We start from the raw sequence: 57,671 nt of genomic DNA, 5'->3' as shown, positions 1-57,671 counted from the left end.
GCGACGAGCAACGCCTTGCGACACAAACGCGACACAGCCGTGGAGGCATCGCGACGAGGTGCCTGCACGGTAGAGCTCATGACCAAGTCACGACTCGCTGTTCTCGGCCTGACCTCCCTCCTCCTGACCGCGACGGCCTGCGCGGCCGGCACGGACGCGACGACGGTTCCGGTCGGTCCGAAGCTCTCCAAGGTCCTCTTCGCGGGCGACTCCATCGCGGTGGGTGAGGCGTTGCCGCTGAGCGCCGCGTTCAAGGCCGGTGGCGTCGACTTCCAGTCCATCGCGGCCGAAGGCGGCGGCAACGTCGTCGGACCGGCCGCGGAGGAGAACTGGCCCGCGATCTCCGCCCAGATCACCTCGGCGAAGGCCGATGTGGTGATCTACCAGCTCACCACCTATGACTGGGGCACCGAGCAGGAACAGCGCACCGGCTACCAGAACCTGCTCGACGTGACGACCCGCGCGGGTTCGAAGCTCGTCCTCGTCACCGCGCCGCCGATCCGGCCCGACGACTTCTACCTGCCGCACATGGCGGACCTCGACCGAACACCGGCCGTCGCCCGCGCGGTCGCACAAACCGCACCGGACAACGCCACCTTCCTGGACGCGAGCTCTGCATGGGGCACCACCTATCAGCAGACCAGGGACGGCAAGGCCGACCGCAGCGCCGACGGCATCCACACCTGCCCGCAGGGGGCGGCGCGCTTCACGAACTGGCTGCTCGGCGAGCTCGCGAAGCGACCGGGCGGCTTCACCCCGGCGGACCCCGGTTCGTGGGCCAACACCGGGTGGTCCGCCGACAGGCACTTCCAGGGTTGCTGATCGGGCTCGACGAGGACGAGCTGAACGGCGCCGGCTGATCCCGCAGGTCCGCGAGACGGAGCCCTCGGGTCGGTCCGCCACCACAGCTGCCGACCGCCGCCGGGACGTGCGGCTGCCGGTTCAGTGTGGCGGCTCGACGCCGTCGGTCCGTTCGAGGTCGGAGATCCACAGGGCAAGTGCCGCCCGTGCATCGCGCAGGGTGCGTGCCGGCTCGCCGAGTCCGCGCAACGCCAGCCGCCGCTGTTCGAGCCTGGGGCTCCGGAACTTCGGGAAGGCGAGCTTGAGGCACGTGTCGATCATCTGGGCGTGGTAGTGCAGAAGCTGAGTCACCCGGAACTCCAGCGACGCGCGGTCGGCGTCGCCGATGAGGTCCAGAGCCCACCCGTGCAGCCGGCAGTAGTCGGACGCGACCGGCCCGCCTCGGCGGGCCACCTGTGTCGGGACGTCACCAGGCTGCGCGCAGGCGTCGATGATCTGCTCGGCGGCGGGCTGGAGTGCGACCGCACGAGTGGCCACCTCCAGCAGCGACCGCAGCGCGACCAGACGCGCGCCGGCTGAATACTTCGCAGCTGCCACGGTCGCGCCTCGCCGTGGGCGTCGTCCCGGAATCCGCATGTGATCCACCAGCCTCGATGAGCCAGCCCGGAAGCATCCAGTATGAACCGCCACGAGGCGCGTCGCGAGGTGCGGAAGTATGGATGGCTTCCGGCTGGTTCGGAGGTCGCGCTGGTGTTCTCGCTCGGCAGCCGTCTGTACACGTTGCCGCCGACCTCGGAACGCGGGCGGAGTCCCTGCGCGCGGATGAACGCCCACTGCGAACGGAACATCGGCAGCATCCGGCGCGAGATTCTCGACCGCGTTCTCATCATCGGAGAAGCCCACGCCCGCCAAGTCCTTGCCGTCTACCGGCTGTCACGTCACCTCAGTCGAGGGCGTGCTCGCGGCCGGCTCGCAGGATCTCGTCGGACAGCGATGGCTGGACGTGGTGCACCGCGCGGGCGAGCATCATCGTCCCGACCAGCTCGCCGAGCAGGCGGATGGCCCTGCGGCGGGCCTGGTCCGGGTCGGGCGTCTGCCCCTTCGCCTCGGCGTCGCGCAGGAACTCGGCGGTGAAGCCGGCGAAGTAGCCCTCGACGCCCTCGGCGTACGCGCGTTGCACCGCTTCGCTCTGCCGCCCGGCATCAGTGACCAGGGCGCTGGAGGGACAGCCGCCGTCCTCGGCATCCCGGTGGGCGGCGGAGAGATATCGGGCGACGACCCGCTCCAGTGGGGAGCCGGCCTCGTCATGACCGTCCTCGATCTCCTGTGCCAGTACCCCGAGTGACGCGGCGAACGACGTGCCGCACACCTCCACGGCCAGGTCGTTCTTGGACGCGAAGTGGTTGTAGAAGCCGCCGTGGGTCAGGCCCGCCTCCTTCATGAGCTCGGCGATGCCGACCGCGTCGATGCCCTGTGAGCGGAACATCCGGCCTGCGGCGTCGACGATGTTCTGCCGGTTGCGGACTTTGTCTTCCTTGGTGATCCGCGGCATGGCCGGCTCCCCAGCTCTTGACTGTTTCAATGATGGACCTCATCATAACAGCGGCTTACGATGACGAGCATCATCATTGCCGGGGAGGGTCCATGCGCACCATCACCTACGAACAGCAGGGACACGCCGCACAAGTGCTGCGCCTGCAGGAGCGGCCGGCACCGGCGGCACCCGCCGCCGGGCAGGTGCTGGTGCGGGTACTGGCCCGGCCGATCCACCTGGGTGACCTGGCCGGCGTGGAGGGCTTTCCGGGTCTGCCGCGGAAGCGGTTCGCCACGCCGCAGGTACCTGGTCTGGAGGGGACGGGAGTCGTCGAGGTGGTCGGTGAGGGCGTGCCGGGACTGGAGGCCGGCCGGCGCGTGGCGTTCTTCCCGGTACCGGGTGCCTGGAGCGAGCTCGTCACGGTCCCCGCCGAACTGGTCGTGCCCGTGCCCGAGGCGGTCAGTGCGGAGACAGCGGCAGTGCTGCTGGTCAACCCGATCACGCTGCTGACCTTGCTGCGGGCGGTCGAGGACGCTCGGAAAGGTCAGCCTGGACCGGTCGTCCAGACGGCCGCCGGTTCGTCGATCGGCAAGCTCGTCAGCGCGGCCGCGCTGCGGCACGGCTTCCCGCTGGTCAACCTGGTCCGCAGCGCCGCAGGGGCGCGGGAGTTGCAGCAACGCTTTCCCGGACTGCCGGCGATCTCGACCAGCGACGCGGACTGGCGCACCCGTGTGCGGGACGCGGTCGGCGGCAGCGGGGCACAGGTCGTCCTCGACGCGGTGGGTGGATCACTCACCGGTGAACTGGCCGTGCTGCTGGCTGACGGCGGCACGCTGATCTCCTACGGGGCCCTCGGTTCCGGGAGCACCTCGCTGGAGTCGCTGGCGCTGGCCCCGCGAGAACTGACGGTGCGAGGCGTGTCGGTGGGCCGATGGCTGACCCGCACACCTGCGGAGCGGGCCGAGGACGTCGCCTTCGCCATCAGCCTGGCAGAGATCTCCCCGGAGCTGTTCGAGATCGCCGGTCGCTACGACCTGGCCGACTTCGCCGAGGCCGTCGACCACGTCCGCCGCCCCGGCAAGAGCGGCACCGTACTGCTCACCGGTCCCGCCTCCTGAACCCGACGAAGGACATCTCCATGAAGATCGGTTCCATCGGCGCCGGGAACGTCGCCCAGGCCATCGCCCGGCACGCGGCGGGCCAGGGTCATCAGGTCGTGCTGAGCAACAGCCGCGGCCCCGACTCGTTGACCGCCCTCGCGGAACGACTCGGGCCGCACGTCACCGCCGGTACGCGCGAGGAGGCGGCCTCGGCGGAGCTCGTCGTGCTCGCGGTGGGCTGGCTCCAGGTGCCGGACGCGGTGGCCGGACTGCCGTCGTTCGGCGGACGCATCGTCATCGACACCACCAACCAGTTCCTCTCCCCGCCTCCGCGCGCCGAGATCGCCGACCTCGGCCCGCTGACCGGCAGCGAGCACGTCGCCTCACTGCTGCCGGATGCCCGCGTGGTGAAGGCGTTCAACAGCCTCTACGGCCAGTACATCGCCGCCGATCCGCGTCATGACGCCGGACGCCAGGTGCTGTTCCTGGCCGGTGACGACGCCGACGCCAAGACCACGGTCATCGAGCTGACCACGAGTTTCGGGTTCGCTCCCGTCGACCTGGGCCCGCTGCGCGAAGGCGGACGCCTCATGCAACTCGGCGGCCCGCTCTCGGGGCTCCACGTCCTCAAGCAGGACTGAACAAGGACCCTGCCCACCGTCGTTCCCGACAAGGAAGATCCTGATGACCAGCCAGCTGCGCACCTCCACCGCCCAGCCCCTGCTGAGGCCGGTCCGCCTCGGCGCGCTCGAACTGCCCAACCGCGTGATCATGGCCCCGATGACCAGGGCCCGCGCCCACAACGCCGACCTGGCTCCCACCGACCTGCACGCCACCTACTACGCGCAGCGCGCGGGTGCCGGCGTGATCATCACCGAGGGCACCTGGGTCAACACCGACGCGATCGGCTTCATCGACGTCCCCGGCATCTACACCGAGGAACAGACCACAGGCTGGAGGAAGGTGACCGACGCCGTTCACCGAGCGGGCGGGCGGATCATCTCCCAGCTGGGCCATCTCGGCGCGATGTCCCACCCCGACCACCTCGGCGGACACCTGCCCGCGGGCCCGTCCGCGATCAACCCCGCCGAGCAGTCCTTCACCCCGGCCGGACCGAAGGACACCGTGACCCCGCGAGCGTTCACCGCCGCCGAGATCGCCGGCACCATCGGCGCCTACCGCCAGGCCGCCGAGAACGCCCGTCGCGCCGGTTTCGACGGCCTGGAGATCCACGCCCAGGGCCCGCACCTGATTCCCCAGTTCCTCAACCCCCGCCTCAACCAGCGCACCGACGCCTACGGCGGCAGCAGCGAGAAGCGAGCACGGTTCCTGCTGGACGTCCTGGACGCCGTGAGCGACGTGTGGGGCAGCGACCGCGTCGGCGTGAAGCTCTCTCCGCACTGGACCAGCGGAACCGCGTTCACCGGGGACGAGGACACGCTCGCCGACTACGACCGGCTGCTCACCAGGCTCAACGACAACGACCTCGCCTACCTCCACCTCGTGGGCTCACCCGGCACGACAGAGGAACGCGTCAGCCAGTTCGCCCGCTTCCGCGCCCACTACCAGGGCAACGTGATCGCCAACCTCGGCTTCACCCAGACCCTGGCCAACGAGGTCCTGGACCAGGAGATCGTCGACGCCGTCTCCTTCGGTGCCCCCTTCATCGCCAACCCCGACCTGGTCGAACGGTTCGCCAACGGGCACCCGCTGGCCGAGAGCGACCGCACCACCTACTACGGCGGTCACGCCGAGGGCTACACGGACTACCCCACCTTCACTCCCGGCGACCGGTCCTGAGCACTCACCTCCGGCTCGTCAAGCGTTGCTGGCGAAGTGGTAGCACTCGCCGGGGTTCGTCACCGGGCCCAGCTGTAGACGATCGAGCCGGCGGAGGACGCGCCGGCGTCCTCGGCCTTCGCCCCGATGGTGCCGTAGGACCGTGCCGCTCGCGCGGACTTCGGTTCCGCGCGAGCGGCTCTGGCCGGGGTACACCCGATCCGAGGTTCGGTCGATGAGGCCTACGGCGCCATGTCGCCTTGTCAGGCCCGAGGCTCGTCCTCGATCACGCCGACCTGCTCCAGGTCTTCCGGAGCGGGCATGTGACGGATGCTGTCACTGCCCTTGTGGTCGTGGGCGCGGGAGTATCGGGAATCCAGCACCCTTCCCAACTTGGTCGCCGCCCCGGCGTAGGCGTCGTCCACGGTGGTCGCGTGGTGGGTGACCGCGACCGGCTGCTTGCCTCCCGGCCGTGCCTCGATGACGCACTTCTTGTCCTCCGGCTTGCCGCCCCCGTCCTCACTGAGGTGCACTTCCACGCGGGTCAACCATCCGCTGAACCGGGACAGGCTGCTTTCCAGGTCGGTGGTCACATAGGTGGCGAGTCGTTCGCCACCGTGGATGTTGTGGTCGGTGTTGACCTGGATCTGCATGAGCACCCTCCGGAACGAGACAGAAATGGTCTTGGTCGATACCACGGGAGCGGCCGGTTCAAACGCGGCGGCGTGCGGCGCGTGGGGTGCCTGGACTCAGCATCAGGGTGTTGAGCTGCGGTGATCATGCATCGTGGCGTTGCTCGGCCTGCCCTGGCAGAACACGTGTTACAGCCCGGAAGTGGACCGCGTCGAGGGGCTGTTCGAGATCCACGACAGGACACCCGAGGTGCGGCGACAATCATTTGCGGTAGCGGATCCCGGCGTAGGCGAGCACGCCTCCAGCGAAGACGAGAGCGAAGCCGACCGACTGGCGCTGGTTCGCGGCCAACCCCGCGTCGTACTGCTCCTCGGTGAGCTCACGGACGACAACATCGTCCTTCCGTTCCTGGTACTTCCCGTTCTCCTGCTCGAAACTGCCCGTGTTGGCGTCGGTCAGCAGCGGGTACGCGAAGAGGAAAACCCCGCCGAAGAACGCGATCACCGCCACTGCGACCGCCCACGCCGGCAGTGTCGGGTTCTCGAAGTTGTACGCGCCTCTTGCGAACACCAGCGTCGCCACCATGAGCGCCATGGAGATCACCACCAGCACGAGGTTCGCCGACCGCGGCAGCAACGCACTGCCGGTCAAGAACCCGAACGCGATGACGACGGCATCGAGGAAGATCACCACGAGTGAGGCCCACTGCAACGGCACCATTCTCATGCCTCAGCACAGTAAGACCATCAGGCCGTTCGCCGGGTGGCAATCACGAACCGGATCTTCACGGCTTGGTTCTCAACATCACTATTGTTTCAGTGTTGATCGAAAACAATCCGCCGGCTCGCGAGACCGAGGTGCAGCCTGCTCTACCTGAGACAGGGAAGCCTGGGGTATCGGCGGGACCGGCGAACGCAACTAACTTCCTTGGTATGAACAAGGAACTGAACTCCTCGCCCATCCGCAACCGGGCCCTGCTCGCGGTGATCCTGGTCGGCAGCCTCGTCGCCAACGTCACCGCTCAGGCGTTCGGCCTGAGTCTCTTCATCAGCGCCGCGTTCGGGATGGTCGCCATCGCCAGCGGTGTCGCGCTCTTCTCCGCCTACCGCAGGAACCGCGGAGTTCCGCGGAGCTGAGGGCGGGGTGGTCCTTGAGCTGCCTCCTGGACGTCACCCCGAGCCGGTGGAAGATCATGCGCAGGTGCGCGGCCCTGGTAGGGACGCAGCGGAGCTTCCGCCAGACACTCCACGGCTTCTGGGTAGTCGTCCTCGGCTCCCGTGACGAGGCCTCGGGAGTACGCAGCCACCCCTCGGCCCAGTGCGGTTCCCGCCGCGTCCGTGCGTTCGGTCAACGACGCCGGCGCCTCCTGTGCCACAACGGGTTCGCGGCACCTGACGGCGGCCGGAGATTTCCTTCTTGAGAAGAACGGGCTGAGCGACGACTCGGTGTACGGACCTGTCGAAATCAGCGCCCAGCAGGGAATGGTGCCTACCCCGCCCCGCGGCGGGGTGCCAAGAGCTCCTCGGGGCTGCGACCCCGTCGTGCTGCGGCGAGGATGACGGCCGCGAACACGACGGCGGCGGCCCGGACGATCCACAGCGTCGTCGGCGAGGTGACCGTGTAGCTGCCTTGGATGCCGAGCACGGCCTCGAAGACTGCCGCTGCCGCGCCCCGGCCGGACGGCAGGTCGTCGAGCGCGATCACCGGGAGAACGCTGAGCAGGGTGAGCAGTACGCCCGCCGAGCCCCACAGGATGAGCGGGCCTCCGTCGGGTTTGCCGGTGACGACCCGCAGCAGGCCGCGGCCCAGCAGTTCCAGCGGCCACACCAGCAGCAGTGCGACCAGCACCGCCAGGAGCAGGCACGTGTAGGCGAGCAGCAGGAAGAGGAACAGCGAGAGGAAGATGTTCATCTCGGGGTCCAGGCCACCCGCGATGATCACCGGAAGCATGCTGACCGTCACGGCCGCGGGCAGGAACCAGATGAACAGCGGCTTCGGGTGTCGGTCCTCGAGCAGCGCGGCCGCGCCCCCGGCCCGCACGAAGATCGCCGTGACGATGATCAGGACGCCGAAGGTGCCGAACATCTCGCCTGCGTGCTCGTACTCCTCGAACTGCCCGAACGTGACCGCGGTGTAGGTCGAGAACGCCAGCGCGATCCCGCACAGCCACAGTTCCAGGCCCCGGCCCGAGACGACAGCCCGCACTTTCTCCACTCGGCGAGGGTAATCGTCAACGGAGCCGGACAGGTCCGTTTCGGCCACCCGAGGCGGGCCGGTCACCTTCGGCAACCCGGCGGAACTGACCCCTGTCGGCCAGGACCTGGTCACCGGCGGTGCGCCTCCGATGACCAGGTCCGGAAGTGCCGCCGGCCGGCTTTGGCAGGTTGGGGTCTGCGTTTCTACGGCCGGATGTCGACGAGCGCGTTTCAGGATGTGGAGACGTCGCGTGCGTGCAGCGGGCGGTGTCGGAGGAGTTGATCGACCGCATTGGTTTGGTGGTGTCCGGCGCCGATCACGGCCTGGGCGTGAGCCAGACGAATCGCCACGTCCAGACCGATCACGTACTTGGTCATGGGCGATCCGCGTCTTCTTGTTGCGTGAGACCAGCCGTACTCGCGTCTGTGCTCGACGGCGGGAAGTTCCTCGCCCCGCTGCCGGCCGCCGTCGCGAGGAGCCGGGCGAGTTCGGCCGGCTTGGTGTGCATGGGCCAGTGGCCGGAGTCGATGTCGACGAAGTCGAGGTGCTCGACCTGGGCGAGTTCGGGCACGTCGCCCGCGTTGATCCATTCCTTGGCCTGGGCGGGGGTGAACTCCGGGCAGATGACCACGACGGGGACGCCGAAGCGTCGCTCGTCGGTCAGCCGCACGACGCCCGTGGCCACAGCCTCGGGGACGGGGATCGCGGCGGCGGCGAAGGTGCGCCTGGCCTCCTCGTCGAGGTCGTCCGAGTCCGGCCCTTCGAACGGGGACCAGCCGGGGAAGGGCATGACGCCGTCGCGCAGTTCGAAGAAGTCGGCGTAGGACGTCCCGTCGGCGGCAGGGAAGCCGCCGATGAGGACGACTTCGGAGACCTTGTCCGGTCGTGCGTCCGCGGCCAGCCAGGCCAGGGTGCAGGCGGCCGAGTGCCCGACCACCACGGGCTTGCCGGAGGCCGCGTCCACGGCGGTGAGCACGGCCGCCACCTGGTCGTCGAGCGTGGCAGAGGCGGATCCGTCGCCCTGGCCGGGCAGGGTCAGCGGCACGGGACGGTGGCCGAGCGACCGGAGTGCGGATGCGACGTCGTCCCAGGCGGATCCGTCGAGCCACAGGCCGGCGATGAGCAGGATGTCCACGAACACTTCTCTCTGTCCCGTGCGGCCAGGTCACCGCGGTGCATCGTCACGCTAGAGGCAATTCCGGACGATCTGCTTCCGGTTAATCGGGCGATCGCCTAGCCTGCCCGAGTGCCGAGTGATCTCAGCCCCACCGCCCGCGCACTGCGCGCCCTGGAGATCCTCCAGACGCGCCCCGGCACGACGGCCGACCAGCTCGCCGAGCGACTGGGCGTCACGGAGCGTGCCGCTCGCCGCTACATAGGGATCCTCCGAGAGGCAGGCATCCAGGTCGAGTCGAACCGAGGCCCGCACGGCGGGTACCGGCTCCGGCGCGGAACGAGGCTGCCGCCGATCGTGTTCACGCAGGCCGAGGCGTTGGGTCTGGTCATGGCGGTGCTCGACGGCCAGCCGGCGGCCACCGACGCCGATGACACGGTCGGTGCGGCGCTGGGCAAGGTGATCCAGGCGCTGCCCGAGAACGTCGGCCGGCAGGCGGCCGCACTGCGCGAGAACGCCAAAGCCGCGCCTGACCGGCACTCGGCCCGCCCGGATCCGGCCACCACCAGCGCACTCGTCGCCGCCGTCGCAGCCAGGCGCCGCGTGCTGATCGCGTACCGGAGCGAGAGCGGCAACGCGTGGAAGTCCGAAGTGGACCCGTGGGCGGTCGTAGTTCGCCACGGGCGCTGGTACTTGTTGTGTCATTCCCATCGGGCGAACGCGATCCGCACCTACCGGATCGACCGGGTCGGCACGGTCGTGCAGACCGCGCACGAGTTCGAGCCACCCGACGACCTCGACCCGGTCGCGGCGCTGGAGGAGAACCTGGGCACGGGCTGGGAGTTCCCCGTCCACGTCGTCTTCGACGCCCCGCTGACCGAGGTGGCACCCTGGATCCGGCCTCCCATGGGACGGCTTCGACCATCGGAAAACGGGTGCGTGCTCGTCGGCAGCACCAGCAATCCGGCGATGTACGCGCAGGAGTGGCTGGCGACCGTGCCATTCGCCTTCCGGGTCCAGGGCGGCGACGAACTGCGTGCCGCGGTCGCGGTCGTGGCGACGCGCTTTGCCGCCGCCCTGGCGCCGCAGGACGGGTAGCAGCCGGCCGCGCCCTCGCGAGAGAGCGAGTGGTCCACGAGTATCGCCGTGCCGCTTGAGCTGCCGGATGGGCGTCGACCTGCACATGAGACCGATCAATCTTGACCTGACTGACCTGGACCCAGGTGGATAAGTCGTATCAATAAGGCCAGTTGATCGCTCTGAACAGGCATCCGACTGGCCTAGTCCGACTCGTTCTCTTCGATATGTACTACCTATTGACCACCGCACGCGCCGAGCCCTACGTTGAGAACCGTTGCCTGAGCAGGCCTGCACCGGCACCCACGTCCACGCCCGGTCAGAACTGTGTCAGGCGTGTCCGCCTCGTGAACAGATCAGTGGTCCACTGTGGACTGTGCGTTGGCCGCCGCCGGCATTGAGAACTCTTCGCCAGGACAAGGAGCTCAGGCATGGCACGAGTTTTGCTGCGGGCCGTGGTCGCGGTGGTGCTGGCCGCGGCCGGGGTGACGGCCCCGGTCCCGGCGGCTGGTTCCGCCGCTCCGGTGCCGGACGCGAACGGGGTCGCCGCGGACGTGAACGGGGTCGCCGCGGGCAATGCCGCGATCGGGTCCGTCGATCTGGCCGGCAGGTGGAGCTTCACGCCGGCGGGCCGGGCGGCCACGACGATCACCGTGCCCGGTGGTGGCTGGTACAAGCAGGGCTTCACCGACGTGTCCGAGGCGACGTACTCGCGCACCATCACCGTGCCCGACTCGGGGCAGCCGCAGTCGGCGTGGATCGAGTTCGGCGCGGTGAACCACCAGGCGACCCTGTCGGTCGACGGGCGGGTCGTCGCCACCCAGACGACCGCGTTCACCCCGTCGAACTTCGACATCACCGCTGTCGCGGCGCCTGGCACCACGCACACGATCAGCGTGAACGTGAAGGGCCGCAACGCGTTGAAGACGGCGGCGGGCAAGTACCTGGTTCCCGACGCCGCCAGCTGGTCCGAGGCGGTGCCGCAGGGCATCTTCCGTTCGGCGTTCCTGCGCGTGTACCCGGCCGTGTACGTGAGCGATGCCTTCGTTCGCACCTCGGTGACAGACCAGAGCCTCACCTATGACGTGTCGGTCACCAACACCTCTGGCAGCGCCCGCACCGTGACCCTCGGTGGCACGCTCGCCTCGGACAACGGCGCGAACTTCAGCTACCCCGCCCTGCCCGGCCGCACGGTCACCGTCGCGGCCCGATCCACCGCGACGGTGACCGTAGGCCCGGTGGCGTGGTCTCTCGGCTCCGCGTCGTACTGGTGGCCGAACGTGCCGTACCGCCAGGGATATCGCGCTCAGTTGCACCGGCTGTCGGTGCACGCGTCCACCGATGACGGCCGCACCAGCGACGCCACATACCGGTTCGGGTTCCGGGAAAGCACCCAGAACGGCGAGCACTACCGCCTCAACGGTGTGCGGCTGAACGTGCGCGGCGACAACCTGCAGGGCGCCGACTACGACCGGATCAACAACGGCGGCAAGGGCGACGCCTTCCACACGCTGCCGGGCTTCCTCCCGCCGTCGACGGGCAACGGCGGCTGGCCACAGGCGGTCGACAACTACCAGCGGCTCAACTACAACGTCGTCCGGATCCACCAGGAGCCGGCCAGCCCGTACATGCTCGACACGGCCGACGAACTCGGCCTGATGATCATCGACGAGACCGCCATCCGCGGCTCCGGCGGACCACAGGACTTCAACGCCGGTCGCGCCAACATGGTGGCCCACGCCCGCGCGCTGGTCCTGCGCGACCGCAACCACCCCGCGATCATCCGCTGGAGCCAGGTGAACGAGCCGAACGGCGGCGAGTTCGACTCCGAGCAGTTCCAGCGGGAGCTGTACGCGGCCATGAACGGCGCCGACGGCACCAGGCCGATCATCGCCGAGCTGGGCGTTGGCGGGTCGCCCAACCAGTATCCCAGCATGACGCAGGCCAACTTCAACCTCATCCCGCACTACCTCGACGGCTTCGGCCGCTACGGCGAGCAGACCTGGTCCGTGGCCGGTCGGCCGGACGGCGAGGGCGAGTTCATCTGGCCGGCGTGCAACACCAAGCAGGGCTTCGAGTGGTTCGCCACCGCGACCGCCGCCAAGCGCGGCAAGGACACCAGCGACATACGGCCGTACACGCTGCTGTCCGCCTGGGCGAGCGTCATCCCCGGCGTGCGGACCACGGACTTCATCCCGGAGGAGGGCGGCCGCCCCGTCTACGGCGTGGACAACCTGCCCGACCCGTGGAGCAACGCCCAGATCCAGCGGGTCCAGGCCGGGTTCAACCCGGTCGCCGCGATCGACCTGCCCTACTGGTCGGCCTCCGGTGCGTCCGACGCGAACGGCAGCTTCCCGCTACCGTCGGCCGTTCCCGGTCACGCCGCCAACACCAGGGTCGACCGCACCGTCACCGTCTTCAACGACGACCTCACCGGGACCGCCGTGGACTTCGCCTGGAGTGCCCGGCTGGACAGCCCCACCGGCGCGGTGATCGCCTCCGGCGGCACGACCCTCACCATCCCGCTGGGGTCGCGCGTGAGCCAGCCCGTGTCCTTCACGACCCCTGCCAGCGGCTCACGCGTGTACCTCGTCCTGTCCACCGCCAAGTCCGGCACCACCACGTTCACCGACACGGCCGAGTACTTCACCCTGGGCGCCGGCCAGGGCCCGACGCCGGGCAAGTACCGCGTCGTCAACCGCAACAGCGGCAAGCCGTTGACCATAGCCGGAAACTCCACCGCCGACGGCGCCAAAGCCGTGCAGCAGACCGGAAACGCGACCTGGACCGTCAGCACCGGTCAGAACGGAGCCTTCAGCCTGCGCTACGACGCGACCGGCAAGGTGCTCGACGTCAACGGTTCCTCTTCCACCACCGGGTTGCAGCTGCAGCAGTGGACGGCGAACGGCGGCGCCAACCAGCAGTGGTTCCTGCGGCCGGCGGCCGGTGGTTTCTTCACCATCGTCAACGTCGGCAACGGTCTCGCGGCGGACGTCTCCGGAGCGTCCACAAGCGACGGTGCGCACGTCGTGCAGTGGACTGCCAACGGCGGCGCCAACCAGCAATGGCAACTTCTGCCGCAGTCCTGACCTCGGGAGGACAGGAAGAAGATCGCGGTGGCCGGCAGAAGTGCGAACACCGCGAGCACGACGACGAGCGTGATGCCTGACCCCGGTGCGCGGTGCGATGCACCCCGCGCCGGCGGTCTTCTGCCCCTGCCGTCCTCAGCGGTCGGCGCGCGACACCAAGCTGTCGACGATCAGTGTCAGACCGTCTTCGAACGCCTCTGCGTGGTCCAAGCCGCCGTCGGCCGCGTTGCCGGCTTCTGTCGCCGCCTGCTCCTCCAGCACGCTGCCGACGGTGAACTGGCTGATGGTGAGCATCGCCAGTCGAGCGTCGCGTTCGGACAGTCCGGAGGACACCAGGAACTGGAACTTGTGCAGCGCGCGGGAGAGGTCCTCGCCCTGAGGTCTCGACCCCGCGTGCAGGCGTGCTCCGTCGCGGTGCATCAGCAGCGCCCGGCGGAAGCTGCGTGAGTTCTCCAGGAGCCACTCGCGCCAATCGTCTCCTGGTGTGGGCAGCGGGGCAGTGGCATGGACCGCCATGACCGCCTCCGCCATGGCGCTCAGCAGCGCGTTCTTGTTCGGGAAGTGCCAGTAGAGCGAGGGCTGTTCCACGCCGAGCCGCTTCGCCAGCCGCCTCGTGCTCACTTCGGCGAGCCCCAGGTCGTCGAGGAGGTCGAGCGCCTCGACGACGATGGTCTCGCGGTCCAGCTTTGCCACTCGCGGACCTTATCACCGATAGTCCTTGACTCCCTATCGGTGATAGGTGACACTCGGGCCTAGTTGCCTATCACTGATAGAGAGTGAGTCGACATGGCGCCCAACGCACCTGTACGACCCGTGAAAGTCCTTGTCTGCGGCGGCGGTATCGCAGGCCAGGCCGTCGCCTGTTGGCTCGCCAGAGGAGGGCACGAAGTAGTGGTCGCCGAACGGTTCTCGGCGTTGCGCGCGACCGGTGCGCAGATCGATCTCCGGGGTCAAGGGATCGAAGTGGTCGAGCGCATGGGACTGCTCGGCGCTGTGCGCGACGCGCTCGTGCACGAGCCCGGCGTGGCCTTTGTGGACGGACGCGGCAGGAGATGGGGAACCGTGCCGGTGAACACGTCGGGGAAAGGGCGCCAGACCTTGACGTCCGAGTACGAGATCATGCGCGGTGACCTGGTGCGCATCCTCCACGGCGCCACCAAGGACCACGCGAGGTTCGTCTTCGGCACGACTGTCGAGAGCTTCAGTGACGACGGGGATCGCGTCGTCGTGCGTTTCTCCGATGGAACGTCGGAAGCGTTCGACCTCCTCGTCGGGGCCGACGGACAAGGGTCGCGCATCCGTCGTGAGATCCAGCCCGCCGAGGCGCCCGACCCCTACTGGCCGGTCGGCATCCACATGGCGTACTGGTTCATCCCTCGCGACGCGACCGACAGCGACATGCGGGAAACGTACAACGCTCCTGGCGGCCGCATGATCATGCGCCGAAGTCACAACGCCACCGAAACGCAGGTCTACTTCGCACTGAGAGAGACGTCCGAGGAAGCCGGCGCGATTCACCGGCAGCCGGTCGAACGTCAGAAGGAGTTCTGGTCCGACCGGTTCGCGGCCGCCGGCTGGCAGACGGAGCGGTTCCTCGCGGGCATGCGCCAGACCGACTTCTTCTACTCGCAGGAGGCGACGCAGGTCCGGACCGCGACCTGGTCCTCGGGGCGGGTCGTGCTCGTCGGAGACGCTGCGCACTGCTCCTCCCCGTACAGCGGCATGGGCGCCTCTGCCGCTCTGGTCGGCGGCTACGTGCTGGCTGGCGAGATCACTCGAACGCCGGGTGACATCCCGGCCGCGTTCGCCCGCTACCGCAAGACTTTGAGCCCGTTCGTCGACAACGTCCAAAGTGGAGTGAACCCGAAGCTCCTGCGCATCGGATTTCCGATGGGGCGACTGGGGGCCAACGCACTTCGGACCGCAGGGGCGGTGGCGACCTTCCTTCGAATTCCTCAACTGGCGGCCAAGTTCGCCAAGGAGGACCGCGGTGGCGACTGGCCTCTGCCCGACTACGCCGAGCCGAGCGTGCGGCCCAGTTCGGAAGCCTCCTCGACGCCAAGCTCCCAGCCGTCCGCGTAGGCGGCTGCGAACTTCGCCCTGCCGAGCGCGTTCCAGCCCCGACGGGTGAGTTCGAGGACCTGAGGGTCTGTGTGGTCGTGCGTGCCCCGTAGCCGTGAAGCGGCACCGAGCAACACGGCGGCTTCGTGGTGCTGCCCGAGTGCGTCGGCACGCGCCGCCGAGGTGACCGTCACCAGTGAGACGATCGGTAGTTCGCGAGTGGACAGCGCGGCTTCGCGCGCCGCCGAGAGCCACGCTTCCGAGCCGGGCACGTCGCCCACCGCCAGACACCATGTTGCTCGTGCGTTGCCGACCAGCGTCCGAGTGTGGGGGTCGGAGCCGTGCAGACCGCGTTCGGCGTTGACGAGCAACTCGTCCGCCTTGTTCAGGTCGCCGAGTCGCACCCGCAGGTCGGCTTCCCGCGCGTCGACGACGACCAGCATCTCCGCCGAGGACGCGTTGGTCGCCCGCTGCCGGGCCGAGTCGATCAACTCCAACGTCCGGTCGACGTCACCGCGCCGGAAATGCAGGTCGATCCAGCGCAGGTCGCGGTAGAGCTGGTCGGCCAGGCTCAGCGACCCGAACTCGTCAGCCAACGTCTCGGCCTCGCGCAGGTCGGCGAGCGCGCCGTCGAGGTCGTCGTAGCGCAGCAGCCGGGCGCGTTTGGAGAGCATGGCCGCTCGTCCCCAGCTGTCGCCGGCCCGCTGGAATCCGTCCAGGGCCGCGTCCACGTGGCGGTGAGTCCGTGCGAGATCACCCGAGTTCTCGGCGATCTCGGCCTGGAACAGGTGGGCAAGCCCGGCCAGCCACACGTCGTCCCCGTCGGCCAGGCGCCGGAAGTGGTCGAGCGCGGCCTCCTGGTCGTGCAGGAAGAGCAGGACAGGACCGAACAGCCGGTACTGTCCGGGCAGCTCCCGGTGCGAGAGCAGCCGGTGGGCAAGCCCCAGGGCATCCGCGCTGTCGGTGATGACGTTCTTGGAGGCGATCCCCGACAGGGAGTCCGAGCCATTGATCAGGTGGACGGCCAGAGCGCAGTCCCGTTGCGGAGTGGGCTCCGCACCGGGCAGCGCCAGCACCTCGCTGAGCCAGTCGGAACCGTCGGTGTGCCGGCCGGACATCTGCCAGAACCAGACCAGGGACAGGGCGAGGGTGATCGCGCCCGCAGAGTCGTGGGTGACGCAAAGGTGACGCAGAGCGGCCAGCGCGTTGTGGTGTTCGGCGTTGATGTCCCGCATCGCCGCCACCTGGCCGGGGCCACGCAACCGTTCGTCGTGGTGGGCCATCACCGCGATGGCGTGGGCGGAGGCCAGGTCGCGGGTCGTGCCAAGCTTTCCGCTCTCGGTGAGCCGGCTGACGCCGTACTCGCGGATGGTCTCGAGCATCCGATAGCGACCGGCGCTGGCCGCGAGCTGCAGCAGGGACCTGTCGACGAGAGCGGCGAGCAGGCCGGGGACCTCTGCGGCTGGTACGTCGGTGCCTGCGCACACCGCCGCTGCCGACGCCGTGGTGACGCCACCGGGCAGCACTGAGATCCTTTCCACGACGGCGCGCTCGTGCACGCCGAGCAAGTCCCAGCTCCAGGTGACGACCGCGTGGAGTGTGCGGTGGCGAGGAACCGCCGTGCGGCTTCCCATGGCTAGCAAGCGGAACCTGTCGGACAGCCCGTCAGCCAGTTCTGCCAGCGACAACGTGCGCAGCCGAGCGGCAGCCAGTTCCAGGGCCAACGGCATCCCGTCCAGGCCGCGCACGATCGTCAGGACGTCGGACAGCGTGGTCTCGTCCACCTCGAAGCCGGGCCGCACCGCGGCGGCCCGTTCGGTGAACAGGCGAACGGAGGCTGCCAGCCGGGCCTGCTCCGGGCTGTCGTGCGGTCCCGGCAGCGCGAGGGGACCGAGTGGTACCAGGACCTCGCCGTCGACGGTGAGGGGTTCGCGGCTGGTCGCGAGCACGCACAGACCGGGGCAGCGGGTCAGGAGCCTCATGACGAGATGCGCCACGACGTCGATGACGTGCTCACAGTTGTCCAACAGCAGGAGGCATTCCCGTCCGCTGAGCTCGCCGATGAGCAGATCCAGTTCGTCACCCTCGCGGGGCCTGCGGGCGTCGAGCATCGCGCCGCCGCGCAGCCCGATTCCGGCGAGCACGGCCCCGACGGTCTTCGCCGGCTCGGCCACCGAGGCGAGGTCGATCATCCACGTGCCGTCGCGGCACTCGTGACGGCGGGCGGCCTCCACGGCCAAGCGCGTCTTGCCCGCTCCGCCGGGGCCCAGGACGGTGACCAGCCGTCTGGAGGTGAGCAGCGCGGTGATCCGCGCCAGGTCCTCGTCGCGGCCGACGAAGCTGGTCAGCGACTCGGGAAGGTTGCCGTGCCGAACAGGCACGGTGACGTGCGGGACAGAACGCAGCAAGCGCAGGTGACGTTCCCTCAGCGCGCTCCCGGGGTCCGAGCCGAGGACGTCGGCGAGGTTCTCGCGCACCCGTTCGTACAGTGCCAGCGCCTCGGCCTGACGGCCCTGTGCGGTCAGCGCGTCCATCAGAAGAGCGGCCGCCCGCTCATGAATCTCCTGTTCGTGGACCAGGCCGGTGAGCCGGGCCTCGGCTGTTTCGGCTTGCCCCAGAACGAGTTCCGCGTCGGCGAGGTCGATGGCCGCGTCGATCGACGCACGTGCCAACCGGACCGCCGTCGGCGGCGCCACGGCGGCGACAACAGCGGGTTCGGTGCCGGGACGGTCACCCCACAACGCCAGGGCCTCCGCGAGCGCGGAACCCGCGGACGCCGGGTCTCCCGCGGACAGCCCCCGCCGCCCGGAGGAGACGAGTTGCTCGAAGCGCAGCGCGTCGACATCGGCGGCGTCCACAGCCAGCCGGTACCCGTCCACAGCCCGGATGACCACCTCACCCGGACCGAGAACGCGCCGCAGCCGGGAGACCAGCATCTGCAAGGCGGAGGAGGGGTCCGACGGTGGCTCGTCGCCCCAGACCGCGTCGACCAGGACAGCCGGCTCGACCGCACGGCCGCCCGCCAGCGCCAGCCGCACGAGCAGGCTCCGCAGGCGTGCGCCGGGAACGTGCAGGGGCACGTCGCCGCGAGAGACCCCCAACTCGCCGAGCAGTGTGACGCGAAGCCGTGCACTGCTGTCCATTGAGGGATCTTCGCGCGTCCGACCGCCGTGCCCCAAACCAGCGCGGCTCGTGTCAGCGCGACGTTGGTCCCGTGTTAGCGGTCCGCTCCATTCTTCGCAGGTCGCATCACCACTGACGGATCGTCGATCAGCAGGGGGAGAACCTTGGCCGACAACGTGCTTGAAAACGTTGCGCACCAACAGTCGCAGTCACCTTCCACGCCACGGAACCGCAGGGCGGGAACGGTGCTCATGGCCAGCGCGGGCATCTACCTCGCCGCCGAGTTCATCGCCGCGGCGGCGTGGACGGACCCGCCGTACAGCTACACCCACCACTTCATCAGCAACCTGGGGGTCCACGGCCCGACGACCGCGTTCGGTCAGTTCATGTACTCGCCGCTCGCGTGGGTCATGAACACCGGCTTCATCCTCTTCGGACTCACCGCGCTGACGGGCGTCGTGCTGCTGCGAGGCCTGCCCGGACGGCGCTGGCTGTACCTCTTCCTGGCGGTCGTGCTGGCGGCGGGCGGCGTCACCCTGGGGTTCTTCCCCGGATCCGGTTAGACGGCCGACGGCGGGACCGACTACCACGCCTTGGGCGCCTTCGCGGCGTTCTTCAGCGGCAACGTGCTCTCGATCCTCATCGGAAGCGCGTACCGGTCCTTGGGCTTCTCCCGCCGGTTGGGGACCGGCCTGAAGGTGGCCGGCGTCTACGGCCTGCTGTCGATCCCGGCCTACATGGCCGTGCTCGCGTCGGAGACCGGGATTCTGATCGGTCTCGTCGAACGTGGCATCGTCGACCCGTTCCTGATCGGCTTCCTCGTCGTGGGAGCGGCACTGCGCAGAACCTGAATCGCCGGTCAGGCGGTGAGGTGCGCGAGACGGTCGGCGTACTGGTCGAGCACGTCGTCGCGAGCCGGCCAGGGGAGTCGGCGGTGGTGGGCAGCAGGCCGGATTCGACCTGGCGCAGGACTGTCACCTTCTCCTGGTCTCTGCGGGCAGCAACCGTGCCCTAGGTGTGCCCAGCGTGACTGTTGGTGGGACCTGGGTGGTGTGTTGCACCTGCCGTAGCGGCATGTGCTGTTCTTGAAGGCACTACAGCTCGAAAGGCTCCGTTTGCGATGCACCTCTCCTTCACGCCTCCCCGCCACGTCAAAATCGGTGATGCTGCCGCCTTCGCCGGCACAACCCCGCGCGCCATCCGCCATTACCATCAGATCGGTCTGCTTCCTGAGCCCGAGCGCGGAGGGGACGGCCGCCGCCGCTACGGCTACGACGACATGATCCGACTGCTGTGGATCCGCAAGATGGCAGAGGCCGGCATCAGGCTCGACGACATGCGGGCGGCGTTCGACGAAACCCAGGACATCGAGGAAAGCCTGGGCGAACTGGAGAAAACCCTGGCCGCTCAGGAGGCCGAAATCAAACGTCAACGCGAGGCCGTTCATCGCCTGCGGGCCGTGGGCAGTCCACTGGGGCTACTTTCGGATCTGGTGACGGACCGGCTCAGCCACCTGCCTCCCGGCGCGCTGCGCCGCTCCGATGTGGACACCCTGCTGGTCACGGAACGGATCTTCGGCCCGCTGGGTGCCGCTGTCCAGGCCAGCACGTTCATCGTGCTGGCCACCCACCCCGACCTGCGGGCTGAGCACGACCGTCTCGACGCAGCCGAGGCGGCCCTTGATGAGGGCGTCGAGCCCGATGACCCGCGTGTCGAAGAACTTGCCACACAGCGATATGCCCACTACAAGGCCCTAGAACAGGTCGGCGAGGCTGCCGGGCTGGACAAGGCCGAGGAGAAGCTCTTCGAGATCTACGACAACCTGGACGAGGAGCATGAAACGCAGATGAGCGCCTTCGAAGCGTTCACCAAGATGCCGTATGACTTCTCTCCCGCTCGGTTGCGCTGCATGGAGCGCACGGGACAACTCCTGGGTCAGGACGCCGCGGAGAGCTGACGCCCTTGCAGAGCAACGAAGTGGACCGGCTGCCGGCCGGGTCCATCCGAAATGCGGCTGAGGGGCCGGGCGATCCGGTTGTATCGGTCCTCAAAGGACAGAAGTCGTTCGGTTACGTCATCGAGGTCGAGGAAGTCGTCGGGGGTCAGTGCTTTGCGTTGCACGACCGAGAAGTAGATCTCTACCTGGGCCGAGGCGTAGGGCTCGGTGGTCATGACCTGCTCGACGGCGCGAACGGGACGATATCGGTGGTGGGCTCGCAGCGCCCGAACACCTGGGCCCGTCGACAACGCCGGGTGGCTGCACGTGAAAATGAGCCTGAGCCGGTCGTCGTCGAGGGCTTCCACCGGTCCCGGCACCGTCTCGTCCGCGACCAGCAGGGCATCCTGCGGCGGAATCCCGGACTCGCGGCGCATCAGGTCGCGGGCCCGGTTGCGGGCGGTGGTGGTCAGCCAGGCGCCCGGCCGCGCCGGGACCCCCGTCTCGCCCCAGGTCTCGAGGGCCTGCGCGTGCACTCCTCCGCCAGGTCGAGATCCCGGGTGAACTGGGCGGTCACGCCGAGCACCTCGGCCCAGTCGCGGCGGTAGCCTCCCTCACCGCCGCGACGACCTCGTCGTGCGGGTCGGTCACCCGCGCTCGACCAGCGGGCGGACTTCCAGGCCGCTGTGCGTGTAGTTGAGCTCAGGCAGCAGCCGCGCCATCTCCAGCGCCTCGTCCAGGTCGGCCGCCTCGACCAGGAAGTAGCCGCCGAGTGCTTCCTTGGCCTCCAGGAACGAGCCGTCGGTGGTGTGGACCTGACCTCCGGCGTCCGCGCGCAGCGACGTGGTGGTCGGCTGGAGCTGCTGACCGTCGAGGAGGCGGGCGCCGGCCTTGGCCATGAACGCCCCGTAACCGGCGTGGTGCGCCTGCCACTGCTCCTCGGTCATCGCTGCCCACTGCTCGGCGTCGCCGTAGATGAGGATCATGTACTTCGCCACGTCGTCAACCTCTCGGTGCGGGCCGCCTCCACAGGCGGCCTCCCCTACGACGTACAGCGCGGGGCGTCGGATCGACAAACGGTGAAATCCAGTTCCGCTCGAGCCGCTCCGTCACGAGGGGAGCGCGCTCGCCCGTGATTCGCGGGCTGAACTGCGGTAATACTCACCCCAGGCCTTCAGCTGCTCCACCACGGGGCTCAAGCTCCGCCCTAGTTCGGCGAGACCGTATTCGACCTGGGGGAGGGGACTCGGCGTGGACGGTGCGCGCGACGAGACCGTCCGCATCGAGCTCGCGCAGCCGCCTGGTCAGCATGCGCGGCGTGATGGTCGGGATCTCGTGCTGGAGCTGTCCGAACCGCATCACCCCGGCGTCCAGCAGCTCGAGGACGATCAGTTTCCACTTGCCGCCGACGACCTCCATCGCCAGCTCGACGGGGCAGTTCCGGCTGGCAATCTCGACCGGTTCGCACATCGTCGGTACTCGCGGCCTACCAGACGCACTCCCACGAGCACCGGCCTCACCAGGCCCGCGACCAGCTACCGCCAGACGTTCAAGAACACATCGGAACGGTGCACGATCTTGACGTCTCTGGCTGTCGACAAGATCGTCGCCAACAGCGCGCGTTCGAGCACCAGATCGGCGAGAAACGCAATGAGGACGTCCGCATACTCGGGCAACGGCTGGTGACGGCGCGCGAACTCGGTGACTTCGGCGATGTACTCACGGCGGAGCCGCCGCGGGTCGGGATCAGGATGTACATAGGGCGCCTGGGACACTGGACCCCCGACCACCCGTTAGACCAGGAGTGCACCGTGCAGCAGGGAACCGTCCGCTGGTACGACCTCGAGCGAGGCTTCGGCTTCCTCGCCCCCGACGACGGCAGCGACGACATCTTCGTGCACGTCTCGCAGGTGCAAGGTGAGGGCGCGGCCCGGGCGCTGCGCGAGGGCCAGACGGTGGAGTTCGAGCCCGGTGAGGGACCCCGCGGTCCGCAGGCGCTGAACGTCGCCGTCACCGGGGACGTCGCGCCTGACGCGGCCCTGGGTGTGCTCGCCACCGTCTCCTGGTACGAGCCGGCCAAGGGCTACGGGTTCGCCGCGCCGGACGGCGGGGGTGCGGAGGTGTTCGTGCACTCCTCCGCCATCGTCACCGGGGGTGTCCTCGCGGCCGGGCAGCGGGTGGCCTTCGTCGTCATCGCGGGGGAGAAGGGGCCGCAGGCCCAGCACCTGGTGCCGCTGAGCTTCGACGCCGGGGTCCGCCGAGCCCCTCTGGTCGCGCCCGGCGACGGTGCCGACGGCTCCGTCCTGTGGTTCGACGAGGAGAAGTCGTTCGGCTTCGTGGCCGCCGACGACGGGGCGGGCGACGTCTACCTGCACGTGCGCGCCCTGGTCGACGACCTGTACCTGCCGGCCGAGGGCGACCGGGTCACGTTCACCACGGTCACCATGGACCAGGGTCGTCAGGCGCGCGAGGTGCGGTTCGTGGCCGCCGGCGAGCCGGTGGAGGCCACCGCGGCCCCCAGCCAGGCCCGTCCGGCCACCCGGCCCGCAGCCCGCGCCGGCGACGGCTCGGTGGCCCGCTACGACGCCGACCGCGGCTTCGGCTTCATCACCCCCGACGCGGGCGGGCCCGACCTCTTCGTGCACGTCTCGGTGGTCTCCGGCGAGCCCCTGGTGGCCGGCGAGCGGGTGCGCTTCCGCATCCGGCAGAGCGACCGGGGCCCGCAGGCCGATGCCGTCGAGCGCGCCTGACCGTCATCGCCTGGAAATGGGACTACACCGCGCGACGACGTACCGGGCGCCCACCCACACGAGCAGCGATCAAGGCACTCGTGCTCCGGCTCGCCACAGAGAACCCGCGGTGGGCACATCAGCGGATCCAAGGCGAGCTGGCGAGCTCGAGGCCGGGCCGTCCTGACGAGGCCGGGAGCTGTCGCCGTCCGAGGAGTGGCGAGGCCCGATCCGGATCCGCACGACGGCAGCAGGGCAACCCTGATGGATGCGTTCTGCCGCAAGACAGTGAGCCGTAGACTTCGGCGGCCAACGCCGCCGAACTCCGGGCCGTTGCGCCTGCGGGAGGAGATCGCATGCAGGACCCTTCGGACTCAGGGGAGACGCCTGGGTCTGCGGAGAACGATGTCACCGACACGGCGTTGTCGACGGTGCTGGTGGAGGTGCTCCCGGGGGTGGCGGTCGTCGCCGGTGAGGTTCCGCCGGAGCTGAAGCCCGATCTGGTCGACTTCGGGATCGTGCCGGCCGCCGATCGCAGGCAGATCTCGGCGATCCTCGCCTCGATCGGGAGCGCGACGGGCGTGGCAGGCAACCTCGGCAACGCGTTCGCCGGCGTGCAGGGGCTCTACCGGCTCGGCGACGCGACACAGGCCCTGCTGAAGAGCGGGGCGACGCTCGCGGCGAAGGACGGCGGTTTCCTCGGAGCGATGACAGGTCCTGGCGGGACCGTGCACCAGGCCCGCTTCTACCCTGTGACCGCGGTGGGCAAGGCGCCGATCGCGGCCTCGGTCGGGCCGGCGCTGGCGATGATCGCGTTGCAGATGATGCTGAACGAGGTCTCGGGCCTCGTCAGGACCACCCTCGCGGTGACGAACCAGGTCCTGACCGCCGTCCGCAAGGACCAGTGGGCCGAGTTGGCGGGGCTCGTCGCCGCCGTCGACCGCGCGGTCGAGCAGGCCAGGGAGATCGAGTCGGTCCCGACGTCGTTGTGGGACGACGTCGCGGGTAGCGGAGCGTTGCTGCGCAAGCAGCTCGAGCTCTACCAGGGAAACGTCCGCGACCACGTCGGGCGGATCAGCCGTGCCGACGCACGCGGTCAACGCGAGTACCTGCAGAGCAACACCGAGGTCATCACCTTCGACGTCCACGCCCTGCTGTCCTCGCTCAACGCGTGGACTGGCTACCACGCGCTGCGCGCGGGGAGGGCGAGAGGCGCGGGACGTGAGGACGCCGCCGAGGCGCAGTACGCGGAGGTCATCGCCCGCGACACCCGCGCGGAGTTCGACTCGACCCTCGCCGAGGTGACGAGCCTCGTCGGCGCGCTGGTGCGGGAGCTCCGGATCACGATCGAGCTCCGCGAGCCGGACGCGTGGCCGTTGTCGGGCAAGCGCAAGGACGTGAAGGCGGCCCGCGACAGCTCCGCCCGGCTCCTGGAGGCGATCGAGCCCCTTGCCGACGCCCTCCACCCGCCGGTCCCTCCGCTCGGGGTCCCGGACGTCCTCTGTGGACCGCGATCGCTGGACTCGGCACCGTACCTCCGCGTTCTGCGGTGGCACTTCGAGGACGGCGAGTCCCTCCGCGCCCTCGGCTTCCCCGAACAGCTCGACAACGGCAACCCCATTACCGCGATCGTCGACGGAGCGATGGAGATGTTCGCGGCGGCGATGGACAAGTCCACGGGCAGGGCTCTGGTCGCCATCACGGATCGCCGCATCGTCCTGGCCTCGACGAACACGTTCCTCGAGCAAGCCGGGATCGACCGGGACATCCCGATCGACCAGGTGCGCTACGTGCGTGCACCGGCCGCACCGGACAGCGGTCCACGGCGGGTGATCGACCTGATCACCCGCGACGAGAACATCCGGTGGGTCTTCCACCCCGACGTCGACACCAGCCAGGTGGACGCGCTCGCCGCCGTGCTTGCCGAGTCGATGACGATCCCGGACGTCGAACGCGATGAGCTGCGACGGCGACGCCACCCCTCCGCCGAAGCGGCCGGACTCGAGGCCGCGACCCGCTGACCGCACGTGCGGTCCGGCTCCGCCGGGAGCCGGACCGCCGCCGTGGATCAGACGTGGGGCAGGAGGTCGTCGAGCAGGGGCAGTACCGGGGCGGGCTGTCCGCCCTTCTCCTTGGCGGCCGTGCGCAGCGTTTCCAGCGCTGCGCGGAACTTCACGACGACCTGCTCGTCGAGCGGCAGCCCGGGACCCCAGGCCTCCTTGGCGCTGGCTTTCGCGATCTCGTCGAGCTTCCCCTTGGCCTGGCGGAGGAACTGGCCGAGCTCGACGGCCAGGCGGTAGAGGGCTGATTCCGTCCACACCGTGTCCAGGCCCAGCAGGTCGTTGAACTCCTCGTCGTCCGCGCCGGCCTTCGCCACCGCGCGCAGGGAGGGCACCGACGTGTCCCGGATGAGGCCGACGGCGGCGAACACCCTGCTGCCGGGCATGCCCAGGGTCTCGGTGAGGTTGCCGAGGTCCACGTGCCCGCAGTACCTGCCTTCACCCGCGGGGGCTTTGTGGTCGGAGCGGACCGAACCGCGGCTGAACGGACCCCACTCGTTGGAGTCGCGAGGACCGGTGTTGAAGTTGCGGCCGGAGAACGAGCCGGTGTAGGTGTCCGAGGCCCAGCCGTTGTCGACGAACACCGTCCAGCCGGCCAGCACCGAGCTGATGACCTGTGCCGCGAGCACCATCCGCCGCTCCAGCAGGGCTCGCCTGGCGGGCAGCTCCTGCGTCCACGTGAAGGCGTACTCCTTGGTGGACAACCTGTCGACGGCCTTCGTCATCGTCAGGACGACCTCCTCGACGTCGGCGCGGACGAGTTCCCGCAACTTCGCCGGGAACGCCGAGCCGGCGTAGGCGCGCTCCCACTCGAGCAGTTCGAGCGCGGGGGCGCCGTAGTCGTAGTCCTGGTCGTTGTTCTGCTTTGCCAGCCGGAGGCTCGTCTCGCGGTCGGAGACGGTGACCACCTGTGCCGGCCAGCTGATCCCGTTCTCCTTCACCGCGGCGGCGACCTCGGGCATCCGCTCCACGTTGTGCGGCAGGCAACTCAGCTCTACGCACACGAACGGCTCGACGAAACCCCTGGCGCTGTCGCGCAGCCGGTGTCCGGCCGCCTTCTCGTAGAGGTAGCGGAAGTGCGCGAAGTCGACGGTGGCGATCTCGTCGCTGTCGTCCCCGCGCACCAGGCAGAAGCCCATGTTGCGCCAGCTGGAGTCGCCCTCGTTCTGGCCGGAGACGGGGTAGGTGAAGGGGAGTTTCGTGGTGTTCTTCTCGTAGGCCGACTTGAACTCGCTGACGCCTGAGACGCGCACGGCGATGTCCCCGGGAAGGCAGTCCGGTTGCAGGCCCACGCCCTTGGTGCAGGCGACCATGACCTTGCGGGTGGCCTGGTCGGCGCCGGTCACGCGGACGAGGAAGTCGTCGCGGCCGTGCGCGCGGGAGCGGTGCAGGAACACGCCGGGCGGGGTGAGCGCGGTGTCCAGGAACGGCCGCGGCACCCGTTCGTAGACCTGGAACTGACCGTGCGGCGCGTCGTGCACGAGTTCGGGCTTCATCGCGAGCGCGGGCAGTTCGTTCAGCCACCGCTCCTCGGTGCTGCCCGGCTCCACCGCGAAGGTGCCGCGGTGGCCCTTGTTCACCGGGGAGAACAGGAACAGGCCCCAGAACCCGGGGTGCGCGCGGATGGCGCCGTCCTGGTGGAACCGGGTCTCGTCCCGGGCGATGACCTTGCCGAGCGAGACGTGGGCGGCCAGTCGGGCCGCGGCGAGTCGCTGGTCGCCCATGGGCAGCGGTGTCTCGCGGTCGGCGCCGAAGCAGTAGAGCCGCAACGCTTTCTCGCGGTTGGACGTCGCCTTGCCGCGCGTGGTGTCGGCGCGCAGCACCTCGTCGAACCAGAGCGCCTTGAGGCATTCCTCGTAGTCCAGGACGTCCTGCAGGACGTTGCCGGGTTTCTCCTCGAGCCAGAGCACCGCCGCGTTGTGGAACAGGTGCGCGTCGGCCTCGGACGCGACCAGCAGCTTCCGGCGGTCTTCGCGGCCGATCCCGGCACCGGCGGCCGCCACGAGGAACTCACGTCCCAGGTCGAGGTATTCGGCGCGGTACTTCAGGAAGATCCGGGTGGGCTCGTCGACCGCCGGGGTCGTGGTGGTGGGGAAGGACGCGCCGTCGGGGTCGCGCAGCAGCTTCGTCACCGCCTGGGTGAACTCCCCGTGCTTGCCGATCCATTCGGCGAATCTCTCGTACATGGCACCTGCTTCCTGGGTCCGCGCAACGCTTCACCCCAGGGTCGCGGTGTGCAGAAGATCCGTTACGGAGTGCTGCGAATGGCGGAGACTGCCGCCGCTGTGAGAACGTCGAGAGGGTCTTGGCAGACACCGTTGGGAACCGGAAACGCTGCAGCGCGTCCCATCCGCACTTGGGACCCAAACCTGGCCTTCGACACGAGGACGGCCCACCATGACCCGCATCTCCGGATTCATTCTGACCGCCGCGTCCGTCCTGCTGCTTGCCGCGTGTTCGGGCAGCCCGTCCGCGACCACACCGTCCGCCACCGCGCCGGCGGCGGCCGAATCGGACACCGCCGGTACCGCGTCCACCGGCTCCGCAGCGCCCGTGTCCGGGGCTGATGTGTGCGCGTACTTGCGCGGCCAGATTCCGACGCTGGAGGGGATCGGGTCCGAAGTGGGCGCGATGGCGAACCTCACCGTCAACCTCTACTCGTGGTACGAGCAGCGCGGCGCGGTCCCCAACGGCTCGCAGATCGACGAGCAGGTCGCGAAGGAGTGCCCCGACGTCGCGACACAGGTCTACAAGCTCGCGGGCATCAAGAGCTTCGCGTCCTTGTAGCGAAGCAATCCTCACACCCGAGTATCAGGCGAATTCGAGCCGCTCAACCCTATCCCGGGAACGGTCGAACCTGTCAGCGCCTGAGTGGCCATCTGTTCGTGGCCTCCCCGAGACGATCAGGGCTGGCGGTGAGTGTTCGGCTGTCGTGGGTGTGATGCCGCCCAGCTCGCGAGCAGGTTCAGCTTGTCCGCGTCGGGCGAGTCGGGTTCGGCGGTGCAGACGCACATGTGCCGGGTCTCGACGGCGGAGATCGGCAGGTCCAAGGAGTGGTAGCTCAGATTCAGGCGGCCGACCTCGGGGTGCCGGAAGATCTTGGCTCCCCGTGCGTGGATGAGGATGTTGTGCGCGTTCCATCGAGTCCGGAAGTCGGCGCTGGCGGTGGTGAGCTCGCCGACGAGGTCGCGGGTGTCGACATCGTGCGGGTTGCGTCCGGCCTCGGTGCGCAGTGAGGCCACGAGCGTGTCGGCTGTGACGTTCCAGTTGCCGTAGAAGTCGCGGGCGCCGGGGTCGAGGAAGTGGTAGCGCACGAGGTTTGCGCGGGCGCCGTCGAGTGTGGTGGCGCTGCTGAAGAACGGCGCGTAGAGCGCGCGGGACAGCGGATTGGTGGCGAGGACGTCCTGGCGTTCGTTGGTGACCATCGCCGCGGACCCCGTCATGCTGTCGAGCAGCCACTGGACGTTCGCCGGCAATTGAGGTGCGGCGGTCTGGACGCGGCGTGCCGGCCGGGAGGCGTGAGCCAGGTCGAACAGGTAGATCCGCTCCTCGTCGTCGAGGTGCAGGACTCGGGCAACGGCGGCGAGCACTTCCTGTGAGACGCCGCGGATGTGGCCCTTCTCCAGGCGGGTGTACCAGTCGACGCTGACACCGGCGAGCATCGCTGACCGCTCAGGACAGCTTGCCCGTGCCTGGAGAAGCGTCACTATGCCCGCTCGCGGCCCTGTCGGGCGCGTTCGCGCCGGCAGGGGAGGATTCGCCGTGGGGCGCGCGGACGGGTCGATCGTGATGCAACCATCGGACAACCTCGCACCCTCGCGCATCATCCGGGATGTCGTCGGTGACGTGCGATCCATGTTGCTCGTCGGCGACACGCACCTTGCTGAGCCGGAACAGGTTGTCGGCGTACTGGTTCAGGCCGGTGGGGCCGGGCTTCATCGCCGCTACCCGGCGCCGGTCGGCACGCAGATCCCAGTGCGCCATGAAGTACTCCGTGTTGGTGCTGTCGAACACGACCACGGTCAGGTCCGGCGCCTCCTCGATCCGGTCGACCAGAAGGTTGAGTTCCTCGATCGAGTCAGGGTCGATCAGGGTGATCCGGTACCGCCGAATGCCTGGCACGGACAATCTCACAAGTGTCTTGGCGACCGTGATCGCCGCCGTGACACTGACCGGATGGAAGCGGGACTGCTCGAACAGGTCGTGAACACCGCAGACTATCCGCTGACCGAACCGGACGGCGCAGCGTGGCGGGAGGTCGTCGAACGCACCCACCGCGACCTGCACACCGTCGGGTGCAGCGTCCTGCCCGACTTCATCAGACCCGCGCTGCACGAGGACCTGCGGCGGGAGGGCGCCGAGATCGCCCTGCACGCCTACTACGACGTCGAGACCGTCAACGCCTACAACATCGACGTCGACACCCCGCTGCCGCCAGACCACCCCGGCCGCACGACGATGGAGCGCGGCAACGCGTTCGTCGCCCGCGACGTCGTCCCGCGCGACGCGATCATCCACCAGCTCTACACCAGCGAGGTGTTCCAGCGGTTCGTCGCCGCGTGCTTCGAGCTGCCGGAACTGCACGCGCTGGCCGACCCGCTGTCCGGCCTGGTGCTGAACGTGATCCCGCCCGGCCGCGCGCACCCGTGGCACTTCGACACCAACGAGTTCACCGTCAGCATGCTGACCCAGGCACCCGAGGGCGGCGGTGAGTTTCAGTACTGCCCGAACATCCGGTCGGCGGACGAGGAGAACTTCGACGACGTCCGCGCGGTGCTCGCGGGCGACGACCGGCTCGTCCAGCGGCTCACGTTGCGCGTCGGCGACCTCCAGCTGTTCAAGGGCCGCTACTCGCTGCACCAGGTCAGTACGGTCCGGGGCGAGCGGCAGCGGCACACGGCGATCTTCGCCTACAGCCTGCGGCCCGGCGTCATCGGAACGGTGGCGCGGACGCGGCAGCTGTTCGGCAGGGTCCTGCCCGAACACCTGGCGGCAGTGGGCGACGGTGTGCGAGTGGACGAGCGACTGGCCTGAGGGAGACACGTGCGATTCGACGCGACCGGCAAAGTCGAGCTCGACCACATCTACACCCAGCCCGACCCGCGCTCGTACTTCTCGTCGTTGCGGGGGCTCGAGTACCAGATCCCGCAGCTGGCCAAGCCGCATTTCACGGCGTTGGTCGAGGAGTACCGGGCCACGACAGGGATCGACACTCCGACAGTGCTCGACATCGGCAGCTCGTACGGCATCAACGCGGCACTGCTGCGGTGTGACCTGACGATGGAGGACCTGTACGACCGCTACGACCTGGACGCACGGTCGTCCGCTGAGGTGCTGGCCGACGACCAGGAGCTCGTGCGCGAACGCGGGAAGGCGATCCCGGCGCGGTTCGTCGGCTTGGACATCTCCTCGCCGGCGTTGAGCTACGCGACCGCTGCCGGGTTGCTCGACGACGCCGTGCTCGCCGACCTCGAACGCGCCGAGCCCACCCCGGAACAGCAGCGCAAGCTGGCGGACGTCGACCTGGTGATCTCGACCGGCAGCCTCGGCTACGTCGGCGCGCCCACGTTGGCGCGCGTGGTGCAGGCGAGCGGGGCGCCCTGGATGGCCCACTTCGTGCTGCGGATGTTCCCGTTCGACGAGATCGAGGCGAGTCTCGCTCAGCTCGGCTACGAGACCGTGCGGGCGGACGGGCTGTTCCGGCAACGGCGGTTCATCTCGGCCGAGGAGCAGTCGCGGGTGCTCGACACGCTGGCCGACGTGGGTGTGGACCCGAGCGGCCTGGAGGACGGCGGCTGGTTCTACGCTCAGCTCTACCTGTCCAAACGACCTATCGAGCGCACCTGAGGTGATTGTGAGCGACGGCAAGACGTTCAGCTACGAGGACCAGCTACCGCGGGTACCCCTGCCGACGCTGGAGGAGACCTGCGCGCGGTTCCTCGAGTGGTGCGCCCCGCTGCTGACCGACGCCGAACTGGCGACCACCGAGGCCGCCGTCGAGCAGTTCCTCGCGCCGGACAGCACGGCCCGGTCGCTGCACGCCGCGCTGGAGGAGTTCGACGGCACCGAGGGCGTCCGCAGCTGGCTCGACCTCTTCTGGCCGACCCGCTACCTCGGCCGCCGCGACCGGATCGCGTTGAACGCGAACTTCTTCTTCCTCTTCCGCGACGTCGAGGAGACGCAGGAGCAGCGGGCCGCAGCGTTGATCTCCGCCGCCGTCGCCTACAAGGTGCGGCTCGACGCCGAGGCGATCCCGCCGGTCGTGCTGCGCGGCGAACCGCAGTCCATGGTGCAGAACAAGTTCCTGTTCTCCGCCACCCGGATCCCGCACGTGCAGCAGGACACGGCGCGTACGACGTTCCCGTCATACGCGCGCCACGTCGTGGTCTTCTTCCGCGGCAACGCCTTCAAGATGGACGTGTTCGGGCCGGACGGCGTGCCGCACGACCTCGGAGACCTGGCCGGCGGACTGCAGGCGATCATGAAGGCGGACCGGGCGGAGTTCTCGGCCGGGCCGCTGACCACCAAGGCGCGGGCGGCCTGGGCGCACAGCCGAGAGGCGCTGCTGGTGGACAACGCTGCCGCGCTGGAGACGATCGAGACGGCGTTGTTCTGCGTGGCGCTGGAGGACTTCGCACCCGCCGACACGCTGGCCGCGTGCGACCAGCTGCTGCACGGCGACAGCGCGAACCGGTGGTTCGACAAGGCAGTGACGTTCATCGTCTTCGCGGACGGCAGGGCAGGCATCAACGTCGAGCACTGCGAGCTGGACGGCACCACCATCCTCGCGTTCACCGACGCGATGCTGAACGTGACGAGCGAGGAACACCTCCGGGTGTCCGGCGCTTCCGCGCAAGGGCTGCCCGCGACCGAGCCGGTCGAGTTCGTGCTCTCCGAGGAGCTGCGCGAGGACACAGTGGCGGCCGCGGCGTCGTTCGCCCAGTACGGCGCGGACACGGCGACCGTGACGCTGTCGTTCGAGGACTTCGGCAAGCAGCGCGCGAAGGAGCTGAAGATCTCGCCGGACGCGTTCGTGCAGATGGCGTACCAGCTCGCGCATCAGCGGTCGAAGGGCTTGCAGGGTGCGACGTACGAGTCGATCGGCACCCGGCAGTTCCAGAACGGCCGGACCGAGGCGATGCGCGTGGTGACGCCGGAAGCGGTCGCTTTCGTTTCCACTGTGGAGGATTCATCGTCCTCGCGGGCCGACCGTCGCGCGGCGTTCCGGGCGGCGGCGGACGCGCACGTCCGGCGCGCCAAGGAGTGCCAGGTGGGATTGGCGCCCGAGCAGCACCTGTGGGAGCTGCAGCTGATCCACAAGCGGCGCGGCGGCACGGAACCGTTGCCGCTGTACGACACGCCGGGCTGGACGATCATGCGCGACGACTACCTGAGCACCAGCTCGGCGCCGTCGGAGCACATCCAGTACTTCGGTTTCGGCTCGACCAGCGCCAAGTGCATCGGCGTCGCGTACGTGCTGCTGCCGGACCGCTTCAACCTCTACCTGAGCACGCCCCGGTCGGTCGCCGAGGAGATGCACAGGTTCGCGACCTACCTCGGTGAGGCCATCACCGAGCTGCAGGACCTGCTCGCTACCGAGGACTGACCTTCCTGGTCGAGTCGTCGACGGGGGAGCGGGCTCTCGCCTTGCGCTGTCAGTGCGTGGGCGAGCACCCGTCCGGTAGTGGTCCGTCGGTCATGCGAGGCGTTCGCGGTAGTCCTTCGCGAACGCCTCGGCGCCGAGCGCGTCGGACACGTCCGCGATCACGTCCCGCACCGTGGCCTCGATTCGCCGCCCTGTCCTGCGTCTGGCCGCCGAGAACTCCTCGTGGGGCTTATCGGCGCATCCACGGAGAACTCGCCCTCCTCGGTGTCACGGTCGCTCCTTCGACCGTGTGGGAGATCCTCACAGCTGCTGGCATTGACCCGGCACCACACCGAGCGACCGCCACATGGACCGAGTTCCAGCGCTCCCAAGCCGAGGTGGTCCTGGCATGGATTTCATCGAGACTGTCACGCTGACCGCGCACGCCAGTACATCGTCGATGTTGTCCACCACGCCAGTAGGCGCGTGCGCATTCTCGGCACAACCGCGCACCCCACATGCCTGGGTGACACAGGCCGTCCGAAATCTCCTGATGGACCTCGAAGACGCCGAGAGCCTCGCGCGAGTCAGGTTTCTCATCCGTGATCGCGACGGCAAGTACCCCGCACTGATCGACGAGATCCTCGGCGGCGCCGGGATCGCGACGATGCTGACCGGCCTCCGGGTGCCCCCGCATGAACGCGATCATGGAACGCTGGGTCAAGACGCAGCGCGGCGAGCTCCTCGACCGCACGCTGATCTGGAACGAGGCCCATCTCCGGCACGCGCTGCGTGAGTACGAGCAGCACCACAACCAGCACCGCACCCACCGGTCCCTCGCCGCCGCAGCACCCTTGCGAGCGCTTCTGGTCCGCACCGAGCTGCGGCGTGTCCTGAGGCCTGATCACCCGGTGGTCAACGGCATCCGCTGACCACCGCGGTCCGCCTCCAGATCTGGACAGCCACGCACAGAGAGTGATTGGATCAATGCGCACAGTTTTACAACGTTGTAACCCTGCGGATTGGACGAGACGTGACGTCAAAGATCGTCTTGGCGGCCTTGGCCCTCTCACTGCTCGGCAGCGTGCCCGCCGTGGCCTCGTCCGCGGCGGCCGTACCCGACTTCTCGACATCTGAGGCCGGCAACCCGTTCGCGGACGGGTGGTACGCCGACCCGGACGTCGCGGTCTACGACAACAAGTACTGGGTCTTCCCCACGTCGTCGCGACCGTACGACCAGCAGACGTACCTCGACGCCTTCTCCTCGACCGACCTCGTCAACTGGACCAAGCACCCCAACGTCCTCACCACCGCGAACGTCTCCTGGGCACGCCGAGCCGTCTGGGCGCCCGCCCCCGTGCAGCGAAACGGCAAGTACTACCTGTACTTCGGCGCGAACGACATCCAGAGCAACTCCGAACTGGGCGGCATCGGCGTCGCGGTGGCCGACCGGCCGGAAGGCCCGTACCGGGACGCGATCGGCAAGCCGTTGATCAGCCAGTTCGTCAACGGAGCGCAGCCCATCGACCAGGACGTGTTCGTCGACACCGATGGTCAGGCGTACATGTACTACGGCGGCTGGGGACACGCCAACGTGGTCAAGCTCAACGCGGACATGATCAGCCTCGGCCAGTTCGCCGACGGCAGCACGTACAAGGAGATCACTCCGGCGAACTTCACCGAGGGTTCGCAGATGTTCAAGCGGAACGGCAAGTACTACTTCATGTGGTCCGAGGACGGCTGGACCGGACCGAACTACGCGGTCTCGTACGCGATCTCCGACTCACCCACCGGACCGTTCACCAAGATCAGCCGCGTGTTGAGCCAGGACGCCGCCGTGGCAAGGGGTTCCGGCCACAACTCGGTGATCAACGTGCCCGGCACGGACATCTGGTACATCGTCTACCACCGGCGCCCGCTGAGCCGCTCGGGCGCCAACGACCGGCAGGTCGCCTACGACCGGATGTCCTTCAACGCCGACGGCACCATCCAGCCGGTGACCATGCGCGTCAAGGACAACTTCGACGACAACAACGCCGTGGGCTGGACCACGCACGGCGGCACCTGGACGGCGACCGGGGGCAGGTACGAGACCGGAACCTCGTTCGGCGGAAAGTCGTTGCTGGACACGAACTTCACCAACTTCGTGCAGGACGCCGACATCACCCCGAAGTCCGCCGCCGGCGACAGCGGGATCGTGTTCCGCGTGACGCAGGCGACCACCGGGACGGACGCCTACCGCGGCTACTACGCCGGGATCACCGGCAGCGGACGGGTCGTGCTCGGCAAGGCCGACAACAACTGGACGCAACTGGCGTCAGCCGCCGTGACCGTCCGGCCGAACGCCCGGCACCACCTGCGGGTGGAGGCGATCGGCTCGGCCATCAAGGTCTACGTCGGCGACATGGCCACGCCGAAGATCTCCGTGACCGACACCAGTTTCTCCAGTGGGGCCAACGGTGTTCGTGTGTTCAACACGGCTGCGGGCTTCGACGACTTCGCGGTCGCACACCGGTGATGCTCACCTGGGGTCGACGCGAGGCAACTTCGCCGCCAGGACCTTGAAGTACGGCAGGGACGACCACGCCTGGCGATCGCCGATGACGTACAGGCGGTGCTCGGCCCGGCTGACCGCGACGTTGAGCAGGTTGGGTTTGCTCGCCGCCCACCGGCGGGCGCCCGGCCGGTCGGGCGCGCTGCCCAGCACGAGGACGACGACGTCGGCCTGCTTGCCCTGGGAGGTGTACACCGTGCCGGCGATCAGGCCGGGGTACTTCTTGGACCGCGTGCTCACCTGGTTGGCGATGTCGCGGAACGGACCGATCGCCATGACGTCGGACATGTCGAAGTCCAGTTTCGCGAGCGTCTTCAGGATGAGATCGAGTTGGATTCCTTCGTCCGGAATCCAGTGGCCCTGGGCGGCATTGCCGGGCACGTCGATCCACTTCGACTCCGGCAGCGTCGGATAGTCGGCCGCGAACCTTTCGCCAGGCGCCTGGGCGGTGCCGTCGATCACGAGGCCCTCGTAGGCGCTGCACGGAGGTGGCGCGGCTCAACCACTGCTCGTCGACGCCGAATTCCAGCCGGATGGCCTGTTTCGCCCGGAAGGGGAGGACGGTGATCGGCTCGAGTTGGAGGGGATTGCCGACGACAACGGCCCTCTGCGCCCGCCTCAGCGCTCCGGCGGCGTTCTGCGGCGTCGCCGGCCGACACGTGTGGATCTCGTGGCAGCGGCTACCCGTGACCTTCGCTCGGACCTCGGATCACGCAGGCTTCGCCACGCTCTCAGCCTTCCTCGTGGTCCGATGCACGGCTGAAACGACGTGGTCGCTGTGTCGTTCGCGGCTCACCACCGGCCGACGCCGACGCTCCCATCACCGTGACGACAAAGGTCGCGTCACGGCGCGGGTGCGGCTCTAGATCTAGAACCCAGCCAGCGCGAAGGTGGCCGATGGTCGGCTCAGCCAAGTAGCGTCGGCATGTGCCAGAAGAGGGTGAGGTCATCGCCGGGCGGTACCGGCTGGTGTCGTCGATCGGGCAAGGATCCATGGGGGTGGTCTGGCAGGCGCGCGACGAGCAACTCGACCGCATGATCGCGGTCAAGCTGCTCAACACGGACCGGCGGTCCCCGGACGCGGTGGCGCAGATGCTGCGCGAGGGCCGGGTCGCCGGTCGGCTGCGGCACCCGCACGCGATCAGCGTGTACGAGGTCGTCGAGCACGACGGCAAGCCCTGTCTGGTGCTGGAGTACCTGCCCTCCCACAGCCTCGCGGCGCTGATCGCCGAACGGGGCGCGCTGCCGCCGGGCGTGGTCGCGGCCGTGGGCAGGCAGGTCGCCGCCGCGCTGGCGGCGGCGCACGCAGAGGGCATCGTGCACCGGGACGTCTCGACGTTCAACGTCCTGCTGGCCGAGGACGGCATCGCGAAGATCACCGACTTCGGCATCGCCCGCGCGGTCGGCGAGGGCACGGTGACCGACGCCCGCTTGATCGTCGGAACGCCGGCCTTCCTGGCGCCGGAGGTGGCGGCGGGCGAGGCGGCGACGTTCGCCTCGGACGTGTTCTCCCTCGGCGCGACCCTCTACGCGGCGCTGGAGGGCACGCCGCCGTTCGGTGTGGACGACAACCCCTACGCGCTCCTGCAACGCGTGGTCCGGGGGGAGTTCGAGCCGCCACGGTTGGGTGGCCCGCTCGGCGAGGTGCTCCTGCGCCTCCTGCATCGTGACGCGGCACAACGCCCGACGATGGCCGAGGCCCACAAGCTGCTCGCGGCTGTCGCGGAGGGACTGCCGCTGCCCGCTGAGCCCCCGAAGAGCGGGACGCGGATGCTACGCGTCCGCCGCCACCTGCCACGCCGGGTGATCGCGATGGTCGCCGGTGCGGCCGTCCTGGTCGCCGCCGGTGTTGTGATCGGCACCGTCGTGCAGGGCGACCGGCCCAGCAGCAGCGCCCAGACCAACTCCACCACGGCGACGACCACGGTCACGACCGCGACCGCCTGCGATGCCCGTTACGAGGTGACCAACTCGTGGCCGGGCGGCTACCAGGTCGAGGTGACCGTGCGCAACACCAGCCCAGGCGGCCTAACCGGCTGGACCATCACGTGGCAGCCGGCTGCGGGCCACACCATCGGCAACCTGTGGAACGGCACCCTGACCCAGAACGCGACCGCGGTGACCGTCACCGACGCCGGCCACAACGCCGTGCTCGCTGCCGGGGGAACCACCTCGTTCGGGTTCGTCGCCGCCGGTCCTGAACCCGCTCGCCCGGCCGTGACCTGCTCCGGACGCCGCTGACCTCGACCCCGCGCGAATTCACGTCGGCGAAGGTGGCACCCCGCGGGTCTTCGGGGTGGCTGAGGTTCGGCGTGGGTCGACTTGTCCTCCGAGTTCGGCACGACGTCCGCGGTTGATCGAGTTGAGAACGAGCAACGCCAGCATCAGCAGCCCGAAACCGATGCTGATGCCGCTCAGCGCCACGATGATCGGCGGCCAGTCGCGGTCCGGCGGCGCGGTGATGGTCGTGACCAGGTCCCTGGGCGGCGGACTGGAGAAACCCGTGGACTCGGAGGGCAGCACCGCGGTCAGGGCGGCCACCGGGTTCACCATGCCGAAGCCGATCCGGTGGTCCCTGCCGGACGTGTTGCCGGGGTGCAGCGCGGTGGCCTTGAGCCGGTCCATCACCTGGCGCGCCTTGAGGTCTGGGAACCGCTCGCGCACCAGCGCGGTGATACCCGCGATGTACGGGGCGGCGAAACTCGTCCCCTGGATCTTTCCCACGCCGTCGGCCTTCACGTTCGCGTTGGTCAGGCCGGTGCCCTTGGGGTCGACGGAGATGATCTCCTCACCGGGTGCGGCGATGCTGACCCAGGGGCCCCAGACGCTGAAGCCCGACACCTCACCGGAGCGCGCCATCGACGCCACCGACAGCACGTCGTCGGCGAACCACGCGGGCGACGAGACCGAGTTGACGGTCGCCGGGTCCAGGTTGTTGTTCTGCAGCGGACAGCCGGCTTTGCTGTCGAGGTTGCCGGCCGCCGTCACGATCACGGTGTTCTTGACGTCGACCGCGTACCGGATCGCGGCCTGCAGCGCCCGGTCGTCCGCGCTGAAGTCCTTGGGGGCACCGCAGTTCGTCAGGGAGATGTTGACGACCCCGGCGCCCTGGTCCGCGGCACGCACGACGGCCTGTGCCAGCGTCGAGACCTTGCCGGCGGACGTCCGCTTGTCCCTGGTGGCGTCACCCTTGAACTCGAAGCGGTCGCTGGTCTGCCGGATCGCGAGGATCGTCGCCCCTGGTGCCGCGCCGACGAAGTCGCCCTCGGTCCTGGCCGCCGCGGCGACGCCGGCCACCTCGGTGCCGTGGCCGTCGCAGTCGTCCGCGCCGTTCCTGTTCCCGCTGACGTACTCACCGCTGGGCACGACCCGGCCGCCGAAGCGAGGGTTGCGCGGGTCGACACCCGTGTCGATGATCGCGATCTTGACGCCCTTGCCGGTCGCGAACCGGTGTGCCTGCTGGAGGTTCAGGTGGACCTGGCCCCACGGCATGTACTCGATCAGTTCGTTCTTGGTGTCGGACTCGACGCAGCCCTTGCCAGTGGGTGTGTACGGCACGTCCGGCCCGCCCGTGTCCCGCGGCGGCTGGGTGCCGGGCGGCAGCGCCGGCGGCACCGAGTTCGGCTGGACCGCGGATGCCGGCGGTGGCGCGGAAGCCGCTGGAAACGCTCCTGTCAGCAACAACAATGCGGTGATCGCCGTCGCCGTGGCATGGCGGAACCCCGTGGTAACGATCTTCACCTGTGACCCCCCGGTCATCACCCACCGACCCCCCGATCGGTGATGACCGAAGTCCACCACGGAAAGCCTGGAGCCGCAAAAAACGGGGCGCCCCAACCTGAAACCGGCTTCAGGTAGGCGGTTTGGGACGCACGAAGGGATGCGCCGCGCGTTCATGCGTGAACTCGGTCGGGGCTGACAATTGTGGCAGATGTCTGCCACAGCTCCCCGGTGTCGCCCAGCTTGCTGGAAGGTGACGTTGGTTCGCGAGTGGGGTGGTCCGAGGCTTGCCGTTGGGCGCTCGTCCCCGCCGCGGACCGGTGCTCCGCCACGGCCTGTCTGTTCGCGAACAAGCGAAGGGAAGAGCAGGGTGAAAACAGCCGTCATTGTCAGAACGTCATTGTTGGCCCTTGCGACGCTGGTGTCCGCCGCGCTGTTGCCGGTCACGGCAGACCAATCGCGTGCCTCGGCCGCCGTCCAGGAAACGTATTACGTCGCTCCCGAGGGAAATGATGCCAATCCGGGGACGATCACGGCCCCGTTCAAGACCTTACCGCGTGCTCGGGACGCTGTTCGCGCGGTGAACGCGAACATGTCTGGCGACATCCACGTTCACCTTCGCGGCGGAAACTACCAGATAGCCGGCACCGTCGACTTCACACCGAGCGACTCAGGCACGAACGGCTACAGGGTCATCTATTCGGCATACCAGAACGAGACGCCGGTGCTGAGTGGTGGCGTGCTGGTGACCGGTTGGACGCAGCACGGCGGCAACATCTGGAAGGCTCCGCTCAATCGCAGCAACAAGCTGCGGGCGCTCTACGTCAACGACAAGCGTGCTTTCATGGCCGCCAAGACGATCAACTCGCAAGGGTGCTACGGCACGTACAGCATCAACGCCGGTCAGGCTCCATGGGCGTTGGAGTCGGGCTCGCAGTGTGACGGTGCCAAGTATGGACTGACCGATCTGCCCGCCATTTCCCGTAATCCGGACGACATCGAGGTCGAGACGGCGACGACCTGGCAGACGGCCATCGCAGGAGTCCGCCAGGTCACCACCAGCAGTGACGGCGCCAGCCGCGTCGCGCTGTTCCAGCAACCGGGCGCGGCCATTGCGCAGGGCGCGTTCAACGGAAACTTCCAGTCCGGCGGAAGTCACAAGTTCATGAACGCCTACGAGTTCCTGGACGCGCCGGGCGAGTTCTACTTCGACAAGTCGAGTCAAACGGTGTATTACTACAAGGCCGACTCGGAGAACGTGGCGACTGCGACGGTCTATGCGCCGAACAACGTGCCCACCCTGCTTCGGGTGTCCGGCACGTCCACGACCAACCACGCGCGCAACATCACGTTCTCCGGCATCACGGTGCAGCACTCGGACTGGAACCTCTTCACCGTGGCCGGCTCCGCGTTCAAGCAGGCCCAGCAGGGCGGCCTCGGCAACACCGTGTACGTCAAGGGCAACTTCCACGTCTACTACTACCGCAATGTCGACACCGCGCCGGGCATCATCCAACTGGAGAACGCCGACGGGATAACGCTGCTCCGCAATCGGGTGCAGCACACCGGTGTCGACGGGATCAACATGGTCAACGACGTGCAGAACACGCAGTTGATCGGGAACTACACGAACGACGTAGCCGGATCCGCGATCACCGTGGGCCATCCGCAGCACGTCTACATCGGGGACCACACGCCGACGAACCGCGAGAAGTACTCCGCGCAAGTCGAAGGACTTCCGAAGAACATCGAGATCAAGAACAACTACCTTTACGACAGTGCGGTTCTGTTCAACGGGCACAGTCCCATCTCGGCGTACTTCGCCGACACCCTGACCGTGCAGCACAACCGGATCGAAAAAGCTCCGTGGAACGGCATCACGCTCGGCTGGGGATGGTGGAACTTCGACGGCTCATCAGGTTCCATCGCACCCAACCGGCCGACGACCACGGCGCGGAACAACAACATCAGCTACAACCACATCATCGACACGGTTCAGCGCCTCAACGACACGGCCCCCATCTACACGCTCGGCAGCCAGCCGGGAACCACGATCACCAACAACTACCTCCAGGGTGTCCCGTCCGGGCACAAGTACGGACTTCACCCGGACGAGGGCTCGGCGTACATGACCTTCCGCGACAACGTCCTGAGTGTGGACAAGAACGTCACGTGGCTCATCAACTCCGACGACTTCGGACGCAAACACGACCTGAGCATCACGCAGACGTACGGTCCGATCAACAAGGTCTCCAACAAGAACCTGCCGGACAGCACCATCCAGGACATCCTCGTCTCCTCCGACTACGTCTGGCCGGCGGCCGCGCACGGCATCGCCGTGAACTCCGGACTGGAGGACGCATACCGGGACGTCATCCCGTCGGGCAATCTTTCCCGGCCGGACTACGCCCTGCCGGGCAGCACGTTCGTCGGTGCCGGCGTGTCGTCGATTCCGATCCGGAGCATCGGCGACGGGACCGGCACCGTCTGGCTGGCTCCGCCGGGTACGACGACCTTCGCCGCCGGCCCGACGATGACCAGGGCGAGCGGGATGGCGACGACGATCGACGTCCCGGCCACCGCCGGTGACTACCGGCTCTACGTGCTCGACGCGCAAGGAAGTCGGTCAGCTGAGTCGAAATCGCTCGTTCGGCGGCAGGGCGGCGGCGGTCAGCAGGGTGGCACGATCGTGGGCGGCCAGTCCGGCCGATGCCTCGACATCGGCGGCGCGAGCACGGCCAACGGCACACAGGCACAGTTGTGGGACTGCCACGGCGGCACCAACCAGCGCTTCACCTACACCTCGGCCAAACAGCTGCAGGTATACGGCAACAAGTGTCTGGCCGCCGGCAACGGGGGTACTGGCAACGGCACCGCGGTGGTGATCTGGGACTGCAACAGTCAGACCAGCCAGCAGTGGAACGTGAACGCCAACGGTACGGTCACGGGTGTGCAGTCGGGGTTGTGCCTGGACGCCAACGGCGCCGGCACCGCGAACGGAACCAGGACCATCCTCTGGACCTGCAACGGCGCCGGCAACCAGCAGTGGAGCCTGCGCACCTGAACCACTTGAAGGACGCTGTGCCGCTGGTCTCCCCCCGGCGCAGCGTCCTTCGTCTCAATAGTTCACCAATTGATCGGTGCGAGCATCAATGAGTCATACCGATATTGCGGGTGCGTGCGGAAGGTCGGCGAGGTGGGTGGACTGTCTCCCGCTGTACGGACCACGGACCGCGGTCTGGTCGCGACCGCAAGCCTGTCGAGAACGAGCTGGTCGCTGGTGGCGCCAGGTGACTCGGCTGGCTGAGCGACGTCGGCTTGCGTCCTGTGGAGCAATCTGACTCATTCGAGCGACATGTATGACCTATTGACCGGTTCTGCCCCAGGCCCTACCGTGGATACGGTCCGACTAATTGTTCGCTGGTCAACAAACGAATCGCGCGTGTCGGCGCGCTCCCTGCCCTCGATTCGAGGAGTACCTGTGACAACGCTGTCTCGTACTCTGCCCAGACCTCTGTGCTCGACGCGGTGGCGCCGCCTGTGATCACCACCAGACGCACTTCGCCGCGAGGTCCGCGACCAGCCGACCGGCCGGCGCGTGTGGCTCGCTGAGCGGGCCGCCGAACTCGCCGGCCGGGGTCACCGGCATCCGTCTTCTTCGGTCCGCCCAGGACCATGTCCGGCGCGTCCGCCGTCACCGGGATGTCCATCCGTTGTGGACACAACTCGGAAATGGTGTCAGTGCCTGTCCGGTTTCCCGGAAGCACAACTCCACCGCCGACGGCGCGAAAACCATGCAGCAGAGCGGAAACGCGAGCTGGACCATCACCTGTTCCATCGCGGGGCTGCAGCTCCAGCAGTGGACTGCGAACAGCGGCACCAACCAGCAATGGCAGCTCCTGCTGAAGAACTGAAGAAAACCGCACAGGGAAGAGGACGGCGCATGGCACGAGTACTGATGCTGGTGGGGGACGCAGCGGAGGAGCTCGATTCGATGTACCCGTTGTTCCGGCTGCGTGAGGACGACCACGAGGTGGTCGTTGCCGCGCCCACGACACGTCCGGTGCAGCTGGTGGTGCACGACTTCGAACCGGGGTACGACGCCTACACGGAGAAGCCGGGTCGTCGGTTGCCCGTGGACCTGGCGTTCGCGGACGTGCGTCCGGAGGAGTACGAGGCGCTGGTGATTCCGGGTGGCCGGGCACCGGAGTACATCCGCACGGACCCGGATGTGGCCCGCATCGTCGCGTACTTCTTCGCTCACGAACTTCCGGTCGGCACGATCTGCCACGGCCCGCAGATCCCGGCCGCACTGGGACTTCTGCGCGGCCGCACGACCGCCGCGTACCCACCGCTGAAGGTCGACGTGGAGCAGGCCGGCGCCACCTTCGTCGACGGGCCGGACGTCGTGGACGGCGCGATGGTGTCCTGCCGCGGCTGGCCCGACCTGCCCCAGTGGTCGCGTGCGTTCCTTCAGGTGCTGGCGAAGTCGGGTGTTCCGACCGAGTGAACGTCCATATTGGACGGACACAACGCTGGTCGGGAGGCGCTGCGTCGAACGCCGATCGAACGAGAAGTTGGCTGATATGTGACACCGCCACGACCTTGACCGCACGAAATCCGGTTCACTAGTTTGACGGTTCGGAAGACTGAATTCCCTTCTGTCGCGGCAATTCTCAGGGCGCGGAGGACTCAATGGTGAGCTCGTCCAGGCGTGACCGCGCCGGGGTTCTCCCGTGGACGGGAGTGACCGGATGACGGTCGCGTCGACTCCACGGCTGTCGGTCAGAGGGTTTGTGAGACGCTTCCGCGGCCTGATGGCGTTGCAGGGCCTGGACTTCGCGGTTCGCGCGGATGAGGCGCACTGTCCGCTCGGCCAGTACGGGGCGCGAGTCCATGCTGACCAAGGTGCTGTCCGGGCGCACCGGCCGGACGAAGGTGAGATCCGCCGGCCGGGTGAGACCGTGGAGTTCGGCAATCCGGCCACACTGTCCACAATGGTCTCAATCCGCCGGGTGAAGGCGCCTCGGAGGACCTGTGCGCTGCTGGAGCGGCTGGGTCATATCCGCATCTTCCGCGACCGGACCTACCACGTTGACTGCAAGCACGTCCGGCGCCAGGTCGGCAAGGGTCGCATTGGTTCGCACCTGCCGCGATCCGGTCCCTGGCGGGGATGGGACGTCGTCTCCACCGGGCATCCGACGCACTGGAGTTCATTCGCCGCAACGCTTTCGACCCGCGGTCGGCGGCGTTCAGTCCGGGCGGCAGAGGAGTCGGTTGATGAGAGGAGACGGTCGTGGCCGAACGAATCGGCTTGTGGTTGAACGGTGCCAGGGGATCGGTGGCGACCACCGCCGTGAGCGGGCTGGTCGCGTTGCGCGCGGGTCTCGTGCCGCCCGTCGGCTGCGTTACCGAGCTGCTGGACGCAAACCTGGCACCGTGGGACGCGTTCGTGGTCGGCGGGCACGACATCGTGACCACGCCGCTGGCGAAGCGGGTCGAGTCCCTGGTGCGCGACGGCGTGCTTTCGCACGACGTGATGGGATGTATCGTCGGCGGGCTGGATGCCGCGGACGCGGAGATCCGGCCCGGTTACGACCCGGCTGCGCCGTCCCCGAGTCAGGCCGACGCCGCCCGGCGGCTGGCCGGGGACATCGCCGACTTCCGCGCCCGGCACGAGCTGGCCCGCGTCGTGGTGGTGAACGTGGCGTCGACCGAGCCACCCGTGCGGGTCGAGCACGACTCGCTCGCCGCGCTGGAGGAAGCGCTCGCCGTGCCGGGAAACGTCGTGCTGCCGCCGAGTTCCCTCGTCGCCTACGCCGCTTTCCAAGCGGGGTGCGCCTTCGTGGACTTCACGCCGTCCACCGGGGTCGCGCTGCCCGCGCTGGACGAGCTGGCGAGGTCGAACGCCCTGCCCTACGCGGGCAGGGACGGCAAGACGGGGGAGACACTGGTTCGGGCAGCGCTCGCACCGATGTTCACGTCGCGAGCGCTGCGCGTGCTGTCCTGGACGGGCACGAACCTGCTCGGCGGGGGTGACGGGGCCACGCTGGAGGACCCCGCGCACGCGGAGAGCAAGCTGGCGTCCAAGACCAGGGGGCTGGCGGCGTTGCTGGGTGAGGACGTGACCGCGCCCCTGCACATCGACCACGTACCCGACTTCGGCGAACGCAAGACGGCGTGGGATCACGTGTCGTTCGAAGGGTTTCTCGGCGCGCGGATGTCGCTGCAACTGACCTGGAACGGCTTGGACTCGTCCCTGGCCGCCCCGCTGGTGCTCGACCTCGCCCGCCTGATGGCCGCCGCCCACGCGGCGGGCCGGACCGGTGTCCAGGGCGCGCTCGCGTTCTTCTTCAAGGACCCGTTGGGCAGCGACGAGCACCGGCTCGCGGAACAGGCCCGAGAACTCCACGAGTGGGCCCGAACCCTGGGCACCCGCTGACAGATCGATCCACCAGGTTGGACTCCGCTGCGCAACCCTTTCCCTGCGAAGGAGCAGGCGTGAACACCACCACGAAGAAGAGGCGAGGCCGCCCTCGGGCGATCCTGCCGCTGCTCACGGCCCTGCTGTCCGTCCTCGCCCTGGCCGTGCCGGCGCGGGCTGCGGACGAGTCCATCGCCATCGACTTCTCCACGGGTGCCGGCGCCCCGACCTACCGGGCGTCGGGCTGGATCTACGGCATGACCGAGAACGCGTCCGGGCCCGCGGACAGCTTCTACCGCGACGTGAAGTTCCGGTACATGCGCGCGGGCGGTGCCCAGCTCGACAGTCCCGGCGGCTGGGTGTCCGGGAAGTACGACCGCCGGTGGAACTCGACCCGTGCCCAGCTGCTGCGGACCCGCGCATTGGGCGGCGAGTTCGTGTTGCTGCCGCACGACCTGTGGGGCGCCGACGGGTTCGGGATCTCCCGTTTTCCCGGTGACAACGGAAACTGGACCGACTACGACAACTTCCTCACCCGCCTGATCGGCGACGTGCGGGCCACCGGTGTCCCCGTCCAGTGGGACATCTGGAACGAGCCCAACATCACGATCTTCTGGAACCGCCCGCAGTCCCAGTACTTCGAGCTGTGGCGCCGCACGTACCAGCGCATCCGGGCGGAGTTCCCGACCCAGTTGATCGTCGGGCCGAGTTGCGCGTGCACGCCGTCCACCGGCGGCTGGTGGCCGCAGTACCTGGACTTCGTGCGCTCCACCAACACCGTGCCCGACATCATCAGCTGGCACTCGTTGCCCGGCGATCCCGTGTCGAACGTGCAGGTGGCGAACCAGACGCTCGACTCGCGCGGCATTCCGCACCCGCGGCCGTACCAGATCAACGAGTACGGCGCGTCGAACGAGCAGAACCCCGGCGACGGCTCGTGGTACATCTCGAGGCTGGAACGGGCGGGAGCGGACGGCCTGCGCGCCAACTGGGCCAGCGCCGGCAACCTGCACAACGACCTCGGCAACCTGCTCGTGCGCAACTCGGCCGGGCAGCACCAGCCGAAGGGGGAGTGGTGGGTCTACCGCTTCTACGGCTCGCAGACCGGTCAGATCACCACGGTCACGCCGAGCCAGAACTACGACGGGTTCGCGACGAAAGCACCGGGTGAAGCCAAGGTCCTGGTTGGCGGCGGTCGCACGACGGGCAACATCGCGGTCAACCTGCGGCGCCTGGACGCCACCGAGGGCATTGTGAGGAACAACCAGGTGCGCGTGCTCGCCGAGCGCATTCCGCACAACAACGGCGGAGCCGTCTCGGGCCCCGTGACCGCCATCGACACGATCGTGACGCTGAACAACAACGGCACCACCGTGAACCTGCCGCACTCGAACGTCGACGAGTCCTTCACCGTCACGATCCTGCCGCCTTTGGGCACTCCTGGCGGGGCCTTCCAGTCCACAGCGATCGCCCAGCACTCACAGCACTGCCTGACCAACCCTGGCCGCGGCACGGCCGACGGCACCCGGCAGCAGCAGGTCACGTGCGGCACCGCCGACGAGCAGCGGTGGAACTTCAGCCCGGTGACCGGGGCGGCCGACACCTTCACGGTCACCAACCAGCAGTCGGGCAAGTGCCTGGACGTCAACGGAGTGTCCACAGCGGACGGTGCGTCGGTCATCCAGTGGAACTGCAACGGCGGAGCCAACCAGCAGTTCACCCTGCGGAAGGTCACCTACGCGGGGAGTGCTCCTTCGGACTTCCAGCTCGTCGCCCGGCACAGCGGCAAGTGCGTCGCGGTCGCCGGCGCCTCCACCGCGTCGGGTGCCCTGCTCGACCAGTGGACCTGCAACCCCGTGAACCAGGGCAGCCCGCTCAACCAGACCTGGCGCCTGCCCGGCCGCCAGACCACCTAGCACCAACTCGGCCCGCGCTTCCGGCAACGGGAGGGCGGGCCGACTTCGACCCTCTTCTGGGAGCGCTCCCAGGCGGGTCGGCCGGCAGACACCTTCAACGGAGAAGGGCGATCATGGCCTCGTACTTCCAGCCCCCGGCGCCGCAGCCGGGTCTTCGCGCGTTCCTCGGTCTTCTCGCTCGTCTCGGCCGACGCCGCGACGTTCGCACCGGATCTGCCTCCGACGCACCCGCTCACCCGGACCTGCCCGCCGTGCCACTGATCCGGCCCTCCACCGCGAACCCCGCATCAGCGCGCGTCAACGAGACCGAAGGTATGACCTGCCTTGACTTCCTCCCCTTCGCGAACGAGGGGGATTCCTACGGCTCGCGCCGCAGGGTTTTCTGCTTCGTCGCCGACTGCCCGCCCGGAGGGTTCCGTTGAGGTCTTACACCGGCTCCACAGACCGACGCCGCCAGCCCGGCGGCCAGGATGTTGCGTGCCGCGTTCACGTCCCGGTCGTGGGTCGCACCGCAGCCACAGGTCCAGGTGCGCACGTCCAGCGGCATCGCCGCCGCGAGTGCGCCACAGGCCGAGCACAGTTTGGACGAGGGGAACCAGCGATCGATCACGATCAGGTCCCGCCCGTGCCAGCTCGCCTTGTATTCCAGTTGCTGCCGGAACTGCCGCCAGCCCGCGTCATTGATCGCGCGGGCGAGGCGGTGGTTGCCGACCATGTTCGACACGGCCAGGTCCTCGATCACGAGCGTTTGGGTTTCACGCACGAGCCGAGTGGTGACCTTGTGCAGGAAGTCGGTACGCCGGTCGGTGATCCGGGCGTGGACGCGGGCGACCTTGACGCGGGCCTTGGCCCGGTTGCTGCTGCCTTTCTGCTTGCGGCACAACGCCCGCTGCGCCTTCGCGAGTGCCGTCCGGTTGCGGCGTTCGTGCCGGGGATTGCCGATCTTCTCCCCGCTCGACAGGACCAGCAGGTGATCGAGACCGACATCGATTCCCACCACCGCATTCACTGCGGGCAGCGGTGTCACCCTGGGGTCCTCGCACAGCAGGGACACGAACCAGCGCCCCGCCGCGTCCCGCGACACCGTCACCGTCGAGGGCACCGCGCCCTCGGGCAGTGGCCGGGACCAGCGGATGTCCAGCGGCTCGGCCATCTTCGCCAGTGTCAACGCACCGTCACGCCAGCGGAACGCCGAACGCGTGTACTCCGCCGAAGCGCGCGACTTCTTCCGCGACTTGAACCGCGGAAACCGCGCACGCCGGGCAAAGAAGTTCATGAACCCAGCCTGCAAATGCCGCAACGCCTGCTGCAACGGCACCGCCGACACCTCGGCCAGGAACGCGAGTTCCTCGGTCCGCTTCCACGCGGTCAGCAACGCCGACGTGGCCTCGTAGCCGACCCGCTCCCCGCGCTGGGTCCACGCCTCGCTGCGGGCCTGCAACGCCAGGTTGTAGACCTTGCGGACACACCCGAACGTGCGCGACAACTCCGCCGCCTGCGCCTTCGTTGGATAGAAGCGGTACCGGAACGCCCGCTTCACAGGTCCCGACGACACATGTCACACCCTACCGACCCGGATCACGAACCCGCGGCCGGGATGTCACACGAGCACGACGAATCAGCCGGGACGACTGATCGCCGCACCCGGCCCTGCTCCGCAGGAGGTTCGTTTCCTCCCCGGCCTGAAGACCGGGGTATCCACGAAAGAAGCCCACGATGAAAAACCGCCTCACCGTGGCGTTCTCCGCCGCGCTCCTGACCGTTGCCACAGCCGTCGCGGTCGCGGCGACCACCGCGCCGCCGGCCGCCGCGCACACCGTCAACCCGGCCGACTTCCAGCAGGTCGAGCTGGCCAAGGGCGTCGCCGAGATGGGCGAGCCCATGTCGATGACCGTGCTGCCGGACCGCTCTGTGCTGCACACCTCCCGCAACGGCACGCTGCGCCGCACCACGGCGGCCGGTGCCACGAGCGTGATCGCGAACATTCCCGTTTACACCCACGACGAGGAGGGGCTGCAGGGCATCGCGGCGGATCCCGGCTTCGCGACCAACCGGCACGTCTATCTCTACTACTCGCCACCGTTGTCGACACCGGGCGGCGACGCGCCGGCCACCGGCACCAACTTCTCCGCGTGGAACGGGGTCAACCGGCTGTCCCGGTTCACCCTCAACGCGGACTTCACGGTCAACATGGCCAGCCAGGTGACCGTGCTGGACGTGGCGACCAACCGGGGGATGTGCTGCCACGTCGGCGGGGACATCGACTTCGACGCAGCCGGAAACCTGTACCTGTCCACGGGCGACGACAGCAACCCGTTCGACTCCAGCGGCTACGCTCCGCTCGACGAGCGCTCGAACCGCAACCCCGTCTACGACGCGCAACGCAGCGCGGGCAACACCAACGACCTGCGCGGCAAGGTGCTGCGGATCAAGGTGAACGCAGACGGCTCGTACTCGATCCCGGCGGGCAACCTGTTCGCGCCCGGTACGGCGAAGACGCGGCCGGAGATCTACGCGATGGGCCTGCGCAACCCGTTCCGGTTCAACGTGGACAAGGCCACCGGAGCGATCTACCTCGGTGACTACGGGCCCGACGCGGGGTCGACCGACCCCAACCGCGGGCCTGCCGGGCAGGTCGAGTTCAACCGGATCACCTCGGCGGGCAACTACGGCTGGCCGTACTGCACGGGCAAGAACACCACCAATGAGACCTATGTGGACTACACGTTCCCGTCCGGGCCGTCCGGCGCCCGGTTCAACTGCGCGGCGCCGGTCAACAACTCGCCGAACAACACCGGCCTGACGAACCTGCCGGCCGCGCGCGCGGCGTGGATCAACTACGACAACTGTTCCGTGGCCGCGTTCGGCTGTGGGTCGGAGTCCCCGATGAGTGCGCCGGTGTACCGGTACGACTCGACCAACCCGTCCGCGGTCAAGTTCCCGGCCTCGCTGGACGGACACGTGTTCGCCACCGAGTTCGGCAGGCGCTGGATCAAGACCATCGACGTCGGTTCCGACGGCTCAGCCGGCACGATCGGTGACTTCCCCTGGCGCGGAACCCAGGTCATGGACGCGGGCTTCGGCCCGGACGGTGCGCTCTACGTGCTGGACTACGGCACCGGCTGGGGTAGCGGCGACGCCAGTTCCGCGCTCTACCGCATCGAGTACATCGGGTCGGCGGGCAACCGCGCGCCGACGGCACGCGCGTCCGCCAACCGCACGTCCGGCGCCGCGCCCCTGGCCGTGGACTTCTCGTCGGCAGGCTCCGCCGACCCTGAGGGCAGCGCGTTGACCTACTCGTGGAACTTCGGCGACGGCAGCACGTCCACCGCGGCGAACCCGAGCCACACCTTCACGGCCAACGGCCAGTACTCGGTCACCCTCACCGTGGCCGACTCGGCAGGGCTCACCGGCAGCACCAACGTGGTCATCACCGTCGGCAACACCGCGCCCGTGGTCACGTTGAACACTCCGGTCAACGGGACCCTCTTCAGCTACGGCGACAGCATCCCTTACACGATAACGGTGTCCGACGCCGAGGACGGGACGATCGACTGCGCGCAGGTGAAACTGTCCTACCTCCTCGGACACGACAGCCACGCCCACCCGATCACCTCGCGCAACGGGTGTTCGGGCACCATCGAGATCCCGGTGGACGGTGAGCACGACACCGCAGCGAACATCTACGCCGTCTTCGACGCCGAGTACACCGACAAGGGTGCGAACGGTGTGCCGCCGGCGACCACCCACACCCAGAACCTGCTCCAGCCGCGGCACCGCCAGGCCGAGCACTACACGACGCAGATGGGCACCGGCCTGTTCGACAAGACGCCGGCGGAGGGCGGCCGCACCGTCGGTGACATCCACAACGGCGACTGGATCGAGTTCGACAACTACAACCTCACCGGCGCGAACAAGTTCACCGCGCGCGTGTCCTCCGCGGGTGCGGGCGGCACGATCACGGTCCGCACAGGTTCCCAGACCGGTCCGGCGGTGGCCACGCTGACCGCGCCGGTGACCGGCGGGTGGGACGTGTTCACGGAGGTCTCCACCGCGTTGACCAACGTGCCCACCGCCACCGGCAAGCTGTACCTGACGTTCGCCGGCAGCGGGACGGGCTACCTGTTCGACCTGGACGCGTTCACGTTCAGCTCGTCCACGGGTGGCGGCCGCACCGGGCCGATCACCGGGTCGAGCGGCAAGTGTGCCGACGTCACCGGTGGCAGCAGCGCCGACGGCACGCGGATCCAGCTGAACACCTGCAACAGCGCCACGAACCAGCAGTGGACGGTCGACGGGACCACGTTGCGGGCGTTGGGCAAGTGCATGGACATCGCGAACGGCGGCACCGCCGACGGTGGCGCCGTGCAGCTGGGTTCCTGCAACGGCGCCACGAGCCAGAACTGGTCCGCCGGCGCCAACGGTTCCGTGGTCAACACCAAGTCCGGCAAGTGCCTCGACGCCAACGGCGCCGGTACCGCCAACGGCACGGTGCTGATCATCTGGACCTGCCACGGCGGCACCAACCAGCGCTGGACCCTGCCGTGACGACTCCGCCGCGTGCTTTGACACCAAGGAGGACGAGATGAAGTACCAGGCTTTGCGACGGGCGCTCGGCGTTGCCGCCACAGCGCTCGTCGTGGGCGGGATCGCTTCCGCACCACCCGCGGCGGCCGCTGACGCGCCTTACGACGTGCTGGTGTTCTCCAAGACCGCCGGTTTCCGGCACGACGCGATCCCCAACGGCATCCAGCTGGTCCGCGACCTGGGCGGTGCCAACAACTTCACGGTGACCGCCACCGAGGACGCCGCGCAGTTCACGACCGCCAACCTCGCGCAGTACGAGGCCGTGGTGTTCCTCAACACCACGGGGGACGTGCTGAACGCCTCCCAGCAGAGCGCCTTCGAGTCTTACGTCCGGGGCGGCGGCGGGTACGTCGGCGCCCACTCGGCCGCCGACACCGAGTACGACTGGCCGTTCTACGGCGACCTGGTGGGCGCCTACTTCGCCTCGCATCCGGCCATCCAGCAGGCGACGGTCCGGACGGAGAACCGGGCACACGCGGCCACCGCGCACCTCAGCCCGGCATGGGTCCGCACCGACGAGTTGTACAACTACCGCGCCAACCCGCGTGCGACCGCTCGCGTTCTGTCTACTTTGGACGAGTCGACGTACTCCGGCGGGGCGATGGGCGCCGACCACCCGATCACGTGGTGCAAGCCCGTCGTCGGCGGTCGTTCCTTCTACACCGGCCTCGGGCACACGAAGGAGAGCTACACCGAGCCGGCCTTCCGCTCCATGATCCTCGGCGGCATCCGGTACGCGGCGAACAGGACGAAGGCCGACTGCCGTGCCGAGACCGGCTACACCACCCTCTACAACGGGGCGACGACCGGGTGGACGCAGGCGGGTCCGGGCGGTTTCACCAACAGCGACGCCACGCTCACCTCGTCCGGTGGCATGGGCATGCTGTGGTACAGCGCCAAGGAGTTCCGGTCCTACTCGCTCAAGCTCGACTGGCGGATGCCGGGGGACGACAACTCCGGTGTGGTGCTCGGGTTCCCGGCGGGCAGCACCCCGGACTCGGCTCTCGCCAACGGGTACGAGGTCCAGATCGACGCGACGGACACCGCGGACAAGGCGACAGGGGCGATCTACGGGGTCAAGGCCCCCGACACTGCCGCCAGGGACGCCGCGCTGAACCCGCCCGGTGAGTGGAACACCTACGAGCTGCTCGTCGAGGGCGAACGCCTCCAGGTGTTCCTGAACGGCGTGAAGATCAACGACTTCACCAACGCCGACCAAGCGAGGTCGCTCGCCTCGGGGCACATCGCGCTGCAGAACCACGGGTCCGGTGACGACGTGTCGTTCCGCAACGTCCGGATCAAGGAGCTCGGCGGCACGGTCCCGCGCACCGGGCGGATCACCGGCGGCTCCGGCAAGTGCGCGGACGTCGCCGGCGGCAGCACCGCGGACGGCACGAGGATCCAGCTGTGGACCTGCAACACCAACACGGGTCAGCAGTGGACGGTCAGCGGGACCACGTTGCGCGCCCTCGACAAGTGCATGGGCGTCGCGGGCGGGAGCACGGCCAACGGCGCGCAGGTGCAGCTGATGACGTGCAACGGCAGCGGATCACAGAACTGGACGACCGGGGCGAACGGCTCACTGGTCAACCAGCAGGCGAACAGGTGCCTGGACGCCAACGGCGGCAGTTCGGCGGACGGCACGAACCTGATCATCTGGACTTGTCACGGTGGCACCAACCAGCGCTGGACTCTGCCGTAGTGGCTTCAGGAAGGGATGAGTCATGAAAACCACAAGTGCCGCGGTGGCCGCGGTTCTCGCGGTCGGCGCACTCGTGGCGGTGGACCAGCCGTCGGCTTCGGCCGCCACGATCGACACCACCGCGTGGTACGTCCTCGTCGACCGCAACAGCGGTAAGGCGCTGGACGTCGATGGAACGTCGTCCAACGACGGGGCGCGGATCATCCAGTGGACCCGCAACGACGGTGCCAACCAGCAGTGGCAGTTCGTGGACTCCGGCGGCGGCTACTACCGGCTGAAGTCAAGGAGCTCCGGCAAGGTCCTCGACGTCTCCGGCGCGTCCACCGCGGACAACGCGGCGGTCGTGCAATGGAGCGAGAACAACGGGACGAACCAGCAGTTCCGCGCGGACGATGCGGACGGCGGCCACGTGCGGCTGATCGCCCGGCACAGCGCCAAGGCGCTGGACGTGCGGGGAGCCTCGACCGCGGACAACGCCGACATCGTCCAGAACACCGGCAACGGCGGTACCAGCCAGCAGTGGCAGATGGTCAAGCTGCCGGGAGGCGACCCCGGGCCAGGTCCCGGTGGCGGGTGCGGCAAGGCGCCGACGCTGCGCAACGGTACACACACGATCCAAAGTGGAGGGAAGAGCCGCAGCTTCATCCTGAGGATTCCCGACAACTACAACAACAGCACCCGCTACCGGCTGATCTTCGGTCTGCACTGGCGCGGCGGCACGGCAGGCGATGTGGCGTCGGGTGGAAGCAGCGGTGCCGCCTGGGCGTACTACGGGCAGCAGGAGCAGTCGAACAACAGCGCGATCCTCGTGTCCCCGCAGGGCCTGGGCAACGGCTGGGGCAACTCCGGAGGTGAGGACGTCACGTTCGTCGACGACATGATCCGGCGCATCGAAGGCGACCTGTGCGTCAACCCGGCGCAGCGTTTCGCCACGGGGTTCAGCTGGGGCGGTGGCATGAGCTACGCCCTCGCCTGCGCGCGGCCGAACGTCTTCCGTGCGGTCGCCGTCATCTCCGGCGGTGAGATCAGCGGGTGCAGCGGCGGGAGTCAGCCCGTCGCCTACTTCGGCATCCACGGCATCAGCGACAACGTGCTGGGAATCGGCTCGGGACGGTCGTTGCGCGACCGGTTCGTCCGCAACAACGGTTGTGCCGCCCAGAACCCGCGCGAACCGGGGCCGGGCAGCAGGACCCACATCACCACCACCTACTCGTGCCGGGCCGGGTTCCCGGTGCAGTGGGCCGCGTTCGACGGTGGCCACGCGCCCGCGCCGGTGGAGGGGTGCGGTTGTGACGACGGCGCCCGGACTTGGACCAAGGTCGAGATCTGGAGGTTCTTCTCACAGTTCCAGTGACACCGGCCGGTGCCGGTCACGCCGTGGTCCGGTCGCGGTGTGACCGGACCCTGCGGTGGCTCGTCCGTCCCAGCGACAAACCTTCCAGGAGGTGTGCAATGCAGCCTTCACCTGTCTCTTCGGCCAAGCGTGTGTGGCGTTCGAAACCAGCGGTCCGGATCCGGGTCACCGCGGCGCTGGTCGTGTTGTCCGCGGCCACCCTGACGTGGTCCACCCCGGCGGCACCCGCCGCAGCGGCCACCACGGGTCCGTGTGACATCTACGCCGCCGGTGGTACGCCCTGTATCGCGGCCCACAGCACGACGCGGGCGCTTTACGGTTCGTACAACGGAAATCTCTACCAAGTCAGGCGCGCGTCGGACAACACCAGCAAGGACATCGGGCTGCTGGCCGTGGGAGGCAACACCAACGCGGCGACGCAGGACACGTTCTGCGCCGGCACCTCGTGCGTCATCACGGTGGTCTACGACCAGTCCGGCCGCGGGAACGACCTGTGGTACCAGGGATCGAGCGTGGTGCCCGGCTCGCCGCAGAGCCGGCCCGCCAACGCGACCTCCGAGTCGCTGGTGATGGGTGCTGACAAGAGCAAGGCGTACTCGCTCTACATCAACCCCGGCAACAGCTACTGGCGCGACGGCAGCCGGACCGGCGTCCCGACCGGCGCCGCGCCGGAGGGCATGTACATGGTCACCAGCGGCACCCACGTCAACAGCGGTTGCTGCTTCGACTACGGCAACAGCGAGACGACCCGCAAAGCCGACGCGGCCGGTGCGATGGACGCGATCAACTTCAGCACGCAGTGCTGGTTCGGCGGGTGCGTCGGCCGTGGTCCGTGGGTCCAGGCGGATCTCGAATGGGGCCTGTTCCCCGGCGGGAGCCAGCAGTGGAACCCGAATCAGCGGGCATTCACGGACAAGTTCGTCACGGCGATCCTGAAGAACAACGGGACCACGCGGTTCGCGCTCAAGGGCGGCAACGCCCAGGCGGGCGATCTGACCACGTTGTACGACGGCTCGCTCCCGCCGGGCTACAGCCCGATGAGGAAGCAGGGCGCCATCATCCTGGGCAGCGGTGGTGACTGCTGCAAGCCCGACGGCGGTGCCAACCTCAGCGCGGGCACCTTCTACGAGGGCGCGATGGTCGCGGGCTACCCGTCCGACGCGACCGAGAACGCCGTGCAGGCCAACATCATCGCTGCCGGGTACGGCGGTGGTGGCGGAAGTCAGCCCGTGCCCGGCGGCGCTGTGCGTGCGATGGGCGCTGGCAAGTGCCTGGAGACGCCGAACGGCACCGCGGGCACGCAGACCCGGATCTGGGACTGCTCGGGCAGCGCGGGCCAGAAGTGGGCCCGGTCCGCGTCGGGTCAGCTGACCGTGTTCGACGGCACCGCCCAGCGGTGTCTCGACGCGTACGGCCAAGGGACCACCACGGGCACGAGGGTGGCGATCTGGACGTGCAACGGCCAGTCCAACCAGCAGTGGAACGTCAACGCCAACGGCACGATCACCGGCGCGCAGTCCGGTCTTTGCCTGGACGTGTCCGGCGCATCCACGGCCAACGGCGCGCTCGTCCAGCTGTGGACGTGCAACGGCCAGTCCAACCAGCAGTGGAGCTTGACCTGATCAGTGGTCGTGAGTGCTTTCCGCCGCAGCGGAAAGCACTCACGACCACCCCATCACCGACAAAGGAGTCGTGTGACGCGCACACCAGAGCCGAGGGTCCACGACACCAGCTCGGCCGCGCGCTGGACGGACGGCGTCCGCACCGCCAACGGTGAATGCGGTGCCGTGCTGTACGGCGAGCCCGCGATGGAGAAGGTGGTCTTCGAGGCCGGCCGGTCCTGCCGGCCCGCCTACGAGTTCCGGATCTCCAGTCCCGGTATGACGGCCGTCGGCGGCTACGGCCGGATCACCGACTCCCGCACCGGCGAGGTCACCTCGACCTGGACCGACGGGCACGGCACCTGGGCCCGCCGGGCCTTCGCGTCCAGAGCCGACCAGGTGATCGCCCATGAGCTGCTGCCGGCGCCCGGCCGGACGGTCAACACCACGCTGAGCGTCGACACCGCCCTCGACGGGCTGCTCGGCGGTACGCGCTTCACGACCAGAGCCACCGTCAGCAACGGCTCGGGCTACCTCAGCCTGCGCGGCGTCGGCCGGTCGGGTCACGATGTCGTCGGCTACGAGGGCATCACCAGGGTGGTGGCGTTCGGTGGCAGCGTCCTCGCGAGCGGGGCCACCCTCGTCGTCACCGGGTCGGCCAGGCTGCTCCTGCTCACCAAACTCGACCGGTACGAGTCGTCCTCGACCGGCTGGATCTTCCCCGCGCTGCGCACGGCACTGGCCGGGCTCGAGAGCGACTACGCCACCCTGTTCGCGCGGCACACAGCCGCCACACCGGGCTGACCCGGCCACCGGCATCGAGGGTTCGGGGGTTCGGGCAACAATCACACGTAAACACGGCGTTCCGCCCGGTTCTTTCGTTGCAGTGTGACAATTATGCGATGGAGAGCACTCATGGCATCGATTCCGGTTCGCCGAGCGCCGTGCTGCGCCTGCTGATGGACGGCAGGCCGCGCACCCGAGCGGAGATCGTGA

Annotated in this window: 49 protein-coding genes and 2 pseudogenes (1 of these 51 running past the window's edge); 32 read left to right on the top strand and 19 right to left on the bottom strand. The window is 68.6% G+C overall.

Annotated features, from left to right (window positions below):
- Window positions 1-78 precede the first annotated feature (78 nt).
- Entirely contained in the window at window positions 79-822 is a 744-nt protein-coding gene (locus OG205_RS10645) for an SGNH/GDSL hydrolase family protein (protein WP_330276029.1), read from the top strand.
- A gap of 120 nt (window positions 823-942) precedes the next feature.
- Here the strand turns inward: OG205_RS10645 and OG205_RS10640 are convergent, their stop codons facing one another.
- Both OG205_RS10640 and OG205_RS10635 read right to left on the bottom strand, forming a co-directional pair.
- Window positions 943-1,398 (bottom strand): hypothetical protein, encoded by a 456-nt coding sequence (locus tag OG205_RS10640; RefSeq protein ID WP_330276028.1) that lies wholly within the window; start codon window positions 1,396-1,398, stop codon window positions 943-945.
- Window positions 1,399-1,744: 346 nt separating this feature from the next.
- Entirely contained in the window at window positions 1,745-2,353 is a 609-nt protein-coding gene (locus OG205_RS10635) for a TetR/AcrR family transcriptional regulator (protein WP_330276027.1), read from the bottom strand.
- A 92-nt stretch (window positions 2,354-2,445) separates the two neighbouring features.
- Here OG205_RS10635 and OG205_RS10630 point away from each other — a divergent pair, with 92 nt between their 5' ends.
- From OG205_RS10630 to OG205_RS10620, 3 genes are read left to right on the top strand one after another with little or no spacing between them, the layout of a single operon-like run.
- Window positions 2,446-3,453 (top strand): alcohol dehydrogenase catalytic domain-containing protein, encoded by a 1,008-nt coding sequence (locus tag OG205_RS10630; RefSeq protein WP_330276026.1) that lies wholly within the window; start codon window positions 2,446-2,448, stop codon window positions 3,451-3,453.
- Between the two features lie 20 nt (window positions 3,454-3,473).
- Window positions 3,474-4,076: an NADPH-dependent F420 reductase gene (locus OG205_RS10625; RefSeq protein ID WP_330276025.1), complete on the top strand. Its 603-nt coding sequence runs from the start codon at window positions 3,474-3,476 to the stop codon at window positions 4,074-4,076.
- 43 nt (window positions 4,077-4,119) lie between these two features.
- Window positions 4,120-5,235 carry an alkene reductase gene (locus OG205_RS10620; protein WP_330276024.1) on the top strand — a complete coding sequence of 372 codons (1,116 nt, stop codon included), beginning with the start codon at window positions 4,120-4,122 and terminating at the stop codon, window positions 5,233-5,235.
- Window positions 5,236-5,477: 242 nt separating this feature from the next.
- On the opposite strand, the gene OG205_RS10615 is transcribed toward OG205_RS10620, so the two are convergent.
- Window positions 5,478-5,867, bottom strand: coding sequence for an HPF/RaiA family ribosome-associated protein (locus OG205_RS10615; protein WP_330276023.1), 390 nt, complete (start codon window positions 5,865-5,867; stop codon window positions 5,478-5,480).
- A 241-nt stretch (window positions 5,868-6,108) separates the two neighbouring features.
- Window positions 6,109-6,573: a hypothetical protein gene (locus tag OG205_RS10610; RefSeq protein ID WP_330276022.1), complete on the bottom strand. Its 465-nt coding sequence runs from the start codon at window positions 6,571-6,573 to the stop codon at window positions 6,109-6,111.
- A gap of 206 nt (window positions 6,574-6,779) precedes the next feature.
- Between OG205_RS10610 and OG205_RS10605 the strand changes: the two genes are divergently transcribed.
- Window positions 6,780-6,983, top strand: coding sequence for a hypothetical protein (locus OG205_RS10605; RefSeq protein WP_330276021.1), 204 nt, complete (start codon window positions 6,780-6,782; stop codon window positions 6,981-6,983).
- A 352-nt stretch (window positions 6,984-7,335) separates the two neighbouring features.
- Here the strand turns inward: OG205_RS10605 and OG205_RS10600 are convergent, their stop codons facing one another.
- The 3 genes from OG205_RS10600 to OG205_RS10590 form a co-directional block, all read right to left on the bottom strand.
- Window positions 7,336-8,061, bottom strand: coding sequence for a hypothetical protein (locus tag OG205_RS10600; protein ID WP_330276020.1), 726 nt, complete (start codon window positions 8,059-8,061; stop codon window positions 7,336-7,338).
- 212 nt (window positions 8,062-8,273) lie between these two features.
- Window positions 8,274-8,420: a hypothetical protein gene (locus tag OG205_RS10595; protein ID WP_330276019.1), complete on the bottom strand. Its 147-nt coding sequence runs from the start codon at window positions 8,418-8,420 to the stop codon at window positions 8,274-8,276.
- Entirely contained in the window at window positions 8,417-9,178 is a 762-nt protein-coding gene (locus OG205_RS10590; protein WP_330276018.1) for an alpha/beta fold hydrolase, read from the bottom strand. The genes OG205_RS10595 and OG205_RS10590 overlap by 4 nt, the downstream gene beginning before the upstream one ends.
- A 111-nt stretch (window positions 9,179-9,289) precedes the next feature.
- Here OG205_RS10590 and OG205_RS10585 point away from each other — a divergent pair, with 111 nt between their 5' ends.
- On the top strand, window positions 9,290-10,255 hold the full coding sequence (locus OG205_RS10585) for a helix-turn-helix transcriptional regulator (RefSeq protein ID WP_330276017.1): 966 nt from the start codon (window positions 9,290-9,292) through the stop codon (window positions 10,253-10,255).
- A gap of 410 nt (window positions 10,256-10,665) precedes the next feature.
- Window positions 10,666-13,323, top strand: a complete 2,658-nt coding sequence (locus OG205_RS10580) for an RICIN domain-containing protein (protein ID WP_330276016.1) — start codon at window positions 10,666-10,668, stop codon at window positions 13,321-13,323.
- Window positions 13,324-13,458: 135 nt separating this feature from the next.
- Here OG205_RS10580 and OG205_RS10575 read toward each other — a convergent pair whose 3' ends face one another.
- Entirely contained in the window at window positions 13,459-14,016 is a 558-nt protein-coding gene (locus OG205_RS10575; RefSeq protein ID WP_330276015.1) for a TetR/AcrR family transcriptional regulator C-terminal domain-containing protein, read from the bottom strand.
- Between the two features lie 93 nt (window positions 14,017-14,109).
- On the opposite strand from OG205_RS10575, the gene OG205_RS10570 reads away from it, so the two are divergent.
- Window positions 14,110-15,405 (top strand): FAD-dependent monooxygenase, encoded by a 1,296-nt coding sequence (locus OG205_RS10570; protein WP_330276014.1) that lies wholly within the window; start codon window positions 14,110-14,112, stop codon window positions 15,403-15,405.
- Here OG205_RS10570 and OG205_RS10565 read toward each other — a convergent pair.
- Window positions 15,336-18,527: a BTAD domain-containing putative transcriptional regulator gene (locus tag OG205_RS10565; RefSeq protein WP_330276013.1), complete on the bottom strand. Its 3,192-nt coding sequence runs from the start codon at window positions 18,525-18,527 to the stop codon at window positions 15,336-15,338. The genes OG205_RS10570 and OG205_RS10565 overlap by 70 nt on opposite strands.
- Before the next feature lie 231 nt (window positions 18,528-18,758).
- Between OG205_RS10565 and OG205_RS10560 the strand changes: the two genes are divergently transcribed.
- From OG205_RS10560 to OG205_RS10550, 3 genes are all read left to right on the top strand, one after another.
- The gene (locus OG205_RS10560) at window positions 18,759-19,070 is read left to right on the top strand and encodes a DUF998 domain-containing protein (RefSeq protein ID WP_330278140.1); all 312 of its coding nucleotides are present in this window, start codon (window positions 18,759-18,761) and stop codon (window positions 19,068-19,070) included.
- A gap of 30 nt (window positions 19,071-19,100) precedes the next feature.
- On the top strand, window positions 19,101-19,358 hold the full coding sequence (locus tag OG205_RS10555; protein ID WP_330276012.1) for a hypothetical protein: 258 nt from the start codon (window positions 19,101-19,103) through the stop codon (window positions 19,356-19,358).
- Window positions 19,359-19,627: 269 nt separating this feature from the next.
- Entirely contained in the window at window positions 19,628-20,464 is an 837-nt protein-coding gene (locus tag OG205_RS10550; RefSeq protein ID WP_330276011.1) for a MerR family transcriptional regulator, read from the top strand.
- On the opposite strand, the gene OG205_RS10545 is transcribed toward OG205_RS10550, so the two are convergent.
- The 4 genes and pseudogenes from OG205_RS10545 to OG205_RS10530 form a co-directional block, all read right to left on the bottom strand.
- Window positions 20,443-20,979: a hypothetical protein gene (locus OG205_RS10545; RefSeq protein WP_330276010.1), complete on the bottom strand. Its 537-nt coding sequence runs from the start codon at window positions 20,977-20,979 to the stop codon at window positions 20,443-20,445. The genes OG205_RS10550 and OG205_RS10545 overlap by 22 nt on opposite strands.
- A gap of 111 nt (window positions 20,980-21,090) precedes the next feature.
- Window positions 21,091-21,441: a YciI family protein gene (locus tag OG205_RS10540; RefSeq protein ID WP_330276009.1), complete on the bottom strand. Its 351-nt coding sequence runs from the start codon at window positions 21,439-21,441 to the stop codon at window positions 21,091-21,093.
- 111 nt (window positions 21,442-21,552) lie between these two features.
- Window positions 21,553-21,802, bottom strand: a pseudogene (locus tag OG205_RS10535) (winged helix-turn-helix transcriptional regulator).
- A 176-nt stretch (window positions 21,803-21,978) separates the two neighbouring features.
- Window positions 21,979-22,218 carry a hypothetical protein gene (locus OG205_RS10530; protein WP_330276008.1) on the bottom strand — a complete coding sequence of 80 codons (240 nt, stop codon included), beginning with the start codon at window positions 22,216-22,218 and terminating at the stop codon, window positions 21,979-21,981.
- Window positions 22,219-22,254: 36 nt separating this feature from the next.
- Between OG205_RS10530 and OG205_RS10525 the strand changes: the two are divergent.
- From OG205_RS10525 to OG205_RS10510, 3 genes and pseudogenes are all read left to right on the top strand, one after another.
- Window positions 22,255-22,458, top strand: a pseudogene (locus tag OG205_RS10525) (cold-shock protein); the annotation flags it as partial.
- A gap of 30 nt (window positions 22,459-22,488) precedes the next feature.
- On the top strand, window positions 22,489-23,193 hold the full coding sequence (locus OG205_RS10515) for a cold shock domain-containing protein (RefSeq protein ID WP_442916816.1): 705 nt from the start codon (window positions 22,489-22,491) through the stop codon (window positions 23,191-23,193).
- 335 nt (window positions 23,194-23,528) lie between these two features.
- The gene (locus OG205_RS10510) at window positions 23,529-25,193 is read left to right on the top strand and encodes a hypothetical protein (RefSeq protein WP_330276007.1); all 1,665 of its coding nucleotides are present in this window, start codon (window positions 23,529-23,531) and stop codon (window positions 25,191-25,193) included.
- Between the two features lie 47 nt (window positions 25,194-25,240).
- Here OG205_RS10510 and OG205_RS10505 read toward each other — a convergent pair whose 3' ends face one another.
- Entirely contained in the window at window positions 25,241-27,418 is a 2,178-nt protein-coding gene (locus OG205_RS10505) for a hypothetical protein (protein WP_330276006.1), read from the bottom strand.
- A gap of 211 nt (window positions 27,419-27,629) precedes the next feature.
- Between OG205_RS10505 and OG205_RS10500 the strand changes: the two genes are divergently transcribed.
- Window positions 27,630-28,019, top strand: coding sequence for a hypothetical protein (locus OG205_RS10500; RefSeq protein ID WP_330276005.1), 390 nt, complete (start codon window positions 27,630-27,632; stop codon window positions 28,017-28,019).
- Between the two features lie 116 nt (window positions 28,020-28,135).
- Here the strand turns inward: OG205_RS10500 and OG205_RS10495 are convergent, their stop codons facing one another.
- On the bottom strand, window positions 28,136-28,894 hold the full coding sequence (locus tag OG205_RS10495; protein WP_330276004.1) for a helix-turn-helix transcriptional regulator: 759 nt from the start codon (window positions 28,892-28,894) through the stop codon (window positions 28,136-28,138).
- A 10-nt stretch (window positions 28,895-28,904) separates the two neighbouring features.
- On the bottom strand, window positions 28,905-29,507 hold the full coding sequence (locus OG205_RS10490; RefSeq protein ID WP_330278388.1) for a hypothetical protein: 603 nt from the start codon (window positions 29,505-29,507) through the stop codon (window positions 28,905-28,907).
- Between OG205_RS10490 and OG205_RS10485 the strand changes: the two genes are divergently transcribed.
- From OG205_RS10485 to OG205_RS10465, 5 genes are all read left to right on the top strand, one after another.
- Complete coding sequence (locus OG205_RS10485) at window positions 29,409-30,266, top strand: HalD/BesD family halogenase (protein ID WP_330276003.1); 858 nt, start codon at window positions 29,409-29,411, stop codon at window positions 30,264-30,266. The genes OG205_RS10490 and OG205_RS10485 overlap by 99 nt on opposite strands.
- 9 nt (window positions 30,267-30,275) lie before the next feature.
- Window positions 30,276-31,079: a class I SAM-dependent methyltransferase gene (locus tag OG205_RS10480; protein ID WP_330276002.1), complete on the top strand. Its 804-nt coding sequence runs from the start codon at window positions 30,276-30,278 to the stop codon at window positions 31,077-31,079.
- Window position 31,080: 1 nt separating this feature from the next.
- On the top strand, window positions 31,081-32,838 hold the full coding sequence (locus tag OG205_RS10475; RefSeq protein WP_442916775.1) for a choline/carnitine O-acyltransferase: 1,758 nt from the start codon (window positions 31,081-31,083) through the stop codon (window positions 32,836-32,838).
- Between the two features lie 674 nt (window positions 32,839-33,512).
- Window positions 33,513-33,749, top strand: a complete 237-nt coding sequence (locus tag OG205_RS10470) for an integrase core domain-containing protein (protein ID WP_330276000.1) — start codon at window positions 33,513-33,515, stop codon at window positions 33,747-33,749.
- Window positions 33,750-33,850: 101 nt separating this feature from the next.
- Window positions 33,851-35,335 carry a family 43 glycosylhydrolase gene (locus OG205_RS10465; protein WP_330275999.1) on the top strand — a complete coding sequence of 495 codons (1,485 nt, stop codon included), beginning with the start codon at window positions 33,851-33,853 and terminating at the stop codon, window positions 35,333-35,335.
- A gap of 3 nt (window positions 35,336-35,338) precedes the next feature.
- Here the strand turns inward: OG205_RS10465 and OG205_RS10460 are convergent, their stop codons facing one another.
- Window positions 35,339-35,833: an ATP-binding domain-containing protein gene (locus OG205_RS10460; protein WP_330275998.1), complete on the bottom strand. Its 495-nt coding sequence runs from the start codon at window positions 35,831-35,833 to the stop codon at window positions 35,339-35,341.
- Between the two features lie 465 nt (window positions 35,834-36,298).
- Here OG205_RS10460 and OG205_RS10455 point away from each other — a divergent pair, with 465 nt between their 5' ends.
- Window positions 36,299-37,612 carry a protein kinase domain-containing protein gene (locus tag OG205_RS10455; protein ID WP_330275997.1) on the top strand — a complete coding sequence of 438 codons (1,314 nt, stop codon included), beginning with the start codon at window positions 36,299-36,301 and terminating at the stop codon, window positions 37,610-37,612.
- Window positions 37,613-37,630: 18 nt separating this feature from the next.
- Here OG205_RS10455 and mycP read toward each other — a convergent pair whose 3' ends face one another.
- Window positions 37,631-39,112, bottom strand: a complete 1,482-nt coding sequence (gene mycP, locus OG205_RS10450; protein ID WP_330275996.1) for a type VII secretion-associated serine protease mycosin — start codon at window positions 39,110-39,112, stop codon at window positions 37,631-37,633.
- Between the two features lie 571 nt (window positions 39,113-39,683).
- On the opposite strand from mycP, the gene OG205_RS10445 reads away from it, so the two are divergent.
- From OG205_RS10445 to OG205_RS10425, 5 genes are all read left to right on the top strand, one after another.
- Entirely contained in the window at window positions 39,684-42,155 is a 2,472-nt protein-coding gene (locus OG205_RS10445) for a ricin-type beta-trefoil lectin domain protein (protein WP_330275995.1), read from the top strand.
- Between the two features lie 879 nt (window positions 42,156-43,034).
- Window positions 43,035-43,601 carry a DJ-1/PfpI family protein gene (locus OG205_RS10440; protein ID WP_330275994.1) on the top strand — a complete coding sequence of 189 codons (567 nt, stop codon included), beginning with the start codon at window positions 43,035-43,037 and terminating at the stop codon, window positions 43,599-43,601.
- A 244-nt stretch (window positions 43,602-43,845) separates the two neighbouring features.
- Window positions 43,846-44,415, top strand: coding sequence for a hypothetical protein (locus OG205_RS10435; protein WP_330275993.1), 570 nt, complete (start codon window positions 43,846-43,848; stop codon window positions 44,413-44,415).
- Window positions 44,388-45,533, top strand: coding sequence for an inositol-3-phosphate synthase (locus OG205_RS10430; protein ID WP_330275992.1), 1,146 nt, complete (start codon window positions 44,388-44,390; stop codon window positions 45,531-45,533). Before OG205_RS10435 ends, OG205_RS10430 begins: the two co-directional genes overlap by 28 nt.
- Window positions 45,534-45,592: 59 nt before the next feature.
- Window positions 45,593-47,431, top strand: coding sequence for an RICIN domain-containing protein (locus tag OG205_RS10425; protein WP_330275991.1), 1,839 nt, complete (start codon window positions 45,593-45,595; stop codon window positions 47,429-47,431).
- Window positions 47,432-47,789: 358 nt separating this feature from the next.
- Here the strand turns inward: OG205_RS10425 and OG205_RS10420 are convergent, their stop codons facing one another.
- On the bottom strand, window positions 47,790-48,986 hold the full coding sequence (locus OG205_RS10420) for an RNA-guided endonuclease InsQ/TnpB family protein (protein WP_330275990.1): 1,197 nt from the start codon (window positions 48,984-48,986) through the stop codon (window positions 47,790-47,792).
- 161 nt (window positions 48,987-49,147) lie between these two features.
- On the opposite strand from OG205_RS10420, the gene OG205_RS10415 reads away from it, so the two are divergent.
- From OG205_RS10415 to OG205_RS10390, 6 genes are all read left to right on the top strand, one after another.
- Window positions 49,148-51,979: a PQQ-dependent sugar dehydrogenase gene (locus OG205_RS10415; protein WP_330275989.1), complete on the top strand. Its 2,832-nt coding sequence runs from the start codon at window positions 49,148-49,150 to the stop codon at window positions 51,977-51,979.
- A gap of 37 nt (window positions 51,980-52,016) precedes the next feature.
- Window positions 52,017-53,720, top strand: a complete 1,704-nt coding sequence (locus OG205_RS10410) for a ThuA domain-containing protein (protein ID WP_330275988.1) — start codon at window positions 52,017-52,019, stop codon at window positions 53,718-53,720.
- A 22-nt stretch (window positions 53,721-53,742) separates the two neighbouring features.
- A complete protein-coding gene (locus OG205_RS10405) occupies window positions 53,743-55,074 on the top strand; it encodes an RICIN domain-containing protein (RefSeq protein WP_330275987.1) in 1,332 nt (443 codons plus the stop codon).
- Between the two features lie 98 nt (window positions 55,075-55,172).
- Window positions 55,173-56,696, top strand: coding sequence for an arabinofuranosidase catalytic domain-containing protein (locus tag OG205_RS10400; protein ID WP_330275986.1), 1,524 nt, complete (start codon window positions 55,173-55,175; stop codon window positions 56,694-56,696).
- 72 nt (window positions 56,697-56,768) lie between these two features.
- Complete coding sequence (locus OG205_RS10395; protein ID WP_330275985.1) at window positions 56,769-57,479, top strand: glycoside hydrolase N-terminal domain-containing protein; 711 nt, start codon at window positions 56,769-56,771, stop codon at window positions 57,477-57,479.
- A gap of 98 nt (window positions 57,480-57,577) precedes the next feature.
- Window positions 57,578-57,671: the 5' portion of an ROK family transcriptional regulator gene (locus OG205_RS10390; protein WP_330275984.1), read on the top strand. Its footprint extends 1,109 nt past the window's final position; only the first 94 of its 1,203 coding nucleotides appear in the window; it begins with the start codon at window positions 57,578-57,580; its stop codon lies beyond the right edge, outside the window.

The sequence above is a fragment of the Lentzea sp. NBC_00516 genome, from assembly GCF_036346835.1.
GTDB classification, from domain to species: Bacteria; Actinomycetota; Actinomycetes; order Mycobacteriales; family Pseudonocardiaceae; genus Lentzea; species Lentzea sokolovensis.
This window is presented reverse-complemented; position numbering and strand designations above follow the sequence as displayed.

Coding starts and splice junctions, on each gene's coding strand:
- OG205_RS10645 (WP_330276029.1), top strand. CDS start 79: ATGACCAAGTCACGACTCGCTGTTCTCGGCCTGACCTCCCTCCTCCTG.
- OG205_RS10635 (WP_330276027.1), bottom strand. CDS start 2,353: ATGCCGCGGATCACCAAGGAAGACAAAGTCCGCAACCGGCAGAACATC.
- OG205_RS10630 (WP_330276026.1), top strand. CDS start 2,446: ATGCGCACCATCACCTACGAACAGCAGGGACACGCCGCACAAGTGCTG.
- OG205_RS10625 (WP_330276025.1), top strand. CDS start 3,474: ATGAAGATCGGTTCCATCGGCGCCGGGAACGTCGCCCAGGCCATCGCC.
- OG205_RS10620 (WP_330276024.1), top strand. CDS start 4,120: ATGACCAGCCAGCTGCGCACCTCCACCGCCCAGCCCCTGCTGAGGCCG.
- OG205_RS10615 (WP_330276023.1), bottom strand. CDS start 5,867: ATGCAGATCCAGGTCAACACCGACCACAACATCCACGGTGGCGAACGA.
- OG205_RS10610 (WP_330276022.1), bottom strand. CDS start 6,573: ATGAGAATGGTGCCGTTGCAGTGGGCCTCACTCGTGGTGATCTTCCTC.
- OG205_RS10605 (WP_330276021.1), top strand. CDS start 6,780: ATGAACAAGGAACTGAACTCCTCGCCCATCCGCAACCGGGCCCTGCTC.
- OG205_RS10595 (WP_330276019.1), bottom strand. CDS start 8,420: ATGACCAAGTACGTGATCGGTCTGGACGTGGCGATTCGTCTGGCTCAC.
- OG205_RS10580 (WP_330276016.1), top strand. CDS start 10,666: ATGGCACGAGTTTTGCTGCGGGCCGTGGTCGCGGTGGTGCTGGCCGCG.
- OG205_RS10570 (WP_330276014.1), top strand. CDS start 14,110: ATGGCGCCCAACGCACCTGTACGACCCGTGAAAGTCCTTGTCTGCGGC.
- OG205_RS10565 (WP_330276013.1), bottom strand. CDS start 18,527: ATGGACAGCAGTGCACGGCTTCGCGTCACACTGCTCGGCGAGTTGGGG.
- OG205_RS10560 (WP_330278140.1), top strand. CDS start 18,759: ATGGCCAGCGCGGGCATCTACCTCGCCGCCGAGTTCATCGCCGCGGCG.
- OG205_RS10550 (WP_330276011.1), top strand. CDS start 19,628: ATGCACCTCTCCTTCACGCCTCCCCGCCACGTCAAAATCGGTGATGCT.
- OG205_RS10510 (WP_330276007.1), top strand. CDS start 23,529: ATGCAGGACCCTTCGGACTCAGGGGAGACGCCTGGGTCTGCGGAGAAC.
- OG205_RS10505 (WP_330276006.1), bottom strand. CDS start 27,418: ATGTACGAGAGATTCGCCGAATGGATCGGCAAGCACGGGGAGTTCACC.
- OG205_RS10500 (WP_330276005.1), top strand. CDS start 27,630: ATGACCCGCATCTCCGGATTCATTCTGACCGCCGCGTCCGTCCTGCTG.
- OG205_RS10495 (WP_330276004.1), bottom strand. CDS start 28,894: ATGCTCGCCGGTGTCAGCGTCGACTGGTACACCCGCCTGGAGAAGGGC.
- OG205_RS10485 (WP_330276003.1), top strand. CDS start 29,409: ATGGAAGCGGGACTGCTCGAACAGGTCGTGAACACCGCAGACTATCCG.
- OG205_RS10470 (WP_330276000.1), top strand. CDS start 33,513: ATGAACGCGATCATGGAACGCTGGGTCAAGACGCAGCGCGGCGAGCTC.
- OG205_RS10445 (WP_330275995.1), top strand. CDS start 39,684: ATGTCTGGCGACATCCACGTTCACCTTCGCGGCGGAAACTACCAGATA.
- OG205_RS10440 (WP_330275994.1), top strand. CDS start 43,035: ATGGCACGAGTACTGATGCTGGTGGGGGACGCAGCGGAGGAGCTCGAT.
- OG205_RS10435 (WP_330275993.1), top strand. CDS start 43,846: ATGACGGTCGCGTCGACTCCACGGCTGTCGGTCAGAGGGTTTGTGAGA.
- OG205_RS10415 (WP_330275989.1), top strand. CDS start 49,148: ATGAAAAACCGCCTCACCGTGGCGTTCTCCGCCGCGCTCCTGACCGTT.
- OG205_RS10410 (WP_330275988.1), top strand. CDS start 52,017: ATGAAGTACCAGGCTTTGCGACGGGCGCTCGGCGTTGCCGCCACAGCG.
- OG205_RS10405 (WP_330275987.1), top strand. CDS start 53,743: ATGAAAACCACAAGTGCCGCGGTGGCCGCGGTTCTCGCGGTCGGCGCA.
- OG205_RS10400 (WP_330275986.1), top strand. CDS start 55,173: ATGCAGCCTTCACCTGTCTCTTCGGCCAAGCGTGTGTGGCGTTCGAAA.